This window comes from Actinoplanes palleronii, assembly GCF_016862315.1.
In the GTDB taxonomy this organism is placed as follows: domain Bacteria; phylum Actinomycetota; class Actinomycetes; order Mycobacteriales; family Micromonosporaceae; genus Actinoplanes; species Actinoplanes palleronii.
Genome location: NZ_BOMS01000017.1, coordinates 1 through 54,758, shown reverse-complemented (window position 1 = coordinate 54,758; position 54,758 = coordinate 1). Strand labels below are relative to the sequence as shown.

The following is a 54,758-nucleotide window of genomic DNA, read 5'->3' as shown; positions in this document are numbered from 1 at the left end:
CCGACACCCGCACGGTCCCCTGGCAGCCGGCTTCGATCTTCCCGTACGTCGGCTCGAGCAGCACCGCGAAGTCCGCGCGCAGCCATTCCGGGTGGGCGGCCGCGACCAGGTTGAGCCCGTTGTGCTCGGACTCGATCTCCTCGGCCTCGTAGAACAGGTAGGTCACGTCGTACGCCGGGTCGGGCAGGGTGGCCGCCAGGTGCAGCGCGATGGCGACCCCGGATTTCATGTCCGAGGTGCCGCAGCCGTAGATCAGGTCGTCGACGACAGTGGACGGCCAGTTGTTGTTGATCGGCACGGTGTCCAGGTGACCGGCCATGATCACCCGTTGCCCGCGGCCCAGATCGGTACGGCCCATCACGGTGTTGCCCACTCGCCCGACGCTCAGGTGACCGACGCTGCGGAGCACGTCCTCCACACAGTCGGCGATCACCTTCTCGTCGCGGGACACGGACTCGATGTCGACCAGCGCTCGGGTCAGTTCGACCGGGTCGACCAGCACGTCCGGGGTAAGCGGGTTGGCCATGCCCGCACCCTACAAGGCTGTCCCGAGCATCGGACGCACGCGATCCGCGCACCGTCGGGCTAGTAGGGTTCACCCGTGCATACCGCGATCTCGACCTCGCCCGCGTGGGGCGTCGGCCTCGCCACCGTCACCACCGAGGGGCAGGTGCTGGACACCTGGTACCCGGCCGGTTTCCTGGGTCTTGGCGACGAGCCGGCCGACCTCCCGGTCCTCCCGGCCGGCCTGACCGGCCCGAAGCTGCTTCCCGGCCTCTCGACGGTCGAGGTCCGCACCTCGATCAAGTCGCTGGCCGAGCCGATCGACGGCACCGCCGAGGCGTTCCTCCGGCTGCACCTGCTCTCCCACCGCCTGGTCCGGCCGAACGAGCTGAACCTGGACGGCATCTTCGGTCAGCTGACCAACGTCGCCTGGACCTCGGCCGGCCCGTGCCCGCCGGACCGGGTCGACGAGCTGCGCTTCCTGGAGCGCGCCGCGGGCCGGCACCTGTCCGTGCACGGCATCGACAAGTTCCCCCGCCTGACCGACTACGTGTCGCCGTCCGGTGTCCGGATCGCCGACGCGGACCGGGTCCGGCTCGGCGCCCACCTGGCGCCCGGGACGACGATCATGCAGGAGGGATTCGTCAACTTCAACGCCGGCACGCTGGGCACCTCGATGGTCGAGGGCCGGATCGTGCAGGGCGTGGTGGTCGGCGACGGCTCCGACATCGGCGGTGGTTCGTCGATCATGGGGACGCTCTCCGGCGGCGGCAAGGAGAAGGTCCGGATCGGCGAGCGCAGCCTGCTCGGGGCGAACGCCGGGGTGGGCATCTCGCTCGGCGACGACTGCGTGGTCGAGGCGGGCGTCTACATCACCGCGTCGTCGAAGATCTCGCTGCCCGACGGCCGTGTGGTGAAGGCCATCGCGCTGTCCGGTGTGAACAATCTCCTGTTCTGGCGCAACTCGGTCTCCGGCGCGCTGGAGGCCCGCCCCCGCAAGGGCACCGGCATCGAGCTGAACAGCGCCCTGCACGCCAACTGAGCTAACTGGCCTCGCTTCGCTCGGCGGCATTGCGCCCTTCGGGGCCGATGCGTGAGCTAACCATGCAAGGCTGAGGCGGCCGCCGTGTGCACGGCGGCCGTCAGTGTGTTCAGCAGCTCCGACTCGATCCGCCAGTATTGCCAGTAGAGCGGAATGTCCAGATATTTTTCCGGAAATATGCGGACGTATTCGCCGGAGGCGAGTAGCGGCCCCGCGTTCTGCTCCGGAACCGTGCCCCAGCCCAGCCCCAGCCGGATCGCCTCGTTGAACGCCGCCGCGGCCGGCACGTAGTGGATCAACCGGGCGGCCGCGGGCTCCCCCACCAACCCGAGGAACCGGTGTTGCAGCTGGTCCTTGCGGTTGTAGACGATCATCGGCGCGGACGCGAAGTCCAGGCCCGGCGCGGCGACCGCCAGGTAGCGCATCGCGCCCAGCCGTTCCACCCGGCAGCCCTGCACCGCCACGTCGTCCCCGGTCACAGCGGCCATCACGGTGCCGGAGCGCAGCAGGTCGGCGGTGTAGTCCTGGTCGTCGGTGTGCAGGTCGAAGGTCACGCCCGGCACCTGGGTCAGCACCGGCATGAACCAGGTGTTCAGCGAGTCGGCGTTGACCACGATCGAGACCCGGGTGCCGCCCCGGGCCTGTGCCAGCGCCTCCTTCTCCAGCAGCGCCACCTGCCCGGCGAACCGGACCAGCGCCTCACCGGCCGTGGTCGCGACGCACGGCTTGGCCCGGCGCACCAGCACCTGCCCGACCGCTCGTTCGAGTGCCTTGATCCGTTGGCTGACCGCCGACGGGGTGACGTGCAGCGCCCGCGCCGCGGCCTCGAAACTGCCCTGCTCCACGACGGCCTGGAAGGTCGCCAGCTGTACCTGGTCCACAGTTAAGTATTGCTAATCAACCCTGAAAATCTTTAGCTGGTCTGCACCGCGAAAGAACCCTAGCGTCGGCTCCGTGCTCGCCTCCGCTTTAGCCGGTTTTGCCGCTTCCGCCGTCCTGATCATCGCGATCGGCGCCCAGAACGCGTTTGTCCTCCGCCAGGGGCTGCGCCGGGAACACGTCCTCGTGGTCGTCCTCACCTGCGCGCTCTCCGACCTGGCGCTGATCTCGGCCGGCATCGCCGGTCTCGGCGCGGTGGTGAGCGCGCAGCCGCGCCTGGTCACCGTGATCCGCTGGGTCGGCGCGGCGTTCCTGATCGGCTACGCGATTCTGGCCGCCCGCCGGGCGCTGCGACCGGCCGGCAGTCTCGACCCGGCCGGCCAGGCCCCGGCGACTCTGCGTGCCACCCTGCTCACCTGCCTGGCGCTGACCTACCTGAACCCGCACGTCTACCTGGACACCGTGCTGCTGCTCGGCTCGGTCGCGCAGCAGCACGCGCACCGCTGGATGTTCGGCCTGGGCGCCGCGGCGGCCAGCCTGTCCTGGTTCACCGCGCTCGGCCTCGGCGCCCGGCGGCTCGGCCCGCTCTTCGCCCGGCCGAACGCCTGGCGGGTGCTGGACGGCGGGATAGCCCTGGTCATGGCGGCGCTCGGCGGGGCACTGTTGATCCCGGCGTAACCCACGACCGCTGCCGGGGTGACCCACGACCGTTTCCGGCTTGACCCTCCACCAGGTCGAGGCTTCAGGGTCTACCCCTGTGAGGAGCGAGATGCGGAACATCGGCGAGGCGGCCCGGGCCAGTGGTCTGACGGTCAGCGCGCTGCGCTGGTATGACGGCGCGGGCGTGCTGGTCCCGGCCGCGGTCGACCCGGTGACCGGTTACCGGCGGTACACCGCCGAGCAGATCCGGGCGGCCCGCTTGATCGCCGGGCTGCGCCGGGTCGGCATGCCGGTGGCCGAGATCGCCGAGGCGGTGCGCGACCTGGGGCGCCCCGGCCTCATACGGAAAAGGATCGACGCCCACCGCGACCGGCTGGAAGCCGGAATCGTCGACGCCCGCCGCGAGCTCCTCCGCCTGCACACCCTGCTCGATCTGGAGGAGAACCTGATGACCCGCGTGACCCTGTCCGGAACTGATCTGACCGCCGCGCTGGCCGCGGTCCGCTTCGCCGCCACCGGCCCGATCCCCGGCGCGCCGTTCCCCGGCGGGATCCTGTTCGAGACCGGCGACGGCGTGCTGACCCTGGTCACCACGGACCGCTATCGGCTCGCGGTGGCCTCCGCGCCGGCGACGATCGAGGGGCCTCCGGCCCGGCAGTACCTGCCGCTGGCCTTCGTCGACGAGCTCCGCCTGATCGGTTCCGGTCCGCTGACCCTCGATGTCACCCCCAATGTGGTACGGACGGAGAGCGCCGGCCGCGAGCTCCGCACCGAGCCGCTGGACGTGGAGTTCCCCGACTACCGACGGCTGATCGGCCCGTCCGGTGACGGCACCCGCCGGGTCACGGTCACCCCTGACCAGGTGCGGCGGCTGCTCACCGGCGCGCCCGAGGTACGGCGCGAGCACGACGGCGCGGTCTACCCGGTCGCGATCCTCGCTCTCGACCCGGACGGTGGCCTGCGGCTGGCTGCCGAGGACGAGTGGGCGGCCGACGCCGGCACGCACGTCGCGGTGAACCGGGAGTTCCTGCTCCAGGCGGTGGACGCGGGCGGGCCCGGTCAGCTGCAGCTCGACCTGGACGGGCCGGTCCAGCCGCTGACCATCCGGATCGCCGGGGACGACTCCCGTTTCTCCCTGCTGATGCCGGTCCGGGCCTGACCGCCGCTGCTCCGGTGCGCCCGTGCCCGCTCCGGCACGGGCGTCCCGTTCTCCGGTGCGGCCGTCCCTCCGCGGCCGGCCGCGCCGGCGTGCGCTGAGTCGCGGATTGAACACGGTTCAGCCACGACTTCCCTCTCCGGTGAGACCACCGCGACTTTGAGCGCACGGTCTGGCTACCGTCGGCGTGTGCGCAGCAGCCGGCCGGATGACGATCTCAACACCGCGGCGGCCGGCGCGTCCATGACCGGGTGGGAATTCGCCTGGCTGGACGGGCTGGCCGTGGCGTCCGAGCCGTCCTGGTCGTACCCGGAGATCGCCCGGCCGCTGCTGCGCTTCGCGACCAGCGTGCTCGACCTGGACACCGGCGGGGGCGAGCTGCTCGCCGAGTTCGTCCCGCTGCCGCCGCACACCGTCGCGGTGGAGAGCTGGGCCCGCAACACCCCGATCGCCCGGGAGCGGCTCGCCCCGTTCGGCGTCGAGGTGCTCACCGAGCTCCCGTCCGGCGAGAACGAGTACGACGTGGTCCTCAGCCGGCACGGCCGCCTGCCGGCCGCCGACATCGCCCGGCTGCTCCGGCCCGGCGGGGTGCTGCTCACCCAGCAGGTCGGCAGCGACGACCTGGCCGAGCTGAACGACGCGCTCGGCGCACCGCCCCCGCACCCGCGCCGGTGGGACGCCGAGGTCGCGGCGGCCGCCCTGACCGCCGCCGGTCTGCACGTGACCGACGTGCGCGAGGAGCATCCGGCGCTCGCCTTCCGCGACATCCGGGCCGTGGTGCACCACCTGCGGACGGTGCCGTGGCAGGTCCGCGACTTCACCCCGCAACGGTACGAACGGGAGCTCGCGCGGCTCACCGCCATCATCCGGGCTCGCGGGGAGTTCACCGTGCGGGCGCATCGCTTCCTGCTCCAGGCCGTCCGGCCGACAGAGGCATAGACCGTAAGCCTCTTTCAGGGGAACGGCTGCCGAAATGCACTACCCCGTTCGGGTCCGGCGGCCGGAAAAACATTCCTGAGAAGGCGCTGAATACGCTCCCCGGCTCATGTTTCCGGTGCTACGGCAGCCCCCGGTGGCCCCCGGCGACGCTGTGAGCAGGTCTCGTGCTTGAGAAAGCTGCCGAGGTCTGCCTTTGCTCATCGACGCAGGTCAGCCACACCGGAAGCGATCATCAACACGAGCTGGGTGGTCGATTCATGGTGCTTGATTAGCACTTATGGGTTAAGCGGAACAGTCGGGCGGCGCGGGCGGATCATTCCGACTCAGGGGGCTGGAATACCTATCGTCCCGGTGGGGCGGGTCAGCCATCTTTGTCGCAGCGCCGGGAAGCCCCAGGGCTCCGGCCACACCCGATAAACGACGCGCTCCCGATTCCGTCGCTCCGCGGCTATGGGGAAGCGCTCGATAAGACCGTTCCAGGAGGAACTTTCCATGCGCAAGCTCTCCAAGCGTTCCACCGCTGTCATCGCCGGCGTCGCTGTCGTTGTCATCGGCGGAGGCGCGGCCTGGGCCGCCACCGGCTGGAGCATCCTCGGCACGGGCACGGCAAGCGCCTCGGGTGCGGAGATCAAGCCGGTGACGGCGTCGTCGACGTTCACGAAGACTCTCTTCCCGGACCGAGTCATCCCCATGGACACGACGTTCACGAACCCCAACGAGTTCGCGGTCAAGCTCACCGGCGCGATCACCATCACCCACGCGACGGCCACGCCCGAGGACAACGCTGGCACCGCCGCCGCGTGCGCGGGTGCGCTGGATGACCCTGGCATGTTCAACACCACCTTCCCCGGCAGTCCGACCCTCGCGGCCGGACATGACACCGTCGCCTCGACGCAGGTCACGATCGGCAGCATCCCGCAGACGTGCGCCGGAAAGACGATCACGATCGACTACTCGGTCCCCGGCGTGAGCGCGGCCTCCTGACATATCTGGACGGGAGCGACGTCGGTCGCTCCCGTCTCCCGTTCGACCTTCGGGGACCTTCATGTCGAAACGCTGGTGGATCGCGGCTACCTCGGCGGCAGCCTTGGCCGCCGCGCTGATCGTTGCCGTCGGCTCGCCGGACAATCCCGACGAGACCATCGTGCTGGTCGGCGACAGCCACCACCGGGGCGGTCCGCTCTACTTCGAGCTGAAGGGCAAGCCGGTGCGCGGGCTCTTCCCGGGCGCGGTCAAGCAGATGAAGATCAGCGTGGTCAACCCGCTCGGGTACCGGATCACCGTGCACCGGTTGACCGCCAAGGTGTCCGACACTGATCGGCGTGGCTGCTCGGCCACCGCGGCAAACCTGCAGGTCCGCTCGTACAGCGGGCGGCTGCCGGTCACCGTGGCGGCGTCCGGGCGCACCGAGCTCGGCGGCGCCATCCCGGTGAGCATGCCGATCGGGGCGACCCGCAAATGCGCCGGCGCGCGGTTCACCATCGCGATCTCCGGAGTCGGGCAGCGGGTGCCGCGGTGAGGCGTACCGGAAGGTTGTTGCTGGTCGGCGCGGTGGCCCTGTCGCTCGGCGTGGCCGGGACGGTCTACGCCTACGCCGGCGGCTGGACCGTGACCAGCGCGCCGACCCGGTTCACCGCGAAGGTCGTCAAGATGCCGCGCGGCGTCGAACCCAGCGTCACCAAGCAGAGCGGCCAGGCCGTGGTCAGCTGGAGCGCCCAGGAGATCGCTCCGGGCGTCCGGATGGACCACTACCTGGTCGTCGCGCACAGCGTGGCCGAGCCGCCGCAACCCGATGTCACGCGCGCGGTGGCCGCCGGTGGCAGCACCACCGAGTCGGTCACGTTCGGCACCGGTGAGATGGCCGGTGGGAAGTGGCGCTGGACCATCACGCCGAAGTACCGGGAGTGGACCGGCGAACCGAGCAAGCTCAGCCCGCGGCTGGCCTTCCCCGCCGCACCAGCGGCGCCCGCCGATCCGGCCGTGATCGCCGCGCCCGCGGTGCCGCCGGCCTCCCCATCGGTCTCCGCACCGACACCCGAAGCCGGGGACACCTCGACGGCGCCGGTCCCGGACGTCCGGACCTCGCCCGCCAGCGAACCGGAGAACGTCCCAGCCCCGCCGCGGAGCAGCACACCCGTCGAGGAGGAGCCGGACCTGGGGCCGGACCCGTCGGTCTCGGCCTCACCGGAGGGACCGACGAGCCCGGTCGCGCCGTAGGCGCGTGCTCCACCCGTTCGAGCCCTCGGTGGTTTCCACCGGGGGCTCGACCCCGTCGCCTCGACGAATCCGGATTTGAGTGCGCGACCGGCGCTCGCTAGGGGTGCATCCCTGCAGGTTATGGGCGTGTCCAGCAGCAACGTGGACGGTTCGGTAGGGACCCTTGAGGCAGAGCGATCCCTCGCCCGGGGTAAACCGTGTGGGCAGATCGTTCCGATTTATGCGTCTACTACGGCGGACGGAAAACCGATCACATCGGACATCTCTATCAGGGAACGTTGTATGAACGCCAGCTCAGCCTGTTCCGGCGTCCGAGGAGGAACGAGCCGCATGCCACATCTGAGCGATCCGCCCGCGGCCACCGCCCCGGGGGTGCACTCGTGATGCGGCGTGACGTCCTGTCGAAGGTGGGCAAGGACGCCGGGCCGGGACGAGGACGGGACGAGGACGTACGGATCGAACTGAGCACCGCGGATCACGAAGAGCCGACCTGGGACGTCCGCAGTCCCCGCAAGAGCCGGTTCGACCGGCGCTCCCGGACCATCCTGGGGGTGGCCGCGCTCGCCGCGATGCTCGCCAACGCCGGAGCTGCCTGGGCGTACTGGCGGATCACCGAGCCGCAGCCGGCCGCCGCACCCGGTGCGGTGGCGCTCGACCTGGTGCTGCGCGGGCGCAACGACCTGAACCGGACGCTGCGGCCGGGTGGCAACGGCGATCTGCTGGTGACGGTCTCCAACGAGAAGAACGTGCCGATCCGGATCACCACGATCCGGATGGGGCCCGGCACCGTGCTGGCCGACCCGGAACACCGCGAGGCCGGGTGCGTCGATCCGGACCTGCGGTTGCGCCGGAACGCGTACCCGGTCTCCTGGGAGGTCGCCGGCAACACCGTGGGCGCGTTCACCGTGGACGGCGCCCTGACCATGCCGCGCGGGGTGCCGGCGGCGTGCGTGGGCGCGACGTTCACCGTGCCGCTGCGGGCGCAGGGCGTGCAGCGCTGAGGTTTCCGCCGCCCGGATCCGGGTCAAACTCCGGTCATGACCAGGATTTCGGTAGTGACCGGCGCGAGTGGCGGCATCGGCCGGGCGGTCGCCCGCCGTCTGGCGGCCCGGGGCGACACGGTGGCCCTGCTGGCTCGCGGCGAGGACGGCCTGGCCGGGGCGGCTGAGGACGTACGCCGGGCCGGTGGCACCGCGCTGCCGATCGAGGTGGACATGGCCGACCACGAGGCGGTGGACGCCGCGGCGGAACGGGTGGAGAAGGAGCTCGGCCCGATCGGGCTCTGGGTCAACAACGCGTTCAGCAGCGTCTTCGCCCCGTTCGTCGAGATCGAGATGCCGGAGTTCGTCCGCACCACCGAGGTCAGCTACCTGGGGTACGTCTTCGGCACCAAGGCCGCGCTGTCCCGGATGCGCACCCGGGACTCCGGCACGATCGTGCAGGTCGGGTCGGCGCTGGCCTATCGCGGGATCCCGCTGCAGAGCGCGTACTGCGGGGCCAAGCACGCGATCCAGGGCTTCACCGAGTCGCTGCGGGTCGAACTGCTGCACGAGAGAAGCAACGTGCACGTGACGATGGTGCAGATGCCGGCGGTGAACACCCCGCAGTTCGGCTGGGTGCTGTCCAAGCTGCCGAAGAAGGCCCAGCCGGTGGCGCCGATCTACCAGCCCGAGGTGGCCGCCCGCGCCGTCGAGTACGCCGCCGACCACCCGAAGCGCCGCGAGTACTGGGTCGGCGGGTCGACCGCGCTGACCCTGGCCGCGAACGCGGTGGCGCCCGGGGTGCTGGACCGGTACCTGGCCCTGACCGGGTTCAAGGGGCAGCAGACCGACGAGACCCGGCCGGCGAGCCAGCCGGCCAACCTGTGGGAGCCGGCCGACGGGGCGGGTCAGCCGGACGCCGGTGCGCACGGCGCGTTCGACGACAGGGCCACCGACCGGAGTCTCCAGCTGTGGGCGTCGCAGCACCACGGCTTCCTGGCCGCGGTCGGCGGCGGCCTGCTCGCGGCGGGTGCCGCGTGGGCGTTCAACCGGCGCTGAGCTCAGCGACACCCCGCCCCCTGTGCACGACCGCGGCGCGGTCCCGGCTCCGGCTGGCTCTCAGGGGTGCCTCCGGCACACGGAGGCACCCCTGAGAGCCAGCCAGTCACCCGCCGCCGTCACGACTTCCGGCCCGCCGCATGGGGTTGGGGTTGACCGCTACCACCCACGGGCGTCGCCCCGGAGGGCTTCGCGTTCGGGACGCGCCAGCGGCCTGCGGAGCCCGCAGGGGTCCCGGCGGGAGCGACGATCTGAACCCCGGCGGACGCACGACATCTGGAATTTGATCTTGATTTTGGGAAAGCGCTCAGGCGTCGATGCGGTCGTTCCAGTAGCGGCGCTCGATCTCCGACGGATCCGCGACCACTGCGGTGTGTAACACCGCGCGAGCACGCTCCGTAGCGGCAAACGCCAGCTGAACATCCTTACTGGCTGCTTCGATACCGTCGGCGACGACCTTCGCGGTCACGTCGCCATACGTGCGGGCGTCGTGGACCTCGCGCTCGTGGATCAACGCGGCCTCGTGCTCGCGCAGTCGCGCCGACCGGGCCTCGTTGCGCTCGTAGGCGTTGCCCCGGGAGACGAACTTGAGGCCGATCGCGGCGCAGTCCAGGGCCATCAGCAGCAACGCGATGCCCAGATAGTGGATGCCGACGCCCCAGAAGTCCGCGGTGACCAGGTGCCACATCGCGGCGGTCCGCGCGCCGAAACCGGAGTCCCCGCGCACCGCGGCGGCGTTGCCGGCCCGCTCGGTCGTCGCCAGAGCCGACAGCCGGGACTGCTCGGCGGCCCGGGCGACCCGCTCCGGCCGCTGGTCGCGCTGCAGTTCGGCGGCCTGCCGGTCGAGCGCGGTGGCCTGCACGTCCAGGGACCGGGAGCGGCGCACCAGGTCGAAGCAGTAACCACCACGCGGGCAACCGGGACTGTGCGTGACGCCGGACCCGGCCGAGTCGGCAAGCGCCTGCCGATACAGCGTGCGAGCATCGCGGCGTTTTCCGGCCGCCCGGTCACTCAGCGCACGCACCGCCGCGTCGTCGCCGGTCGTCTGCCGCCGCAGCTCGGCGAGCCGGGCCTGATAGCCGGCCACCGCCCCGCTCGCGTCCAGCCGGCTGAGGTCGGAGCTGTGCGTGACGGCGAGCCGGGCGTCGAGCTCACCGCGGTACCGGGCCAGCATCAGCGGCTCCGTGACCACCAGCGCGAAGAGCAGCGCCAGTCCGATCCGGCCCAGATAGAGGCCCAGCGTCGGCGGGCGCAGCAGCTGATCCGGATCGGTCGAGTCGAGCCGGTCGTAGTTGATCTGGACCCGGCCGACCACGGCCCGGTCGTAGGCCACCACGCCGATCGCGACCAGCGGGCCGAACAGCCACTGGTACCAGGGATGCCGGTAGCCGCTGCTGGCGTCGATGAAGGCGGCGCCACCGATCGTGGCGTAGCCGAAGTAGAGCAGGATGAAGACGCCGATCGAGCGGTACAACACGCGATCCGAGTGCGTCGCCACGCTGCGCGGATTCACGTTCGCCACCCGCAGGAGCAGGTGCCCGAGGCCCGTGCGCATGCGGTCGAGTCTGGTGGACCTGGCCGCCGCGCGGACCGGAACGGCTAGATCAGCCCGGGCCGGGGCCCGGAACGCTCAGATCAGCGGCCCGGGGTCCGGAACGCTCAGATCAGCCCAGGCTCTCCGGGTTCGTGATCAGTGCCCGGAGCAGGACCTGTGCCGACACGGTCTGCATCTGCGGGGTCACGTCCAGAGCCGGCTCGGCGCCGTCCGCCGCGGCGCCGGAGAGGTTCGTGACCTGCATGGACCGGGCAGCATAGATCGCGCCGCCGCCACCGTCGGTGTCGGAGATCTCGACGAGCCGGTCCAGCCGGGCGCCGACCGCGGCGGCGTAGTCACGGGCCCGGCTCAGCGCGTCGCCGATCGCCGCGCGGCGCACCGCGGCACCGGCCGGGCTGCCCGGCCGCAACCGCCACCACGGGCCGGACAGCGACACCAGGCCGTCACCGGCGAGCCGGGTCATCAGCTCACCGAGGATGGCAAAATCGGTCACCGTCACCGTCATGCTGATCTGGCCGTGGTACCGGGTCACCTTCTCGCCGCGCCGGAACTCGGGATAGACGTTCATCCCGGAGGTCTCCCGGCGCAGACCGGCCTGGTCGTAGGAGTCCAGCAGCGTGTCGATGCCGGCCGAGCGCTCGGTCAACCGGCGGACCACCAGCGGCCGGTCACGGTCCGCCGCGGACACCGTCACCTGGAAGGTGGCCTCGTCCGGCGGCACCTCGTGAACGGCCTCACCACGGACGACGACGACCGGCTGGTCCACGAGCACTCCTGTTCTCCCACGACGGCGGATCAGAAACGGCGGGTCAGAACGGTTCGGTGAGACGGTCCGCGGCCGCGGCCACCCGCTCGTCGGTCGCGGTCAGCGCGATCCGGACGTGCTGCCCGGCGGCCGGGCCGTAGAACGCACCCGGCGCGGCCAGGATCCCGCGTTTGGCCAGCCGGTCGACGGTCTGCCAGCAGTCCTCACCCCGGGTGGCCCAGAGGTACAGCCCGGCCTCCGAGTGGCTGATCGCGAAACCGGCCTCGGTCAGGGCGGCACGCAGGGTCTCGCGGCGAGCCGCATACCGCGCGCGCTGCACGACCACGTGCTCCTCATCGGCCAGCGCGGCGACCATGGCCGCCTGCACCGGGGCCGGCGGGATCATGCCGGCGTGCTTGCGTACCGCGAGCAGCTCGGCGATCAGGGCCGGATCGCCACCGACGAAACCGGCCCGGTAACCGGCCAGATTGGACCGCTTGGAGAGCGAGTGGACGGCCAGCACGCCGGTGTAGTCGCCGCCGGTCACCTCGTCGGAGAGCACCGACACCGGCTCGGACTCCCAGCCCAGCGACAGGTAGCACTCGTCGCTGGCCACCACGGCGCCGCGCTCGCGGGCCCAGGCGACCACCTTGCGCAGGTGCTCGGCGGGCAGCACCCGGCCGGTCGGGTTGGACGGCGAGTTGATCCAGACCAGCTTGACCCGGGCCGGGCCGGCCGCGGTGAGCGCGTCGGAACGGATCACCTCGGCGCCGGCCAGGCGGACACCGACCTCGTACGTCGGGTAGCAGACCTGCGGGATCACCACCGCGTCGCCGGGGCCGACGCCGAGCAGCGTCGGCAGCCAGGCGACCATCTCCTTGGAACCGATGGTGGGCAGCACGCCCAGCTCACCGGAGGCGTGACAGGACCGGGCCAGCCAGCCCGCGATGGCGGCACGCAACTGCGGCGTGCCCGCGGTCAGCGGATAGCCCGGCGAGTCGACCGCCTCGACGAGGGCCTGCCGGATGACCGCGGGGACCGAGTCGACCGGCGTGCCGACCGAGAGGTCGACGATGCCGTCCGGGTGGGACGCGGCGAGAGTCTTGGCCGGCTCCAGCAGGTCCCAGGGGAAATCCGGCAGGGCCGACGACAGAGCGCTCAGTGTGCGTCCCCGCGCGGCGGCTGGGCCAGGATGAACGGCGTGTCCTTGTCGATCTTGCCGACCTTGGAGGCGCCACCGGGCGAGCCGAGGTCCTCGAAGAACTCGTAGTTCGCGTTCGTGTAGTCCTTCCACTGCTCCGGGACGTCGTCCTCGTAGAAGATCGCCTCGACCGGGCAGACCGGCTCACAGGCCCCGCAGTCGACGCACTCATCGGGGTGGATGTAGAGCATCCGGTTGCCCTCGTAAATGCAGTCGACCGGGCACTCTTCGATGCACGCCTTGTCGAGAACATCGAGGCAGGGCTCAGCGATGATGTAGGTCACGGGTCTTTCCCTTCAAAGCCACGCCGCGGGGACCGCCGACGACAAATGCAGAGCCTAGTATTCCCGCCGAGGGAGGTAATGCGTGCTCCGACAGCAGGATGTGGGACACCGTGTGGTGGTACGGCGAATTGTAGGCGTATCCAATGATCGACCGCTCTTCACGGATGCGCTGGGCGAGCTCGTCGACCTCACGGAGACCGATCTCACCATAGCGACCGACAAGGGAACCCTGCGGGTGCCGCTGCGCGAGGTGCACCGGGCCAAGCGGGTCCCGCCGGCCAGCCGCCCGCACGCCGCCTCGGTGATCGCCCTCGAGCTCGCCGCCGACGCGGCCTGGCCCGCGCCGGTCCGCGCCAAGCTGGGCAACTGGCTGCTGCGCGCCGCGGACAACTGGACCGGCCGGGCGAACTCGGCGCTCGCGGTCGGCGACCCGGACCGGCCCCTCGACGCCGCGATCGACGCTGTCGAACGCTGGTACCACGACCACGGCCAGCGCCCGCTGATCAACGCGCCGATGCCGCTGGCCGCGCCGGTCAACGCCACACTCGACGCGCGCGGGTGGTCGGCCCGGCCGCTCACCCTGGTGCAGACCAGCCCGCTGGCCCCGATCCTGGCCGCGCCGGCCCGCACCGACCTGCCACCCGTCGACCTGGCCGACTCCCCCGGCGACGACTGGTACGCGATGGTCGCCGAGCACAAGGGCACCCTGCCGGCCTCCGCGATCCGGATCCTCAACGGCGTACCGGAAAAGGTCTTCGCGCACGTCCGGGACGCGGACGGTGACCTGCTCGCGGTCGCCCGCGGCGCGATCACCGGACCGGACCGCTGGCTGGGCGTGTCGCTGCTGCAGACCGCACCGGCCGCGCGCCGGCGCGGCCTGGGCCGGCACGTGGTCCGCGGGCTGGCGCAGTGGGCCGCACAGCACGGGTCGTCGCGCGCCTACCTCCAGGTGGAGGAGCGGAACACGGCGGCGGTCGCGCTCTACGGCCGGATGGGCTTCAGCACCCACCACACCTACCTGACCCGGGAAGCCCCGATCAGCTAGCGGCGGACGACCCGGCGGGGCCGCGCGGTCCGGGCCCGGCTGTAGGCCTGCAGCGAACGGGAGCGGAAGTCGCGGCCCAGCATGACCGCGATCCCGTACCCGATCGCCGAGCCGGCGACGGCGCACGCGGCGTAGAGCCAGATCTGCGCGAAGAAGTCGCCGCCGCCGTTCGCGAACGGCTCGCTGCCGCTGATGAACGGTCCCAGCAGGACGGTCAGCAGCATCCCGCCGAGCGCGCCGCCGCCGACGTCGGGCAGCCAGTCGGCGGACCGCCGGCTCTGCGACCAGACGAAGGTCAGGGTGCCCAGCAGGACCGCGACCAGACCGAACATGACGATGGAACCACGGCTCTGAGCGGTGTCCGTACTGTCGAATCCGATGCGGACGACCAGTCTGGTCACCGCGTTGATCACGAACAGGGCGACCGCCAGCACCGTGATCCGGAACCAGCGCTGCTGCGTCATCAAGTCCTCCCGGGGAACGAATCGTGGCCGGGATCGTAGCGCCGGACGAACCCGCGGCGCTCGATCTCCCGGTCATCTTCGCGGATGGTGCGCGGGAGTTCCTAGAGGCGGGCTGAGAGTCGTCTGAGAAATCAGCCCTGCTTGATCGGCTTCATGATCATTTTGTACGCGTAGAACGCGAACGACAGGCTGCCGGCCAGGATCATCACCAGCGCCACCCAGTTGTCGCCGCCGAGCAGATAGTCGCCCTCGGCGGTCCGGGTGCCGGCCGCGCCCAGCATCAGCAGGGTCCAGAGCGCCCACGGCACGCCGATCCCCCAGCTGCGCCCGATCGTGGTGACCGCCAGCCAGGCCAGCCCCAGGTTGGCGCCGACGGTGAGCGGGACGGCCAGGCCGGTCAGCGCGCCGCCGCCGGTCCAGATCGCGGCGTCACCGTGGAACAGCCCGGTCACGCCGCCCACCCGCAGCACGCTCAGCTCGACCTCGAGCAGCGTGGTGACCACCGTGGCGACCACGCTGATCAGCACGCCGGCGGAGCGCAGCGCGACGTCCCAGACCGGCCGGCCGGCGGCGGGGGTGGCCTCGACCTGCTGCCCGGGCGCCTCCGACACGGTCATGACCCGTCCAGGTCCAGACCGGCGAACAGGTCGGTCTCCCACTTGTGCGGGCCCTCGCCCGGGCCGCGCTCGCCCTTGACCAGCGTGTAGTACTCCACGCCCATGAACTCGCCGCCGAAGTCGCCGGCCATGCCGTAGAGCCAGGAGTTGTCCGGGATCTGGCTGGCGTGCGCGCGCATCGCCGCGGTCTTCTTCGCGTGGTGGTCGGTGCCGTCCATGCGGGCCGCGATCTCGTCGTCCGGCGTGCCGAACGGCATCTCGTCGACGCTCTCCACGTCGGCGAACGGGTTGTTCTCCGACTCCTTGAACGCCTCCATGCCGTCGCGCAGCACGCTCAGCGGCATCGCGGTCCAGTAGATCTTCTCCGGGGCGTCCGGGCCGGCCAGCTCGGCGGCGCGCATCGCGACCCGGTGCGCCTGGATGTGGTCCGGGTGACCGTAGAAGCCGTTCGCGTCATAGGTGATCATCACCTGCGGGCGCAGCTCGCGCATGATCTCGACCAGGTGCGCGGCGGCCTCGTCCAGGTCGGCGCCCCAGAAGGCGCGCGGGTGCTGGTTGGTGGGCAGGCCCATCATGCCGGAGTCGCGGTAGCGCCCCGGGCCGCCGAGCATGCGGTGATCGGTGACGCCCAGCGCGGCACAGGCGCGCTCCCACTCGACGAGGCGGTACCCCCCGAGCTGGTCGGCCTCGGCCGCGGCGAGCTGCGACAGCGCCGGGACGTGGATCTCACCCTCCTCGCCGAGGGTGCAGGTCACCAGCGTCACGTGGGCGCCGGTCGAGACGTAGTGCGCCATGGTCGCGCCGGTCCCGATGACCTCGTCGTCGGGGTGGGCGTGCACCAGCAGCAGGCGGCGGGCGGGCAGCGAATCGGAAGCGGTCCGGTCGAGCGTCACGGCCGATACTGTACGCGCGACCACCGACCGGTTCGCCCGACGAGCCCACGGTTTACCCCGCGAGGGCACACCTTGATCAGCGATGCTGAGGTCGTGGACTACCCCGGACTCGCCGGGCGCACCGGCGGCTTCCGCCACGGCGCCCCGCACGCCGTCAAGGTCGGCGCCGACGGAGCGCGGGTGACCTTCCTGCGCTCGTCCGGCCCGGCCGACCCGGAGGCCGGCCTCTGGCTGCTCGACCTGGCCGGCGGCGGCGAACGGCTCGTCGCGCCGGGGCCGATCGAGGCGTACGCGATGGACCGGGACGCCCGGACCGCGGCCTTCACCCGCGGCGGCGAGCTGTTCCGCGCCGACCTGACCACCGGAGTGGTCACCGCGATCGCGACCGCCGGGCCGGTGTCCGACCCGCGGCCCGACCCGCTGGGTGTCCGGATCGGATACGTCACCGACGCCGGCGGGTCGGCGACCCTGCGGGTCAGCGGCCCGGACGGCGACCGGCTGCTGGCCGGCGAGCCCGGATACGCCTGGCGCGAGCGCGGCGGCAGCATCGCCTGGGGTGTGCCCGGCGCCACCGCGGGCGACTTCGGCCGGACCCGGGGCTGGTGGTGGGCCCCGGACGGCGGCCAGGTGCTGGCCGTCCGGAGCGCCGCGGCGACCAGCCTGCACCTGCTCGACCTGACCGACGGCTGGGTGGACGTGCACTGGGACCGGGAGACGTATCCGCACCTGGCGCAGGTGCGCTGGGACGGCGGCGGGCCACTGATCACCGTGCTGCGCCGGATGCAGCAGCACGGCCTGGTGCTCTCGGTCGACCCGCGCACCGGGGAGAGCCAGGTGCACGCGGAGCTCGCCGACGCCCGCTGGGTGGAGCCGATCCCGGGGACGCCGCGGCACCTGCCGGACGGGCGGGTGCTGGTCGGCGGGGAGCTGGCACACGACGGGTTCGACGCGCGGTGCCTGTTCGCCGACGGCAGCCTGCTCACCCCGCCCGGCCTCTACGTACGCCGGGTGGCCGGCACGCTGCCCCGCCCGGGCGGCGCGGCCGGGGCACCCGACCTGATCGTCGAGGGCAGCCTCGGTGATCCGGCACTGCGCGAGATCTTCCGGGTGCGTACCTCGCTGGGCGGGGGCGGGCCCGAGGTGACCCGGCTGGCCGGGGCCGCCGACGAGCTCGCCACCGGCGGGGACGTGCTGGTCGCCGGGGTGCGGGTGTGGCGCGGGGACCGGCCGGCCGGGACGCTGCGGTCGGTGGCGGCGGCGCTGCCGTACGCGCCGGCGCCGGTGCTGGAACGGGTCACCGACCGGCGGCTGCCGGCCGCCGTGCTCTATCCGTCCGGGTTCGTCGGCGGCGGCCTGCCGGTCCTGGTCGCGCTCGGCGACGGGCCGGGGCATCAGCAGGTGCGGGCTGACCCGGCCGCCTGGCAGGAGCGGCAGTGGTGGGCCGACGCCGGGTTCGCCGTGGTCAGCGTGGATTCCCGGGGCACGCCCGGCGTCGCGCCGAGCTTCGAGAAGGCGGTGCACCGGCGGCTCGCCGACCTCACCCTGACCGACCTGGTGGACGCGCTGCGGGCGCTCACCGGCAAACACCCCGACCTGGACCTGACCCGGGTCGTGGTGCGCGGGCGGCGGCTGGGCGGCTGGCTGGCCGCGCTCGCGGTGCTGCGCCGGCCGGAGATCTTCCGGTGTGCGGTGGCCCGGGAACCGGTGCTGGACTGGGCCGACCTGCCCCGGGCGACGGCCGAGCGGTATCTCGGCGACCCGGCGGACTCGGCGCACGTGTACCGCAACCATCGGCTGGGCGAGGCGGTGGCGGAGTCGTCCGGGCACGGGCCGGTGCTGCTGGTCGGCGCGGAGCTGCCAGGACTGTCCTCGGTGCCGGCCGTGTCGCTCGACGAGGAGCTGGCCTTCCTGCGGGACGCCGGATCGCCCGAAAGGTAGTCACCGGACAGGCTGTCACGGGACTAGAATGCGGGTGAGCCGGCTTCCGACTGCCCGGAGGTGCCATGACATCCGCCCTCTTCCCCGCCGCCCGTCCCCTGACCGAGTCCGAGTTCCTGGCCCTCGGCGAGACGCCCGAGCGCGTCGAGCTCTTCGACGGCGGCCTGCACGTGACAGTGGCGCCCGGCGTCCTGCACCAGCACGTGACCGGCGAGCTGAAACTCGCGCTGCACCGCGGTGCGGGGCAGGCCGGTCACCACGTGCTCGGCGCGGTCAACGTCCGGCTCCGGCCCGGTCGCATCACCGTCCCCGACCTGGTCGTCACGACCGGGCTCGACTTCGGCGAGCTCGTCGTCGACTCGGCGGCGGTGCGCCTGGTCGGCGAGGTCCTCTCACCGGCGAGCGCCACGATCGACCGGGTCCTCAAGGCCCACTACTACGCGGCGGCCGGCATCCCCTGGTACCTGCTGGCCGAACCGGACACCGGCACGCTGTGGCTGCACACTCTCACCGGCGGCCGGTACACCGAGTACGCGAGCGCCGAACCCGGCGAGTTGCTGCGGCTGACCGACCCGGTGGCCGTGACGATCGACCCGGCGGAGTTGCTGCCGCCTGGGTGAGGCGGATGAAAATTGTCGCCCGGTCCGCCTAGGGTCAGGAGCATGAGCCACTTCGATGAGGCGGGCGCGGCGGTGCAGGCCGCGCTCGACGCCGGGGCCCGCTATGCGGACGCCCGCGTCATGGTCTGCCGCACCGAGTCGATGACGGCACGCAACGGCGCCGTCGAGGATCTCGGCTCCGACGAGAGTGCCGGCCTGGGCGTGCGCGCCCTGGTCGGTTCGAGTTGGGGCTTCTACGCCGTCCCGGATCTGTCCGAACCCTCCGCGCGCGCGGCCGGGCGCCGCGCCGCGCAGATCGCCGCGGCCAGCGCCCAGGTGGCCGGTCCCCCGGTCGAGCTGGTGCCGTCCGCGCCGGTGGTGGCGAGCTGGGCCAGCGACTGCAAGGTCGACCCGCTGTCGGTGCCGCTCTCCGACAAGGGTGACCTGCTGGTCCGGGCGACCACGGTGGCCAAGGAGGCGGGCGCCGACCTGGCACAGGCGCACTACGCGGTCTGGGACACCCACAAGTGGTTCGTCTCCAGCGAGGGCCACCGCATCGACCAGCACATCCGGGAGTGCGGCGGCGGGGTGACCGCCACCGCGATCGGCGAGGGCGAGGTCCAGCGCCGCTCACTGCCCGGGCAGTACGGCACCCGCGGCTGGGAGCTGGTCGACGAGCTCGACCTGGTCGGCAACGCGGCGCAGATGGCTGAACAGGCGCGGGCGCTGCTCACCGCGCCGCTCTGCCCGGCCGGCGAGACCTCGCTGATCCTCGGCGGCTCGCAGCTCGCCCTGCAGATCCACGAGTCGGTCGGGCACGCCATCGAGCTGGACCGGATCCTCGGCTGGGAGGCCGCGTTCGCCGGCACCAGCTGGCTCGACCTGAGCAAGCTCGGCGCCCTGCGGTACGGCTCGGACCTGATGAACATCACGATCGACCCGACCTTCCCGGGCGCGCTGGGCAGCTTCGGGTTCGACGACGAGGGCACCCCGGCGGTCAAGCGGCACGCGGTCAAGGACGGCATCTGGGTCGGCGTGCTGGCCGGGCGGGACTCGGCAGCGGTCGCCGGGCTGGACTACGCCGGCAGCGTGCGCTCCGACGGCTGGTCCCGGCTGCCGATGGTACGGATGACGAACGTCGGGCTGGAGCCCGGCCCGCACACCCTCGACGAGATCATCGCGGCCACCGACGACGGGGTGTTCATGGACGTCAACCGGTCCTGGTCGATCGACGACCGGCGGCTGAACTTCCAGTTCGGCTGCGAGATCGGGTACGAGGTCAAGAACGGGAAGCGGGGCCGGATGCTGCGCAACCCGACCTACACCGGGATCGGCCCGAAGTTCTGGGCGTCGATGGACATGCTCTCCTCCGAGACGATCGCCTGGGGCACGCCGAACTGCGGGAAGGGCCAGCCCGGCCAGGTCGGGCACACCGGGCATCCGGCCGCGCCGGCCCGGTTCACCAACGTCCGGGTAGGGGTCCAGGGATGAGCGCCGAGTTGCAGATCGCGGCGAAGATGATCGAGCTGGTCCGCGAGCTGGCCGGCCGGTCCGCCGAGGCCGAGGTGACGGTCCGGCACGACGCGCTGGCGCTGACCCGGTTCGCCAACTCGGCGATCCACCAGAACATGGCCGAGGCCACCACCGGCGTACGCCTGCGGTTGCACCTGGACGGGCGGACCGCGAGCGGCTCGAGCACCCTGACCGGAGCGGACGGGCTGCGCTCGCTGGTCGAGCGGACCATCGCGGCGGCCCGGGTCACCCCGCCCGACCCGTCCTGGGCCGGCCTCACCCGGCCCGCGGCGCTGCACATCTCGGCCGGTCACCCGGGCTCCGGCGAGCGTTCCGGGCTGGAGTTCGGCTTCGACGAGGCGACCGCCCGGGCCACACCGGGCGAGCGGGCCGAGCGGGTCCGCGCGTTCGTCGACGCGGCCGAGGGCCTGGAGACGGCCGGGTACTGCCGGACCGGGTACGTCTCGGCCGCCTTCGCGAACACCGCGGGCCAGGCCGTCGAGGGCCGGACCGCGGAGGCCGCGATGGACGGCATCGCCCGCACCGGCGGCGCGGACGGCGTGGCGCGGCTGGCCACCTCCCGGCTCGCCGAGCTGGACGGCGCGGTGCTGGGCGCCCGCGCGGCGGTCAAGGCGCGGGCCGCGGCCGAGCCCGCCGAGCTGCCACCGGGGCACTACGAGGTGGTGCTCGAGCCGACCGCGGTCGCCGACCTGCTGCAGAACTTCGCGGTGTTCGGCTTCAACGGCAAGTCGTGGGCGCAGAAGCAGTCGTTCGCCGAGCTCGGCGCGGAGCAGTTCGACCCGTCGATCACCATCGTCGACGACCCGCTGGGCAGCCGGGGCGAGCCGGCGCCCGGCCTGCCGTTCGACGACGAGGGCACTCCGGCGCGCTCGCTGGTGCTGGTCCGTGAGGGGGTCACCCGGGCGGTGACACACGACCGGACGTCCGCGGCCGAGACCGGCGCCGAGTCGACCGGGCACGGGTCGTCGACGTCCCGGTCGTGGGGGCCGTTCGCGTCGCACCTGCGGCTGGAGGCGGGCCCGGTGTCGTCGCCGGGTGGCGCGGCCGGGTCGCCGGTGATCGCCGAGTCGGCGCGCCCGCTGGTCGCCCGGATGCGCCGGGGGCTGCTGGTCACCGACCTCTGGTACACCCGGGTGCTGGACCCGAAGACGCTCGTGGTGACCGGCCTGACCCGCAACGGGGTGTGGCTGGTGGAGGACGGGGAGATCGTCCGGCCGGTGAGCAACCTGCGGTTCACCCAGTCGTACCCGCAGGCGCTCAGCCCGGGCCGGGTGCTCGGGATCGGCGCCGAGTCGGTGCTGCTGCCCGACTCGTGGAGCCGCGGACGGTACGCCGCGCCGGCCCTGCACCTGGCGTCCTGGAACATCACCGGGAACGCTTCCGGATAGATCTATTAGCGTATCGGCGATCGTCACTGCGGGCCGGGATGATGCTTTTGTGAACCACATGGCATCCCCGGCCCGCAATCTGTCGGACCGTCGGCGTAACGTGTGCCACACATCACCGTCGCGCGAGGACGGCTGAGCGCGGGGCACCACTGTGTCCGCTACCGGTCGGCCCCGCGCACCTGACGCGGCACCGGCAGGGGGATGCATGACGACGGCAACGAGGCCGGGCGTGCGGGCACGCGCGGCGATCACGGCACGGACACTCAGGACCGATCGGTGGTGGCTGGCGCCACTGATCACGTTTCTCGGGCTGACCGCCTGGGTGACGTATGCGACGGTCCGGGTCTTCATGCACAAGTGGTTCTACGTGGAGGCCTACCACTACCTGACGCCGTTCTACTCGCCCTGTCTCACCGACCGTTGCGGCGACGCCGCCGAGTTCGGCACTCCCCTGCCGAATTTCTGGCTCATCCCGGAGGCGTCGCTCACCCTGCCGTTCCTGCTGCTCTTCCGGCTGACGTGCTACTACTACCGGAAGGCCTACTACCGGGCGTTCTGGCTGTCGCCGCCGGCCTGCGCGGTGCCCGACCGGCACGAGAAGTACTCCGGCGAGACCCGGTTCCCGCTGGTCTTCCAGAACGCACACCGGTACGCGTTCTACGCCGCCGCGATCATCTCGGTGATCAACACCTGGGACGCGATCCGCGCGCAGGCCACCGGCCTCGGACTCGGCAACGTGATCCTCTGGGTCAACGTGATCATGCTCTGGGCGTACACGCTGTCCTGCCACTCCTGCCGGCACATCGCCGGCGGCCGGCTCAAGCACTTCTCGAAACACCCGGTGCGTTACCGCTTCTGGACGTTCGTGTCGAAGCTGAACACCCGGCACATGCTGCTGGCCTGGGTCACCCTCGGCACCCTCGCGCTGACCGATTTCTACATCATGGCGCTCTCCGCCGACTGGATCTCCGACCTGCGGCTCATCGGTTAGGGGACGAGACGATGACGACAACTCCCACCCGCCACCTGTACGACGTCGTGGTGATCGGAGCCGGCGGGGCCGGGCTGCGCGCCGCGATCGAGGCCCGGCTGGCCGGCAAGAAGACCGCGATCATCTCCAAGTCGCTGTTCGGCAAGGCGCACACCGTGATGGCCGAGGGCGGCGCGGCCGCCGCGATGGGCAACGCGAACAGCCGGGACAACTGGATGGTGCACTTCCGGGACACCATGCGCGGCGGCAAGTTCCTGAACAACTTCCGGATGGCCGAGCTGCACGCCAAGGAGGCACCGGAACGCATCTGGGAGCTGGAGACGTACGGGGCGCTCTTCGACCGGACGAAAGACGGCAAGATCTCCCAGCGCAACTTCGGCGGCCACGAGTACCCCCGGCTCGCCCACGTCGGCGACCGGACCGGCCTGGAGCTGATCCGCACCCTGCAGCAGAAGATCGTCTCGCTGCAGCAGGAGGACTTCGCCGCGACCGGCAGCTACGACGCGCGGATCCGGGTGTTCCAGGAGACCACGATCACCGAGCTGATGCTCGACGGCGACCGGGTGGCCGGCGCGTTCGGCTACGACCGCGAGTCCGGCGACCTGCTGCTCTTCGAGGCGCCCGCGGTGGTGCTCGCCACCGGTGGTGTCGGCCGCAGCTACAAGGTCACCTCGAACTCCTGGGAGTACACCGGCGACGGCCACGCGCTCGCCCTGCGCGCCGGCGCCACGCTGATCAACATGGAGTTCCTGCAGTTCCACCCGACCGGCATGGTCTGGCCGCCGAGCGTGAAGGGCATCCTGGTCACCGAGTCGGTCCGGGGCGACGGCGGGGTGCTGCGCAACTCCGAGGGCAAACGCTTCATGTTCGAGTACGTCCCCGACGTCTTCCGCAAGCAGTACGCGGAGACCGAGGAGGAGGCCGACCGCTGGTACACCGACCCGGACGACAACCGCCGCCCGCCCGAGCTGCTGCCCCGCGACGAGGTGGCCCGGGCGATCAACAGCGAGGTCAAGGCGGGCCGGGGCAGCCCGGCCGGCGGCGTCTTCCTGGACATCTCCACCCGGCTGCCGGCCGAGCAGATCATCCGGCGGCTCCCGTCGATGCACCACCAGTTCAAGGAGCTGGCCGACGTCGACATCACCAAGGAGCCGATGGAGGTCGGCCCGACCTGCCACTACGTGATGGGCGGGGTCGAGGTCGACCCGGATTCCGGCGCCGCGTTCGGCTCGGTGCAGGGCCTGTTCGCCGCCGGTGAGGTGTCCGGCGGCATGCACGGCTCCAACCGGCTGGGCGGCAACTCCCTCTCCGACCTGCTGGTCTTCGGCAAGCGAGCCGGGGAGCACGCGGCGGCGTATCTCGACGCGTTGCCCTCGCGCCCCAAGGTGTCCCGGGTGGACGTGGCCGCGGCGACCGAGGTGGCCCTCGCGCCGCTGGCCCGCGCCGACGGGGAGAACCCGTACACGTTGCAGCAGGACCTGCAGGCGGTGATGGGCGACCTGGTCGGCATCATCCGCCGGGAGGGCGAGCTCAGCGACGCCCTGAAACGCCTGCACGAGATCCGGCTGCGGGTGGCGACCGTCGCGGTCGGCGGCGGCCGGCGCTACAACCCGGGCTGGCACCTGGCCCTCGACCTGCGCAACATGCTCGTCGTCTCGGAGTGCACGGCGAAGGCCGCGCTGGAGCGGGAGGAGTCCCGCGGCGGGCACACCCGGGAGGACTTCCCGAAGATGTCCCCGCAGTGGCGCCGGGTCAACCTGGTCTGCTCGCTCGACGAGGGCGGCCAGGTGCACCTGGAACGCAAGCCGGTTCCGGCCATGCGGCCCGAGCTGTTCGACCTCTTCGAGCGCAGTGAGCTGGCGAAATACCTGACCGACGAGGAGCTGGGGGAAGAGTGAAACGCCACTTTCGCGTCTGGCGGGGCGACTCGTCCGGCGGAGACCTGGAGGACTTCGACGTCGAGGTCAACGAGGGCGAGGTGGTCCTCGACGTGATCCACCGGTTGCAGGCCACCCAGACACCCGACCTGGCCTGCCGGTGGAACTGCAAGGCCGGCAAGTGCGGCTCCTGTTCCATGGAGATCAACGGCATGCCCCGGCTGGGCTGCATGACCCGGATGTCCACGTTCACCGCGGACGAGACGGTCACGATCACCCCGCTGCGGACGTTCCCGGTGATCCGCGACCTGGTCACCGACGTCTCCTTCAACTACGAGAAGGCCCGCGAGACCCCGGCGTTCGCGCCGCCGGCCGGCGTCGCCCCCGGTGAGTACCGGATGCAGCAGGTCGACGTGGAACGCAGCCAGGAGTTCCGCAAGTGCATCGAGTGCTTCCTCTGCCAGAACACCTGCCATGTGGTCCGCGACCACGAGGAGAACAAGGAGGCGTTCGCCGGCCCGCGCTTCTTCATCCGCGCCGCCGAGCTGGACATGCACCCGCTGGACGCCCGCACCGACCGCAAGCAGCACGCCCAGCAGGGCCAGGGCCTCGGCTTCTGCAACATCACCAAGTGCTGCACCGAGGTCTGCCCGGAACACATCAAGATCACTGACAACGCCATCATCCCGATGAAGGAGCGCGTCGTCGACCGCCGCTACGACCCCCTGGTCCGCCTCGGCCGCAAGATCTTCCGCCGCGACCAGCTCGAGGCCGCCGGCGAGTCCGTCCCGCGCGCCACCCCGGCCACCGCCGAGACCCCCTCCGGCCGCCGCCTGCCGGAGAGCCCGGCCCTCGGCCCGGACGGCCGCCTCGACATCGCCGAACTCTCCGCGCCGATCCAGGGCGGCCCGTCCCCGTTCGGCGAGGACATCACCTTCCCCCTCCCTCCGGAACGCGTCACCTACCACCACCCCGACCCCTCATAACCCCTTTCTTGTACGAAACGGGAGTCCCGCCCGCAGGCTACGAGCCGAGTCCCGCCCGTGAGGCCGCCGCGACACCGCGCCCCACCGGACCGCCACGCGCCCCCAGACCCCGGCTGGCTCTCAGGGGTGCCTCCGCATCGCGGAGGCACCCCTGAGGCCCAGCCCACCCCGCAACCGCGCGGCGGCCTGAACCCACCACTCACCACACGCCACCCGCGCGCGACCCGATGCCACCCGCGCGTGGCCCGACGCCGTCCACGCATGGTCCGACGCCGTCCACGCATGCCCGACGCCGTCCACGGACTCCGGCTGGGCCCCAGGGGTGTCTCGGGCCGTCGGAGACACCGCTGAGGGCCAGCCGGGCGCCTGGCGGCGCGCGGCGGCCTGGGTCGTCGGTGGCGGGGCGCGGGCGTTTTAGAGTCGGGGGATGCCGTCTCTTGTCACGCCTGCGCTGACCGCTGGGAGTTTGTCCGGGCTGGTGCAGCCGGAGATCAAGGGCGAGGGTGTGCTGCTGCGGCCGTGGCAGGAGGGTGACCGGGACACGGTGGTCGCCGGGTTCGCCGATCCGGCGATTCAGCGGTGGCACTGCCGCACCATGAGCGAGGACGAGGCCACCGCCTGGATCCTCGGCTGGCCCCGGCGCTGGCATGACAAGACCGATGCCGGATGGGCCATCGTGGACTGTGGCGGGCCGCTCGGTGAGCGGGCCGGTGGTGGTGGAGCGCTCGGTGAGCCGGCCGGTGGTGGTGGAGCGCTCGGTGAGCCGGCCGGTGGCGGTGAGGCGCTCGGTGAGCCGGCCAGTGGCGATGGGGCGCTCGGTGAGCCGGCCGGTGCCGGTGCGGTGGTGGGGCAGGTCGGGTTGCGGCGGATTGATCTGGCGGAAGGGCTGGCTTCGATCTCCTACTGGGTACTGCCGGGGTTTCGCGGGCAGCGGTTCGCGCCGCGGGCACTGGGGGCGCTGACCACCTGGGCCTTCGATGTCCTGGGGCTGCACCGGCTGGAGCTGAGCCACTCGACCGCGAACGGGGCGTCGTGCCGGGTCGCGGTCCAGGCCGGATACCTCGCCGAGGGGATCAAGCGCAGCGAGGCCCGCCACGCGGACGGCTGGCACGACATGCACCAGCACGCCCGCATCAGCACCGACTGACCGGACCGGCCGCACGGCGCCGTCGCGTTGCCGTCCGGCTGGTGCTCACGGCCGCTTCCCGGCCCGGATGACGACTCCCAGCGCCAGCCGAGCCGCTCCCCCATTTTGATCTCGGTGGGCCCTGCGGCTTCGGAGTGGTGTCCGATGTGTTCGGGCAGGTGGGTGGGTGTGTCGATTGTGGGCCGGGATGGTCGGTCGCTCGGTGTTGCTGCGGCGGTCGGCGTGGGTGGTCGATGCCAGCGGGGCGGTGGAAGTCCGCGCTCAGTGTTGAAGGGGCGGCTGGGGTCCGCGTTCGGCGCCGGCGGGGCGGTGGACGTCCGCGCTCGGCATTGAAGGGACGGCAGGGGTCCGCGTTCGGCGCCGGCGGGGCGGCGGACGTCCGCGCTCGGTGTTGGAGGGGCGGCTGGGGTCCGCGCTCGGTGCTGAAGGGGCGGCAAGGGTCCGCGCTCGGTACTGAAGGGGCGGCAAGGGTCCGCGCTCGGCACCGGCGGGGCGGTGGGAGTCCGCGTTCGGTGTTGGAGGGGCGGCTGGGGTCCGCGGTGGGTCGGGTTCGGGGGCGGTGGCGGTCCGCGGTCGGGTGGTGCGTGCGGCTACCGCCCCCAGGTGGGCGGCAGGCGCACGCGATCTGGCTGTGCGGACTCTCACCGCCCTACCGAGGAGCTACCGGCACGTCAACTCGAGCTACGTGGCATTGGAGCCGCTTCGGCTGGTGCTGGCGGTCCCCTCAAGGGCCTTGAGAGGACCGCCAGCACCAGCCGGGTCTCGCGCTGACCAGCGACCGTGAGCACCGGCTGGGGGCTCGGGTCGTGGCGGCTTGGGTGGTCAGTGGAGGGTGGCTGGCGGGGTGGGGTCGGGGGTGAGGAAGCGCTGGGTGATGGCGATGTCGTGCCAGGTGTCGTGTTTCCAGCCGATGCGGCGGTGGATGCCTACCGGTTCGAAGCCGAACGCGGTGTGCAGGCCCAGGGCGGCGTCGTTCGGGAGGGTGGTCTTGGCGACGGCGACCCGGTAACCGCGGGTGACCAGCCTGGGGAGCAGGACGTCGTAGAGGGCGCGGCCGGCACCGGTGCGGCGGCGGTCTTGCTCCAGATAGACGCTGACCTCGCAGGACCAGCGGTAGGCGGCGCGGGTGGCGAACGGGCCGGCATACGCGTAACCGATCACGCCGGATCCGTCCTCGGCGACCAGCCACGCGTGGGTGGCGGCCGAGGCGGCGATCCGGGCGGCCATCTCGGCCGGGGTGGGCGGCTCGGTCTCGAAGGAGACCGCGGTGTCCAGCACATACGGCCGGTAGATGGCGGCGCAGGCCTCCGCGTCGGCGGCGGTGGCATCCCGGACGGTCAGCGGCACGGGCATCTCAGGCGGCTCCCTGGTCGAGGTCGGGTCGCTGCTCGCGACCGGGCCGCGGGGCGGCACCCGGCCGCTGGACGGGATCGGGCTGCTGGGCCGGGTCGGGATGGTGGGGCGGGTTGGGATGGTGGGTCAGCCAGTGGGACAGGCCGTCGAGGAGGCGGTCCAGGCCGAAGGTGAAGGCGTCGTCGAGCAGGCGGTCGGGGTCGGGACCGCCGACGCCGTTCTCCCGCAGCCAGCGCTCGACGTGCGGATAGGTGCCCGCCGTTCGCTCGATCGCCGGCAGGACCGACTCGGCGACGCCGGCGAGCGTGGAGCCGGCCCGGCGGGCGGCGGCGGTCATGGCCGCCTCGGTGGTCGCCGCGCCGATCGCGTGGGAGTGCAGGAGCGACCCCGCGTACGAAATCTGCAGTCCCTGGAAACCCGCGGCGGTGAACAGCGCCACGGTCCGGTCCCCCATCCGCATCGCGTTGGGTCCGACGGTGGGACGGGCGCCGAGCTGGCCGATCACCCAGGGGTGCCGGAGCAGGGCCGCGCGCATGCCGTTGGCCAGGATCGACGCGCCGATCCGCCAGCCGGTGTCGCCGGGCTCGGGCACGTAGATCTCGCCGAGCACCTCGTCGACGGCGAGTTCGAGAAGTTCGTCCTTGTTGGTGACGTACCAGTACGCCGACGTCGTGCCGGAGCCGAGCTTGGTGCCGAGGCGACGCATGCTCAGGCCGGCCGCGCCCTCGGTGTCGAGCAGCTCGATCGCGGCGCGGACGATCTGCGCACGGCTCAGCGCGGGCTGGTCACCGCGGGTGGTGCGCGGCGGGCGGGTCCACACCGAGTCCGGGAGGTCGGGCATCTCCCCATCATAATGATCGTCGTACACCGTTCGATCGACTGGTACGTTGTACTAGACCTCGAACACCGTACGAGAAAGGTCTGTCGATGCCCGAGCGCGACCCCCGACGCTGGCTGATCCTCGGCGTGCTGTGCCTGAGCATGCTCGTGGTCGTCGTCGACAACATGGTGCTGAACATCGCGATCCCGGCCCTGATCCGCGACCTCGGGGCGAGCACCGCCGAGATCCAGTGGATCATCGACGCCTACATCCTGGTCTTCGCCGGGCTGCTGCTCACCGCGGGCGCGCTCTCCGACCGGCACGGGCGGCGTCGCGGGCTGGTGATCGGCCTGGTGCTGTTCGGCGGCGCGTCGCTGCTGGCCACGCTGAGCCAGACGGCCGGTCACCTGATCGCGACCCGCGGCCTGATGGGCGTCGGCGCGGCGTTCCTGATGCCCGGCACCCTGTCCATCCTCACCACGGTCTTCGACGACGCGGAGCGCAAGAAGGCGATCGCGATCTGGGGCTCGGTGCTGATGGTCGGTGCGCTCGGCGGGCCCAGCCTGGGCGGGCTGCTGCTGGAACACTTCTGGTGGGGCTCGGTCTTCCTGATGAACATCCCGATCGCCGCGCTCGGCGTGCTGGCCGCACTGGTGATCATCCCGGAGTCGCGCGGCCCGGCCGGGCGACCCGACCCGGTCGGCGCACTGACCTCGACGATCGGGATGACCGCCCTGGTCTGGGCGGTCATCTCGGCACCGGCCACGGGCTGGGGCTCGGCCCGGACGCTGGGCGGGATCGCGATCGCCGCCGTCGCGCTGACCGGCTTCGCGCTCTGGGAACGGCACACCGACGAGCCGATGCTGCCGCTCGCGCTGTTCCGCGATCGGAACTTCGCCGGGGCCAGCCTCTCGCTCGTGCTGCTCTCCTTCTCGGCCGGCGGGGTGATGCTCGCGCTCACCCAGTACGTGCAGTTCGTGCTCGGGTACCCGCCGCTGCGGGCCGGCTTCGCGTTCGTCCCGATGATCATCAGTGGACTGATCTTCAACGGGGTCGGCGTGGTGGTGGACAAGCGGTTCGGCGCCCGGGTGGCGCTGGTGCTCGGGCTACTGCTGATGGGCGGCGGGTTCGGGGTGCTGGCCTCGCTCGGGCCGGACGACGGCTACCCGACCCTGGCGTTCGCGCTCGTGGTGATCGGGGCGGGCAGCGGCATCGCGACACCGGCCGCGGTCGGGACGCTGCTCGGGGCGCTGCCGAAGGAGCGGGCCGGTGTCGGCTCGGCGGTGAACGACACGGTGCAGCAGATCGGGGCGGCGCTGTCGGTGGCGGTGCTGGGCAGTGTGCTGACCACGGCGTACCGGGCGGCGATGCCCGGCGGCGCGCCGGCGGCGGCACGGGACTCGATCGGGGACGCGCTGCGGCTCGGTGATCCGGCGCTGGCCCGGGTCGCGCGGGACGCGTTCGTCGACGCGATCGCCACCACCTCGTGGGTCGGCGTGGTGGGCGGGGTGGCGGCCGCGATCGTGGCGGCCGCGGTGCTCCGGCCGGTCGCACCCACCGGCACCGGAGAGCCGTCGAACGTCAGTACTAACATGGCGGCATGAGCAGCGCCTATCAGCCTTCGATGCTCGACCTGATGTCCTCGGCGACCCTCGAGCCGCTGTCCGGGGCGACCCGGCACCGGCTCACCGCCGGGGCCTGGGTCGACGTGCTGCCCGGCTGGCTGCACGGGTCCGACGCGGTGTTCGCGGCGCTGCTCGAGATCGACTGGCGGGCCGAGCGGCGGCAGATGTACGACGACGTGGTCGACGTGCCCCGGCTGCTGCGGTGGTTCCGCGAGGAGGAGACCCTGCCGCACCCGTCGCTGACCGAGGCCCGCGCGGCGCTGAACGCGCACTACGCCGACGAGCTGGGCGAGGAGTTCACCACCGCCGGGATGTGCCTCTACCGGGACGGGCGGGACAGCGTCGCCTGGCACGGTGACACCATCGGGCGGTCGGCCACCGAGGACACCATGGTCGCGATCGTGTCGGTGGGGTCGCCGCGCAACCTGCTGCTGCGGCCGCGGGCGGGCGGGCACGAGACGCTGCGGTTCCCGCTGGGCCACGGGGATCTGATCGTGATGGGCGGCTCCTGCCAGCGGACCTGGGAGCACGCGGTGCCGAAGACGGCGCGGGCCGTCGGGCCCCGGGTGAGTGTGCAATTCCGGCCACGAGGCGTGGCCTGACGACCGTCGGACGACCCCAGACGCCGCCGAGTGACCCGGGATACACCCGGGCACGGCGGCGTTTTTGCTGACCACACCGGGTACGCGACGCGCCGGGTCGCGGCAGGTAACGGGGATGTTGCAAGTAGTTGACGATCCCGATCAGAAAGTTACACTCCTAGTGTAAATAGTTGACCATCACTCTCCACTGTGGATTTTTGCTGTCCGGACGAGGTGGCCATGTCGACGGAAAACACTGCTCACGAGCTTGCTCTCGACCATATGACGGTTCGCTTCGGCGGGCTGACCGCGCTCGACGACGTCTCCCTGCGGGTGCCCTCCGGGCGGATCGTCGGGGTGATCGGGCCGAACGGCGCCGGCAAGACCACGCTCTTCAACGTCATCTGCGGATTCGTCACCCCGGCGGCCGGGGAGATCACCCTGGACGGGCGGGCCTGGCGACCCCGGCCGCACCAGCTGAACCGGCTCGGCATCGCCCGCACGCTGCAGGGGGTCGGCCAGTTCGGCGGGCTCACCGTGCTGGAGAACGTGCAGGTCGGCGCGCGCGGGCACCGCTCGAAAGGCGAAAAGGCGAGCCGGGAGCGGCAGTCCGAGAAGGACGCTCTCGAAGCCCTGGACAAGTGCGGTGTCGCGGACTACGCCCACCGGCTCCCGGGTGCGCTGCCCTACGCGACCCGGAAACGGGTCGAGCTGGCCCGGGCCCTCGCCTCCCGGCCACGGATCCTGATGCTCGACGAGCCGGCCGGCGGGCTGGACCCCGAGGAGATCCGCTGGCTGGCCGAGCTGATCAAGGGGGCGGGCACCACCGTCCTGCTCGTCGAGCACCACATGGACCTGGTCATGTCGGTCTGCGACGAGATCCTGGTCCTCGACTTCGGCAAACCGATCGCGCTCGGCACCCCGGCCGAGATCAGCGCCGACGACAAGGTCACCGAGGCCTATCTGGGGGCGGCGGCATGACCGGCGCGGGAGCGCTGCTCGAGGTGGACGGGCTGACCGCCGGGTACGGCGCGGCGCCGGTCCTGCACGACGTCCGGCTCAGCGTGCCGTCCGGCGCGATCATCGCGGTGCTCGGCGCGAACGGCGCCGGCAAGACCACCCTGCTGCGCACCCTGTCCGGCCTGCTCCGGGCGGCGCGCGGCAGCGTGGTCTTCGACGGCGAGGACCTGCGCGGGGTCAAGGTGGAGCACCTGGTCCGCCGCGGGATCGCGCACGTGCCGGAGGGCCGCGGGGTGGTCACCGAGCTGACCGTCGACGAGAACCTGCGGCTCGGCGGGTTGTGGCGGCGCGACCGCCTCGACGCGGCGCGCGCCCTGGACGAGGTCTACGACCTCTTTCCGGCGCTGGCACAACGGCGTGCCAGCGCCGGTCACCAGCTCTCCGGCGGTGAACGGCAGATGCTCGCGCTGGGCCGGGCCCTGATCGGCCGGCCCCGGCTGCTGCTGCTCGACGAGCCGTCGCTGGGTCTGGCGCCCCGGATCACCGCCCAGATCATGGCGCTGCTGCGGGACCTGCGGGAACGTACCGGCCTGACCGTGCTGCTGGTCGAGCAGAACGTGCGCAGCGCACTGTCCATCGCGGACGAGGGCGTGGTGCTGTCGCTGGGCCGGGTGGTCACCCGCAACAACGCGGCGGAACTGCGCGACGACGCCGACCTGCGCCACGCCTACCTCGGCTTCTGACCGGAGGAACCATGGACAGATTCGTCTACCTGACTTTTGACGGGCTGAGCCGGGGCGCGGTCTACGCCGCGTTCGCGCTGGCCCTGGTGCTGATCTGGCGGGCCGCCCGGATCGTCAACTTCGCACAGGGCGCCATGGCGGTGGCCGCCGTCTACGTGGCCTACTCGGTCACCGACGCGACCGGGTCGTACTGGCTGGGGTTCGTCGCGGCGATCGTGTTCGGGCTGCTGCTCGGGGTGGCGGTGGAGAAGACCGTGATGCGGTTCGTCGACCACTCGTCGCCGCTCAACGGGGTGGTGGTCGCGCTCGGCCTGGTCCTGATCGTGCAGGGGGTGCTCGGCATCCTGTTCGGCAACGAGTACCGGCCGATCGAGACCCCGTTCCGGCGGGACGCCTTCGAGGTCGGCGGGATCGCGCTGCTCAGCCGGTACGACGTGTTCGTCTTCGCCGCGGTGGGCGCCGTGGTCGTCGCGCTCACGCTGCTGTTCACCCGTACGGCGGTGGGGCTGCGGATGCGGGCCGCCGCGTTCGCCCCCGACGTGTCCCGGCTGCTCGGTGTGCCGGTCGGCGGGATGCTGACGCTGGGCTGGGCGCTCGCCGCCGCGGTCGGGTCGCTGGCCGGGATGCTCGTGGTGCCGACCGAGCTGGGGCTGCACCCGACCGCGATGGACGTGGTGTTCGTGTCCGCGTTCACCGCCGCCGTGGTGGGCGGGCTGGACAGTCCGATCGGCGCGGTCACCGGTGGCCTGGTCGTCGGCCTGCTGCTCTCCTACGTCAGCGGCTACCTGGGCGCCACTGTCGCGCCGATGGCGGTGCTGTTCCTGCTCGTCGCGGTGCTGCTGGGCCGGCCGGGTGGTCTCTTCTCCCATTCGAAAGCGAGGCTGGCATGACCGACCTGCGGGAGAAGAGCGTGGCTCCGGTCGTACCGGAAAAGGTCGGCCGGAAGAGGCGGATCCCGCCGGCGGTGGCAATTCTGCTCGGCGCGGCCCTGATCCTGATCTTGACCTATACGTTGCCGCCGTTCCGGAACTATCAGCTGGCCACGGTCGGCGCCTACTTCACCGTGACCGCCGGGCTGACCGTCCTGACCGGACTGAACGGCCAGCTGTCGCTCGGGCACGGCGCGCTGATGGCGACCGGCGCCTACACGTTCGCGCTGACCCAGAACCGGTGGCTGTCGATGCCGCTGAGCGTGCTGGCCGCGATCGTCGTCACGACGCTGGCGGGCGTGGTGATCGGGCTGGCCGCGGCCCGGCTGCGCGGGCCCTACCTGGCCGGGCTCACGCTCGCGGTGGCGGTCGTGGTGCCGTCGGTGACCAGCACGTTCGACACCACGTTCAACAGCGACATGGGTCTGTCGATCGCGCTGGACCCGCCGCCCGGGACGATCCCGATGGAACGCTGGCAGGCCTGGCTCTGCTGGGCCGGCGCGCTGGTCACCGCGTTCCTGCTGGCCACGCTGACCCGGGGCCGGTTCGGGCGGGACATCCGCGCGGTGCGCGACGACGAGACCGCGGCACGCCTGGCCGGGGTGCACGTGGCGCGGACCCAGGTGCTGGCGTTCGTGGTCAGCGCGGCCTGCGCGGGTCTGGCCGGCGCGCTGTTCGCGGTGCTGGCGCAGAGCGTCTCGCCCGGCGCGTTCCCGCTGACCCTGTCGCTGTTCCTGGTGATGGCGATCGTGATCGGCGGCCTGGGCCGGCTGGTCGGCGCGCTGCTCGGCGCGCTGCTGCTGGTCCTGCTGCCGGCGCTGGCACAGACCGCCGGGGAACGCTCCGGCTCGCAACACCTGGAGGGGAACCTCGCCCTGGTGATCTTCGGCGTGGTGCTCGTCGTCGTCATGCTCGCCGCCCCCGGCGGCCTGGCATCCATCAGATTCACTCTCAGGAGGAAATGATGAAACGCACCACGGCGTCCTTGCTCGCCGTCCTCTTGCTGGCCGGAGCGTGTGACAGCTCCGGCGGCGGATCCTCGTCCAGCGACGTACCCGGCGTGACCGACACCGAGATCACCGTCGGCACGCACATGCCGCTGACCGGACCGGCCGCGGCCGGCTACTCCAAGATCGCGCCGGCCACCAAGGCCTACTTCGACTTCGTCAACGCGGCCGGCGGGATCAACGGCCGGAAGATCACGTACAAGGTCAAGGACGACGGCTACAACCCGGCGACCACCCAGCAGGTGGTGCGGGAGCTGGTGCTGCAGGACAAGGTCTTCGCGATCCTGAACGGCCTGGGCACCCCGACGCACTCCGGCGTGCTCGACTTCCTCAAGACCAACAAGGTGCCGGACCTCTTCGTGGCCAGCGGCAGCCGCAGCTGGAACCAGCCGGACAAGTATCCGGGCACGTTCGGCTTCAACCCGGACTACACCGTCGAAGGCAAGATCCTCGGCACCCACGTCAAGGACACCTACACCGGCAAGAAGATCTGCTTCCTCGGCCAGGACGACGACTTCGGGAAGGACAGCCTGGCCGGCATCGAGAAGGTCGTCGGCGCGGTGGCGGCCAAGCAGACGTACGTGACCAGCAACCCGAACGTCGGACCGCAGATGGGCGCGCTCAAGGCCGCGGCCTGCGAGGTCGTCGTGCTGGCCACCGTGCCGGGCTTCACCGCGCTGTCGATCGGCACCGCCGCGAAGATCGGCTTCAAGCCGCAGTTCGTGGTCAGCAACGTGGGCTCCGACCCGGCCACCGTCGGCAAGGCGCTGGGACAGGCCGCGCCGCTGCTGGAGGGTGTGGTGTCGGCGAACTACCTGCCGCTCAACACCGACGACTCCAGCCCGTGGATCCAGCTCTTCAAGAAGGTCAACGACCAGTACAACGCGGGCGCCGAATTCGACAACAACATCGTCTACGGGATGTCGGTGGGATACCTGTTCGTGCAGTCGCTGCAGGCCGCGGGCAAGGACCTGACCCGCGACGGGATCATCGCGGCGGTGCAGAAGAACGGCTTCCAGGGCCCGGGTCTGGTGCCGCTGCGCTTCTCCGACAAGGATCATTCCGGGTACGGCGGGCAGCAGCTCACCAAGGTCGAGGGCGGCAAGGCGGTGTTCATCGGCCAGGCCTACACGACCGACGACGGTGACGGGGCGGTGCAGCCGTACACCGGCCAGGCCGTGACACCGCCGCAGAACGGCATCCCCACGGCGTAATATCCGCACTCAGAGTGCAATAAATCTTGGAGGTTGTGTGATGGCGGATCAGGTAGCGGTCGTGACCGGGGCAAGCCGGGGCATCGGGTTCGCCATCGCGCAACGCTTTGTCGCCCAGGGCGCGAAAGTCGCGATCACCGGGCGGGACGCGGACGCCCTCGCGGCCGCGGTGAAGGAGCTCGGCGGCCCGGACGTGGCCGTCGGGCTGGCCGGCAAGGGCGACGACGCGGCACACCGGGCCGCGGTGATCGACGCGGTCCGGGACCGGTTCGGGCCGATCACCACGCTGGTCAACAACATCGGGATCAACCCGGCGTACGGGCCGCTGGCGACGCTCGACCTGAACGCCGCGCGCAAGATGGCCGAGGTCAACCTGATCGGCACGCTCGGCTGGGTGCAGGAGGCGCTGCGCGGCGGGCTGGCCGGCACCGGCGGCTCGATCGTCAACATCTCCTCGGTCTCCGGGGTCCGCCCGGCGCCCGGCATCGCGTTCTACGGCACCACCAAGGCCGCGCTGATCCACCTCACCGAGGAGCTGGCCGTCGAGCTGGCCCCGACGATCCGGGTCAACGCGGTCGCACCGGCCGTGGTCAAGACCCGCTTCGCGTCCGCGCTCTTCGAGGGCCGCGAGGAGCAGGTGTCCGCGACGTACCCGCTGAAGCGGCTCGGCGTCCCGGAGGACGTGGCCGGCACCGTCGCGTTCCTCTGCTCGCCGGACGCCGCCTGGATCACCGGGCAGACCATCGTGATCGACGGCGGCGTCACCCTGACCGGGGTGGTCGAATGAGGCGGGTCGTGGTGACCGGCGCCGGCGGCGGGATCGGCGCGGCGCTCGCCCGGCGGTTCGCCGCCGACGGCGATCAGGTCGTGGTCAGCGACATCAACCCCGACGCGGCGTCCGCGGTGGCCAAGGAGATCGGCGCCCTCGCGGTCGCTGCCGACGTGGCGTCCGAGTCCGACGTACGACGGCTGGTCGCCGCCGCCGAGGCGCACCTGGGCGGGATCGACCTGTTCTGCTCGAACGCCGGTGTGCTCTCCGCCGGCGACGAGAACACACCCGACCAGCTCTGGGAACGCGACTACGCGGTGAACGTGCTGTCGCACGTCTACGTCACCCGGGCGCTGCTGCCGACGTGGCTGGACGCCGGGACGCCGAAGCGGCTGCTGATCACGGTGAGCGCGGCCGGGCTGCTGACCCTGCTGGGCAGCGCGTCGTACGCGGTCACCAAACACGCCGCGCTGGCCTACGCCGAGTGGCTGCGTGCCACCTACGCCCACCGCGGCCTGACCGTCCAGGCGCTCTGCCCGCAGGGTGTCCGCACCGACATGCTGACCGGCGGCAACGCCCGCGGCAGCGGCAGCGCGGCCCTGCTCGCCGAGGGCGCGCTGGAACCGTCCGCGGTCGCCGACGTGGTCGCCGCGGGACTGGACGGCACCGGGTTCCTGATCCTCCCGCACCCGGAGGTCGCCGAGTACTACCGCTTGCGCGCCACCGACCCGGACCGTTGGCTGGGTGGCATGAACAAGATGCAGCGCGGCTTCGAGGGCACCACGTCATGAAGGGCCTCGACCTGGACAAGCTCCAGGCCTATCTGGACAGTCCGCCGCTGACCGCGACGATGTTCGCCGGCGGCCGGTCGAACCTGACGTACGCGGTGACCGACGGGACGAACCGCTGGGTGCTGCGCCGCCCGCCGCTCGGCCACGTGCTGCCGACCGCCCACGACATGGTCCGCGAGCACAAGGTCCTCGCGGCGCTGTCCGCGGCCGGGTTCCCGGTGCCCGCGCCGGTCCGGCTGTGCACCGACACCGAGGTGATCGGGGCGCCGTTCTACCTGATGGAGCACGTCGACGGGACGATCTACCGGGACGTCGCTCATCTCGAAAAGATCGACATCGGGTCCCTGACCCTCACCCTGGTCGACACCCTCGCCGACCTGCACGCACTCGTCCCGGCGGAGATCGGGCTCGGCGACTTCGGCAAGGCGGAGGGCTTCAACGCCCGGCAGGTGCGCCGCTGGAAGCAGCAGCTCGACGCGTCGCGCAGCCGGGACCTCTCCGGCATCGAGGAGCTGCACGCCCGGCTGGCCGCCGACATCCCGGCCGGTGGACCCGGCGCCGTCGTGCACGGCGACTTCCGGCTCGACAACGTACTCATCGGTCCTGATCTCGAAGTGAACGCGGTCCTCGACTGGGAGATGTCGACGCTCGGTGACCCGCTCAGCGACCTCGCCCTGATGCTGGTCTACGCCGGACGCCCGCTGCTGATCAAGGACGGCAGGCCGTTCGCGCCGATCGACCTGCCCGGCCACCCGTCGCTCGACGAGATGGCCACCCGGTACGCGCAGCGCAGCGGGCGCGACGTCGGCGACCTGCACTGGTACGTCGGGTTCGCCGCGTTCAAGCTCGCCGTCATCCTGGAGGGCGTGCACTACCGCTACACCAAGGGCCAGACCGTCGGCGCCGGCTTCGACACCGTGGGCGCGATGGTGCCCGACCTCATCGAGCAGGGCCACCGAGCGCTGGAAGGACACTGATGGACTTCGAGTTCGACGCGACGACCGAGGACTACCGCAAGCGGCTGCTCGCGTTCATGGAGGAGCACGTGTACCCGGTCGAGGCCGGCTATCACGCGGAAGGTGACGGCTGGGAGCCCCCGGCCGTACTCAAGGAACTGCAGTCGAAGGCCAAGGACGCCGGCCTCTGGAACCTGTTCCTCCCCGGTGAGCACGGCGCCGGGCTGACCAACCTGCAGTACGCACCGCTCGCCGAGATCACCGGGCGCAGCCCGTCGATCGCGCCGGCCGCGCTGAACTGCGCCGCACCGGACACCGGCAACATGGAGGTGCTCGCCGAATTCGGCACGCCTGAGCAGCAGGAACGCTGGCTGACGCCGCTGCTGGCCGGTGAGATCCGGTCCGCTTTCGCGATGACCGAGCCGCAGGTCGCGTCGTCGGACGCCACCAACATCGGCACCCGGATCGAGCGGGACGGCGACGACTACGTCATCAACGGCCGCAAGTTCTACATCACCGGCGCGATGAACCCGCACTGCAAGATCTTCATCGTGATGGGCAAGACCGACCCGGACGCGGCCCGGCACGTGCAGCAGAGCCAGATCCTGGTCCCGCGGGACACCCCCGGCCTGACCGTCAAGCGCGGCATGACCGTGTTCGGCTACGCCGACGGCGACCACGGCGGCCACGCCGAGCTGGTCTTCGAGAACGTCCGGGTGCCGGCCGCGAACCTGATCGGCGTCGAGGGCGGCGGTTTCGCGATCTCCCAGGCCCGGCTCGGGCCCGGCCGGATCCACCACTGCATGCGGCTGATCGGGATGGCCGAACGCGCGCTGGAGCTGATGTGCGTCCGCGCGCTGGCCCGCACCCCGTTCGGCAAGCCGCTCGCCGAGCAGGGCGTGATCCAGGACTGGATCGCCGAGTCCCGGGTCCGGATCGAGCAGGCCCGGCTGCTGGTGCTCAAGGCCGCCTGGCTGATGGACACGGTCGGCAACAAGGGCGCGCACACCGAGATCCAGTCCATCAAGATCATGGTGCCGGCGACCGTGGAGTGGATCCTGGACAAGGCGATCCAGACGCACGGCGCGGCCGGGGTCAGCCAGGACACGCCGCTCGCCGCGCTGTGGGCCGGAGCCCGGACGCTGCGGCTCGCCGACGGCCCGGACGAGGTGCACAAGCGGTCGCTCGCCCGGCGCGAGCTGAACCGGTACCGGAGCCGTTCGTGACCCAACCACCGCGCGTCGACGGTCGCACCGCCCGGTCCGAACGGACCCGCACCGCGATCGTCGACGCCCACCTCCGGCTGATCGCCGAGGGTGACCTGCGCCCGACCGCCGACCGGATCGCCAAGCTGGCCGGGGTCTCGCTCCGGGCACTGTGGAGCCACTTCGCCGACATGGAGGCGCTGATGGCGGCGAGCGGTCAGCGGGTGCTGGAGCAGCGCGACGCGTCGTACCGGCCGGTCCCGGCGGACCTGCCGCTGCCCGACCGGATCGACGCGTTCTGCCGGCAGCGGGTCCGGCTGCTCGAGGAGATCGGACCGGCGGCGCGGGCGTCCGCCCTGAAGGAGCCGTTCTCCAGCGCGCTGCAGAGCTACCGGCGGATGCACGTCTCCCGAGTCCGCGACGAGCTGACCAGTACGTTCGGGCCGGAGATCGGCACCGACGAGGACCTGCTGAACGCGCTGACCGCGATCAGCCTGTGGCCGGCCTGGTCGACCTGGCGTGAGGCCATGGACCTGCCGGTGGAGGCCGCGCAGGCCGCGCTGGCCCGCGGGGTCCGCGCCCTGCTGAGCTAGGAGGTCAGGCCGCGCCGGGCAGCCTCGGCCACGGCCTGACCCCGCCGGGCCACGCCGAGCTTGCGCAGGATCGCCGAGACGTGGTGATGGACCGTCTTGGTCGACAGGAACAGCCGCTCGGCGATCTCCACATTCGACAGCCCCTGCTGCACCAGGCCCAGCACCTCGACCTCGCGGCGGGTCAGCTCGGCCGGGTTGCCCCGGGTCCAGCGCTGCGGGCCGCGCGGGATGTCCCGGACACCCCGGGACCGCAACCGGCGGGTGACGATCGCGGCGGCCGGGCGGGCGCCGAGCCGCTGGAACCCGTCGAGCGCGGCCCGCAGGCTCGCCTCGTCCGAGCCACCGGCCAGGGCCAGGGCCGCGTCATAGCCGCAGTCGCGCTTGCGCCAGCGTTCCGCGGCCCCGGTCACGTCGCCGGCGAGCTGCAACGCGTAGGGCTCGAGCAGCTCCGTCCCTGTTTCCGGCAAGGACGGATCCCCGGCCAGCCGGCGCAGCCAGGCGAGTTCGCCGAGGACCCAGACCGCCCCGCGCCGGGACGCCAGCTCCCAGGTCGCGGCGATCTCCCCGGCCACCGGCGCGCCGGCCAGCCAGGCCGCCTCGGCCCGGGCCGTCACCACCGGCGCCAGGTACTGCAGCTCGACGCGCCCGACGGTGAGCGCGAGCGCCTCGTCCAGGGCCGCCCACGGGTCGCCGTCGCCGCGCCGGGCCCGGACCAGCCCGAGCACGCTGAGCGCCAGGGTCCGCAACAACGGCACCGGCTTGGCGTCGCGCAGCACCTCCTCGGCGTCCGCGACGGCCCGCTCCCACCGGCCCAGATCCAGGTGATAGCGGGCCCGGTAGGCGAGCACGTAATGCTTCCACGCCTCCAGTCCCAGGTCGGCGCAGGCGGTCACGCCGCGGTCCAACCAGGACGACAAATGGTACGAACGGACGCGCGTCATCGCCCAACCGGCGTGGATGTACGCCCGCCCCACGTGCTCCTCCAGGCCCTCCCGCTCGGCCAGCGCCAGACTGCGCTCCAGCTTGCCGATGCCCTCCGGCTCGCCGGCCAGCAGCTGCATGGTGCCCATGTTGTTCAGGCTGTGCACCACCACCTCGGGCAGGTCGTGCCGCTCACCCAGCCGCACCGCCCGGGTGCCCATCGCCATGGTGTCGGCGTACTCCTCGATGTTGAGCGCCACCGACGACTGGTTCGTGTACGCCACCGCCAGTTCCGCACCCGCCCCGGGCGTGTCGAGCAGCCGCAGCGCCTCGCGCCCGGCCTCGATCGTCCCGTCGGTGTACCCGCCGCACCACAGCCGCCGGGACAGGTGCGACAGCGCGGTGCCCTCACCGATCCGGTCACCGACCTGCCGGCGTTCCCGGATCGCGGCCTGCAACGCCTCGATCGACTCCTGGGTCTGCTCGGTCAGGTAACACTCGTAGGAGCGGCGTTCCAGCAGGTCGGCCCGGGCCGCCGGGTCCAGGCCGGTGGCGAACCGCAGTGCCCGGGCGTACTGCGCGGCGGCCTCCCGGTGCGCACCCGAGGCGGCCGCCTGCTCGGCGGCGCGTGGCGCCCAGGCCAGCACGACCGCGGTGTCCCCGGCCGCCTCCGCGTGGTGCACGAGCCGGCTCGGGTCGGCCTTCTCCGGCTCGGCCAGCAGCGCGCGCAGCACACCGCGGTGCAACTCCCTGCGCCGATGCGGGGCGAGCGACTCCTCGACGGTGATCCGGGCCAGCTCGTGCCGGAACGCCACCCCGCCGGGCACGCTCTCCAGCATGCCGGAGCGCAGCGCTTCGTCCAGGCCGCCGGTCACGTCCAGGAGGCGCAGTTCCGCGTACGGCGGGGTGACCGAGACGGCGTCCAGCACCACCGCGGCCTCCGGGCTGAGCCGGGCGGCCCGGGCCAGCACCGCGTCGCGCACGGTCAGCGGCACGTCACCGTCGTCGCGGGCCAGCACCTCGGTCACGAAGAACGGGTTGCCGCAGGTGGCCCGGTGCAGCGCCGCGCCGTCGCGCCCGTGCGAGGCGGCCAGCGCGCCGACCGCCTCCGCCGACAGCGGCTCGACACCCATCCGGTGGATCGCCTCGCCCTGCAGCTCACCGAGCAGCCGGCTCAGCGGATGCCCGCGGCCCACCTCGTCACTGCGGTACGTCGCGATCAGCAGCGCCGGGACGGTGCCGATGCGCCGGCCGAGCAGGCTGAGCACGTCAAGGGTGGCCTCGTCGGCCCAGTGCAGGTCCTCCAGCACGCACACCAGGCCGGGGTTCTCCCGCGCGTCCCGGATGATGCCGGTGGCCAGGTCGTACGGCTTGGCCCCGCGGTCGATCAGCTGCCCGATCGTCCCGTGGTCGTCCTGCGCGATCTCCAGGAACGGCCCCAGCGGCCGCGGCGTGAAGAGCGGATCGCAGCCGCCCCAGAGCACCGGCCGGCTCGACCGGCACTCCGCCCGGAACCGCCGGACCAGCGCGGTCTTCCCGCCGCCGGCCTCGCCACCGAGCAGCACCAGGACACCGCCGTGCCCGTCCCGGACCGTCGCATGTGCCCGGTGCAGCGCCTCGAGGTGCCCGGCCCGTTCCAGCAGCCCGCCCCCGGCAGTCATCTCCCCCACCGCCGCACGATGTCACCGAGCCCCCACCCACCTCCATCACCTATCCGACATCCATCGCACTTCCTGTCCGGCTAGTCAGGTGTAGAATTTCCTATACTCCAGATCCGTGGACGAATGGGAGATCATCGCAACCGACGAATTCCGCAGCTGGTCCGAGACACTCGACGAGGTCTCGCTGCAGCACTTGGTGCAAGCGATCGACCGGCTCGCCGAAGTAGGCCCCCGACTGGGACGGCCGCTCGTCGACCGGATAGAAGACTCGGAGCTGCACAACATGAAGGAGCTCCGGCCCGGCTCGACCGGGCGCAGCGCCATTCGTGTCTTGTTCGTCTTCGACCCGTGGCGATCGGCGATCATGCTCATCGGCGGGGACAAGTCGGGCAACTGGGATGGTTGGTATCGGCAAGCGATTCCCGCGGCCGAGCAGGTGTACGCGGAGTACCTGGAAGACCGCAAGAACGAGGAGAGCCCGCAATGACCGGTTACCACAAATGGAGCGACATCCGTGCCGAATTCGTCGAGCGGGCGGGCGGCGAGGAGGCGGTCGCCGAGGCCCGCCGGCAGACGCAGGCGTACATCGACGGCTACCGGCTCGCGGAGCGCCGCAAGGCGCTGAAGCTCACCCAGGCCGTGGTCGCCGAGCGGATGGGTGTCACCAAGGGCCGGGTCTCCCAGATCGAGCGCGGCGAGGTCTCCACCGTCGAGACCCTCAGCCGGTATGTCGAGGCACTCGGCGGGCGCCTCCAGATCACTGCGGTCTTCGGCGACGACCTGTACATCCTGCAGAGCGCCGACCCGCGGAACGCCGGCACCGCTCCGCAGAAGGCCGACACCGCTCCGCAGAGCGCCGGCACCCAGAACGCCGGCGCCCAGGCCGCATGATCGCGGGCCGGGCGCCGACGGATCCGTCAGAGACGGACGACGGAGCGGGCGCCCTCGCCCCTGGCCATCCGGTCGAAGGCGGCCGGGACGTCGGCCAGCTCGATCCGGTCGGTGATCAGGTGGTCCAGGGACAACCGGCCCTCCAGCACGTCGCGGGCCAGCGCGGGCACCTCGATGTCCGGGTCGGCCTGACCGTAGACCGAGGCGCGCAGGGTGCGCGCCGACGAGAAGATGTCCAGCGCGCCGAGCTGCACCATGTCGTCGGCCGCGCCCATCCCGACCACGGTGACCTGGCCGCCGCGCCGGGTGGCCCGCCAGGCCGCGCGGATCGTCGAGGCCCGGCCGACGCACTCGATGGCATGGTCGGCGCCGCGCCCCTCGGTGCGGACCCGGACGTCCTTGGAGAGCGCGTCCGAGGACACCACGAAGTCGGTCGCGCCGGCCGCCTCGGCCAGCCCCTTCTTCGCCTCGGTGACGTCGACCGCGATGACCTGGCCGGCACCGGCCGCCCGGGCCGCCGCGACCACCGACAGGCCGACCCCGCCGAGGCCGATGACCAGCACCGACTCGCCCGGCCGCACCTGCGCGGTGTTGCGGACCGCACCCGACCCGGTCAGCACCGAGCACCCGAGCAGCGCCGCCATTTCCCAATCCAATTCCTTGGGTACGACGATGACGGCGTTCTCCGGCGCCACCACCTGTTCCGCGAACGCGCCGAGCCCGAGGCACACGTGCACCGGCTCGCCGTCCAGGGTCATCCCGTTCTCCAGGGCGGCGACACCTGACGACGTGGAGCACAGCCACGGCTGCCCGTTCGCGCAGAACCAGCAGTTCCGGCACGGCGGCTGCCAGTTGAGCACCACGTGGTCACCGACCGCGGCCCGGGTGACGTGCGCACCGACCTCGACCACCTCGCCGGCCGCCTCGTGCCCGAGCACCAGCGGGTGCGGGGGCCGGAGCGTCCCGTTGATCATCGAGAGGTCGGAGTGGCAGACCCCGGCCGCGCGGATCCGGACCCGGACCTGGCCGGGGCCGACCTCGGGCAGCCGCAACTCCTCGACGGTGGCCGGGACGCCCTGCTCCCGGACCACCAGTCCCGCGATGTAGGTCATCGCTGGATCGCCTTGACCTGCTGGAACTCCTCCAGGCCGAACGTGCCCAGCTCCCGGCCGACGCCGGACTGCTTGTACCCGCCGAACGGGGCGAGCGGGTTGAACGCGCCACCGTTCACGTCGACCGCGCCGGTGCGGATCCGCCGGGCCACCGCGAGGGCGTGCTCGGCACCGCCCCAGACGCCGCCGGCCAGGCCGTACTTCGAGTTGTTGGCGATCGCCACGGCCTCGTCGTCGGTGTCGAACGGAATGATCGACAGCACCGGGCCGAAGATCTCCTCCTGGGCCAGCTCGCTCTCCGGGTCGACGTCGGCGAACACGGTCGGCGCGACGAAGTGGCCGGTGTCCGGCACCGGCGCGTCCAGCCCGCCGGCCACCAGGCGGGCGGTGGCCCGCTCGATGAAGCCGCGCACCCGCTCGCGCTGGGTCGCGGAGACCAGCGGCCCGAGCCGGGTGGCCGGGTCGAACGGATCGCCGACGGTGTATCCCGCGGCGGTCTTCGCGGCCAGCGTCACGGCCTCGTCGTAGTGGCTGCGGTGCACCAGCATCCGGGTCCACGCCGTGCAGGTCTGCCCGGAGTTGAGGAACGCGTTGCCGACACCGACCTTGACCGCCTTGACCAGGTCGGCGTCGTCCAGGATGACGTTCGCCGACTTGCCGCCGAGCTCCAGCGAGACCTTGGCGATCCGGTCGGCCGCGGCGTGCGTGATGGCGCGGCCGGTCGCGGTCGAGCCGGTGAACGAGATCATGTCGATGTCCGGGTGGCCGGCGATCGCCGCGCCGACCGCCTGACCGGTGCCGGTGACCAGGTTGAGCACGCCGGGCGGCAGTCCCGCCTCGTCGGCCGCGTCGGCCAGCAGGTACGCCACCAGCGGGGTGAGCTCGCTGGGCTTGAGCACCACGGTGCAGCCGGCCGCCAGGGCCGCGCCGACCTTCGCCACCACCTGGTGCAGCGGGTAGTTCCACGGGGTGATCGCACCGACCACGCCGGCCGCTTCCCGCACGATCAGCGAGTTGCCGATCGTCTGCTCCTCGGCCTGCCGCAGAGCCAGGTCCGCGTACCCTCGAAGGACCGTGAGCGGCAGGCCCGCCTGGACCGCCTGAGCGATCTTGAGGGGCGTGCCCAGCTCGAGCCCGACGGTGCAGGCGATCTCGGCGGCGCGGGCGGCGAGCGCCTGGTGCAGCCGGTCGAGGGCGGCGCCGCGCTCGGTGATCGGCAGCGCGGACCAGCCGTCGAAGGCCTGGCGGGCGGCGGAGACGGCGAGGTTCACGTCCTCCGCGGTGCCGGCCGGGACATGCCCGATCACCTGCTCGGTGTACGGGTTCTCCACCTCGATCCGCTCGCTGGAGTCCGGCGGCACCCACGCGCCACCGATGTAGAGCTGTTCGCGGAATTCCGACGTCATCGGCGTACCCCCTGGTCGTAGTGGTCGGACAGGCCGGCGAGCAGCACGTCCAGCCCGAGTGCGAACGCGCCCTCGTCGACCGCGGCGCGGTGTGCCGCCAGCTCGTGGGCGCGGTGCAGGTGCGGATAGCGTTCGTAGAGATCCGGGTCGTTCTCGAAACCGAGCGCGAACGAGCCGAGCGCGGAGCCGGTGATCAGATAGCGCATCAGCGCGCCGATGTGGGTGGCCCGGGACCGCGACCAGCCGGCGTCGATCAGCGCGCCGTACACCGCCTCGGCCATCGCCAGCCCGTGCGGCCGGCGGCCCGGCCCGGTGGCCAGCACCGGGATGATCTGCGGGTGGGCGGCGAGCACCGCGTGGTACGACTTCGCCCAGAGCCGCAGCCCCTCCCGCCAGTCGCAGTCGGCGAACACCCCGATGTCCACCTCGGCCACCACCGACTCGGCGACCGCGTCGACGATCTCGGCCTTGGTGGCGAAGTGGTTGTAGAGCGACGGGCCCTGCACGCCGAGCTCGGTGGCGAGCCGCCGCATCGACAGCGCGTCGAGCCCCTCCGCGTCGATCAGCGTGGCGGCAGCCTCGACGATGCGCTCACGGGTGAGCAGCGCCTGCCGGGGCCGAGCCATCTGGCAACTCCCTGGAAATCAGAAATCAACACTGGACGCGCAAAAACTTACGCCGCTAGTTTATGCGGAAGCTGCGACGTACATCACTCCAAGAGTTGAAGACCCGAGGGAGCCCAGCATGACGACTCTGTCCCTGGCCACCGTTCTCGCGGAGAGCGCCCGGCGCTACCCCGAGAAGGTCGCGGTCATCGACGCGGGCGCCCGGATCACCTACCACGAGCTGTGGGAACAGTCCCGGGTGTACGCGGCCGGCCTGCGCGAACTGGGCGTCGGCCCGGGCAGCACGGTCGCCGTGATGATCCCGAACGTGGCCGACTTCCCGCGGGTCTACTACGCGGCGCTGGCGGTGGGTGCCCGGGTGGTCCCGGTCTCGCTGCTGCTGACCCCGGAGGAGGTGGCCTACGTCCTCACCGACAGCCAGGCCGACCTGATCGTCACGCACTCCGCGTTCCTGCAGGTCGGCGCGGGCGCGGCGCAGATCGCGCAGACCCCGCTGGTCAACGTCGGCCCGCTGCCCGAGCTGCCGGCCCCGCCGCGGCGCCTGGAGGAGGTGTCCGCCACGGTTCCGGCGCTGCGCACCTACGTGACCCGGGAGGCCGAGGACGTCGCGGTGATCCTCTACACCAGCGGCACCACCGGCAAGCCGAAGGGCGCGCTGCTCACCCACCTCAACCTGGTGATGAACGCCGCGATCAACGTGTTCGACGTGCACCCGCTCACCGGCGACGACGTCGTGCTGGGCTGCCTGCCGCTGTTCCACACGTTCGGCCAGACGGTCGGGATGAACGCGACGTTCCGGCTGGGCGGCACGCTGGTGCTGCTGCCGCGGTTCTCCGGCGAGGCGGCGATCGACCTGATCCTGCGGGAGAACGTGACGATCTTCCACGGCGTGCCGACGATGTACATCGGGCTGCTGGAGGCCGCGGCCAAGGCGGAGCAGCTGCCGAAGCTCAAGCTCTGCGTGTCCGGCGGGGCGTCGCTGCCGGTGGCGGTGCTGGAGCGGTTCGCCGAGGCGTTCGGCTCGCACATCTGGGAGGGCTACGGCCTGTCCGAGACGTCGCCGACCGCGACCACGAACCAGCCGGCGTTCGGCGCCAAGGCCGGCACCGTCGGCCACCCGATCTGGGGCGTCGAGGTGGAGATCGCCCGCCCGGAGGTGCCGGAGAGCATCGAGTTCCTGCCCGACGGCGAGCTGGGCGAGATCGTGATCCGCGGGCACAACGTGTTCGCCGGTTATCTGAACCGGCCGGAGGCGACCGCGGAGGCCATCGTCGACGGCTGGTTCCGCACCGGTGACCTGGGGGTCCGGGACGCCGAGGGCTTCATCAGCATCGTCGACCGGACCAAGGATCTGATCATCCGGGGCGGCTTCAACGTCTATCCGCGCGAGGTCGAGGAGGTCATCGCCCGGCACCCGGCGATCCAGCAGGTCGCGGTGATCGGCGTGGCCGACGAGGTGCACGGCGAGGAGATCTGCGCGGTGATCGTGCGGGAGGACGCGGCGCTCACCGAGCAGGAGCTGATCGACTGGTCGCGTGAGCGCCTGGGCAAGCACAAGTACCCGCGTCAGGTGCGGTTCGCCGAGTCGCTCCCGCTCGGGCCCAGCATGAAGGTGCTCAAGCGGGAGCTGCGCAAGCAGTACTCAGGCGAGTAATCCGGGGAGCTCCGCCACGATCGGGACGTCCGCGGGCAGCCACGGGACGCTGTCCAGCTGGTCGGCGGCCAGCCACCGCAGGGCGGAGTGCTCCAGCGCCGCCGGGACGCCGTCGTCGAGCACGTCGACGGCGTACACCCGGAGCACGGCCCGGCCGTGTGCCAGCGGCACGTCCGGGCCGACCCGCGCGCCGACCCGGACCGCGATGCCGAGCTCCTCGACGCACTCGCGGGCCAGGGCCTGCTGGTCGGTCTCCCCGGGCTCGACCTTGCCCCCGGGGAACTCCCACTTCCCGGCCGCTTCCGGCGGGGCACTGCGCTGGCAGGCGAGCACCTGCCCGGCTGCGATGATCACCGCCGCGACAATCACCCTGGGTGACTGCGGGGCCTTGACGTACTGTTCCGACGGCATGGCATCCAAGATCGCACAAAACTTCTCCGATCAGGTTGCCCGAGCCGCCCCGATCGTCCCCCAAACACGGATATGTGGGCGTGGACATGGCTGTCCCAACGGGCAAGACTGTGCGTACCGACCATGACGACACGGCGACAGTTCGGCCACAAGCCGGCAACAACGCTTCGGGGGGTGCGGCCATGCGGGCTAGAAAACGCCGATCCACTACCGGCTCCGACTATCTGAGCGACGCCCTCGCACAGTTGGGCGGATGGACCCGGGACGGCGTGCAGCTGCGCCGCGATCTCGCGTGCGACGACAGTCAGCACGCCGCCCTGACCGAACGGATCCAGGTCGCCGCGGACACGCTGTCGATCCGGCCGAGCATCCGGCGCGTCGAGGGGCACACCCAGATCTGTCTGGGTGACCGGGACGGCGATGCACTCACCGACGGTGAGGTCACGCTGGCGGCCCGGATCGAGGACTTCTATCGCACCGTGCTCGAACGCCCCTGATCGTCGCGGACTACGCTGCGCCGCATGACTGACGTCGCATACGACAACAAGGGTCAGCTGGAGCAGATCCAGAGCGGCCTGCTCGACGGCGAGACGATCATCGCGGTGTACGACGCGATCGGCGCCGGCACCGGTTTCATCGGTCTCACCAACCGGCGGATCATCATCCAGGACAAGTCCTTCGTCGGTAAGAAGTTCGCCATCACCAGCGTCCCGTACTCCAAGGTGAGCGCGGTGAGCGTGGTCAGCAACAAGAGCTGGGCCGGCCAGTTCTTCTCCAGCGGCGAGATCGCGATCACGGTGGGCACGCACATCTACGAGATCGAGTTCCGCGGCACGGAGAAGGCCCACCACGTGCACCAGGTCATCCTGAACTTCGCGGCCTGACGGACACCCACCGACCGCCTCCGGGACGGCTGTTCGACCGAGGGGTCGGCAGCCGATCGGTGGAGATGACGTGCCACTTCGGCAGCAGCGCCGACGGTTACTCACCAGTAACCATTGCTGGCCCCACCGGGCCCGCGCATGCTACCGGGGAGGTTCACCATCATCCATCGATATTCACCGCATCCCGGAGGCGATCACCGGTGCTGGCTCAGTTCCCGAAGCCGCTGACCCCCATGCCGAGCCGCGAACCGTTCGGCAGCGACCTCAGCCGCACGCCACCGGCGATGGTCCCGGTCCTCGCGCTGGCACTGCTGCTCTCCGCGGTGCTCGTCGGCCTGGTCACCGTCGCGCTGCCCTGAGCCCCCGGCCGGTCAGCGCGGGTAGTCCGGCAGGAGCCGGGTGGGCAGCGGCGTCTCGACCACGGAACCGTCGGCGGCGCGCTTCAGTTCGTACCCCAGAGGTCCTTCGCGGTCTGCGACGACCTCCTCCAGTGAGGTGCCCCGGTACACCAGCCCCGCGCCGTCGTCGGTGGCGAAGCCGTCCGACAGGGTTCCGTCGCCGATCAGCTCGTGCATCTTCGGCCGGCGCTGCGCCTCGGCGTCGTAGTGCACGCCGTTGCTGTACGGCAGCCAGCCCAACCCGTCGGTGAAGCCGCGCAGGTCCAGCCCGTAACTGTCGGTGCTGCCGCCGGTGTGCCAGCAGATCGAGCCGGCCGACACGCCGCTCATCACGACGCCGGCCTGCCATGCCTCGTGCAGGATCTCGTCCAGCCCGTGCACCCGCCAGACCGCGCAGAGGTTCGCCACGCTGCCGCCGTCCACCCAGATGACGTCCTGGGCGAGCAGGTGCGCACGGATGTCGTCGATGTTCGGCATCGGGAACAACTGCAGGTGGGACATGGTGAACTCGGTCCCGGCGAACGCCGAGTAGAACGCGCCGATCCGGCTGTCCGGGTCGCCGGTCGCCTGGGCCAGCACGCAGATCTTCGGGGCGGCGGCCGCGTCGGCCAGCTCCGCGGCGAAGCGGTGGATCCGGCCCGGCCGGAGGTCGAAGAGGCCGTGCCGCCCGCGCTGGAAACCGGCGCTGGTGGCGAGAATGGTGGGAATGTCCGCGGTCATCGCAACATCATCGCGCAGGCCTCGGTCGTCTCCAGGACCAGATCGGCGGCGATGTCGATCGCGAGCGTCAGATGCAGCGGATCGTTGTTGATCGCGGCGAACGCGGCGTCCACCCGCTCCTGGAACTTCGCCGGCGCGCCCGGCAGCCGCCCGGCCGCGGCCACCGCGCCCTTCTCGTTGATCAGCCACTGGCCGGCCGCGCCGTGCAGCGCGTGCGCGCACACCCCGGCCAGCCGGAACAGGCACCCGGCGACGTACCCGGTGTCGAACCGGGACACCGCCTTGCGGGCCAGGCCGACCAGGAAGTCCGCCTCCCACAGCCCGGCCACCAGGGCCTCGGCCAGCGGTCTCGGGAAAACCAGCACGCGACGCCGCAGGTCGCCGAGCTCGCCGGTCGGATCGGCGAGGATGCGACTCAGGGCCAGTTCACCGGGGTACGCGAAGTCCGGCACCCCGAGCGGGTGGCCGGCCTGCACGTGGAACGCGTACCGGCCCTGCTCCGCGTCGGCCCAGCAGCGCCGCACCCGGTCCAGGTCCCGGTAGATCCAGTCGACCGGGTGGTCGTCGATCCGCAGCCAGCCGCCGCCGTCCACCCACGGGCCCCACTCGCCGGGCGCGGTGACCCGGGCCCGATCACCGGCCACCGCGACCGCCAGCTCGCCGAGCCGGACGGTGTCGAACGGCGCCCGGTAGTACAGGCCCAGATCGGTGTCGGACTCCGGCGCGTGGGTCTGCCGGGCCCGGCTGCCCCCGAGCACGACCCCGACCACGCCGGGCACGGTCGCCAGCTGCTGAGCCATCTCGGTCAGCGCGGCGTCGGAAAGTGCCATGACGTCACCCTAATTCAGCACACGGTGGCCGGCTCGAGTCGTACGTCGGCAAGCGTCTCCGGGTCGAACAGCGAGAGATCCTCGGCGGTGACGGTGAGCGGCCCGGTCCCGGCGACCGGGGCCGGCCTGACCGGCGCGGGCGCGTCCGGCACGGTCCGGGCGTCCGGGCACGCGGCCCGGCCGAGCGGCACACACAGGTTCAGCGTGCACTCCTCGTCCTGCACCCCGAAGACCACCACGCGCGGCTCCGGGCGGCGGGTCACCGTGGTGTCCAGCAGCCGCCGGTCGCTCGGCTTCCCGTCGACGAGGGTGACCAGGTAGCGGGTGGTCTCCTCGCCCGGCGTGCCCGGCGACTGCACCTTCCGGAAGCCGTACGGCAGCAGATCGTCCCGGACCAGGCGGGTGCGGAACGGCAGCGCCCGGGTCTCCACGTCGGTCCGGGTGGTGATCACCGGACCGGCCTTGGCCGGGCTGGTCGCCGCGGCCTTCGGCTTCTTCCGCTCGTCCGGCGCCCGCGTCGCCGGGGTGCGCGGCGCGCGCGGCCCGGTCCGGTCGGCCGGGTCCTCGGCCCGGACCCGGCGCAGCTCGGCCCCGGTCTCCGCGGCGGTCCCGGCGGTTCCGGCGCTCGCGCTCGCGGTGGCACCGGGGCTCGCCGCGGTCCCCGCCATGTCGTCGACGGCCGGCGGCTGCGGCTGCACCGGGACGTGCGCACCCCGCTGGGGCAGCGGCTCGGCGGCCGCCGCCTCCCGGCTGACGATCTCCGGGTCGTCCATCAGGTGCGCGGCGCCCGGATCGGCGGCCATCGCCTGCTCGGCCGTCGCGACGTGGGCATCGTCGGTGGTCAGCGTGATCGCTCCGGCCACGCCTCCGCCGACGAGCACCGCCACCGCGCCGGCACTGGCAACCATCCGGACACCGAACGGCAGACGGGCCCACCAAGACTTTCGTGGCATTTCGAGCAGATGCTGCCAAGAGTCACTAGTTGTCTGGTTTTGCACCAAAGCATTGTGACTTGTCCGGAGCTGAAGGCAAGCGTCCTGAGGTCCCCCGAAATGCTGACCGGCCCGGCCGTAACCGAACCCGAACGCCCTTTCTCCCCCGGAGAACGGCAGGTCATGGGCGTGCGCCCCCGCCGTACGATCACTGGCATGCCACCAGCCCCCGGACCCCTCGACCCGCTGAGCCCGGCGGAGGAAGCGGTGATGCGCGCGCTCGGCCGGTTCCTGCTCGTCATGCCGCGGGCCCTGGACGCCGACCTGACCCGCGAGCAACGGATGTCCGCCAGCGAATACTCCGTGCTGCGCCACCTCTCCGAGACGCCGGACCAGCAGATGCGGATGAGCGAGCTCGCCGCGGCCTGCGACATGTCGCTGAGCGGGATGACCCGGCTGGCCGCCAAGCTGGAGTCGCTCGGCTACCTGGAACGGATCCGGTGCGTCCAGGACGCGCGCGGGGCGAACGCGGTGCTCACCGGGCGCGGGCTGGACCGGCTGCGGGAGGCGTGGCCGACACATCTGGCCAGCGTGCGGCGGCACATCTTCGACCACCTGGGCGGGCTGGACCTGGACCGGCTGGCCGCCGCGTTCTCCGCGATGGCCACGGAGTCATAGGCTCTTCTCGAAGCAACGGGAGATCTCCGAGCCCGCGTAGACGCCGTAGAGCGGGATCTCCCGGTAGCCCTCGCGCTGGTAGAACCGGATCGCGTCGGGCTGCGCCGTGCCGGTCTCCAGCCGCAGCGTCGTCCATCCCCGCCGCACCGCGGCCGCCTCGAGCGCGCGCAGGATCGCGGCCGCCACGCCGGAGCCGCGGCTGCCCGGCGCCACGTACATCCGCTTGACCTCGGCGCTGTGCTCACCGAGCCGGCGAAGCGCGCCGCACCCGACCGCAACCCCGCTCTCGGCCTTGTCGAGCGCCACCCTGTCGCCGGACGCCACGTTGTCGTCGGCCCCCACGCCGTCGCCGGACGCCACGTTCTCGTCGAATGCCACGTTGTCGTCGAATGCCACCAGGAAGAGATCGATATCGGACGCGGAGGGGGCGCCGCCCGGCTCGTGGTCGTCGCAGCCGTAGCGCTCGTCCAGCTCGGCCCGCTGCGCCAGCCGCAGCGCGGCGCCGGCCGGGTCGGTCCAGCCCCGCTCGTCGATCGTCCAGGTCATGACGCCTCCGCTCTCGTCGTAACAGACGTTACGGTAACATCCGTTCCGAAATCGGAGGAGCAATCCATGTCACGATCGTCGGACCGCTCCGCGCAGGGCGAGACGCTGTCCCGCGCGGTCTGGGACGTGCTGGCCACCCAGGGCCTGGAACGCCTCACCGTGCGCGCGGTCGCCACCGCCGCCGGCTGCACCACCGGCCTGGTCATGCACCGCTTCCCGAACCGGCGCGCGCTGCTGCTGCACGCCCGGCGGCTGCTGCACGAGACCACCCGGGCCCGGGTCGAGTCGCTGGAGGCCGAAGCCGGCACGCCCCGGGACGCGCTGCGCGCGGTCCTGCTGCAGGGCATGTCCACCGACGAGCAGACCCGGCAGGAGGCGATCGTCTGGATGGGCTTCCTGGCGGCCGCGGTCGCCGACGACGAGCTGATCGCGGAACATCGCCGGAACAACCGGTCCTGGCGCACCCGGGTGGAACGCCTCACCGCGGCGGCCGCGCCGGACTGGCCGGCACCACGGGTCGCCACGGCCGCGCTGGCGCTGATGGCGACGGCCGAGGGCGCCGCCGCGTTCGGGGCCGCCGATCCGGCCGCTTTCCCCGCGAGGCAGCAGGTGGAGATGCTGGATGCCGCGCTGACCGCTTTCGGTCTTTTCTGATCGTACGATCAGAGCTCTTGCCTGGCGGTCTTCATCAGCGCGGTCTTGCCCGACGCACGGCCCGGTCCAGCGCGGTCTCGCCCGGCCCGCGGTCTTGATCAGCTTGCGGTCTTGCCCGGCCCGCGGCCTTGATCAGCTCGCGGCCTTGATCAGCTCGCGGCCTTGATCAGCTCGCGGCCTTGATCAGCT

At 71.9% G+C, this 54,758-nt stretch carries 57 protein-coding genes and 1 pseudogene (1 of these 58 running past the window's edge); 38 read left to right on the top strand and 20 right to left on the bottom strand.

What is annotated here, in order from left to right; translation table 11 throughout:
* On the bottom strand, nt 1-526 hold the 5' end (the start) of the coding sequence (dapE, locus tag Apa02nite_RS06790; protein WP_067698114.1) for a succinyl-diaminopimelate desuccinylase. 545 nt of this gene lie to the left of the window's left edge; the window shows 526 of its 1,071 coding nt (coding positions 1-526); it begins with the start codon at nt 524-526; its stop codon lies beyond the left edge, outside the window.
* A 75-nt stretch (nt 527-601) separates the two neighbouring features.
* Between dapE and dapD the strand changes: the two genes are divergently transcribed.
* Entirely contained in the window at nt 602-1,546 is a 945-nt protein-coding gene (gene dapD, locus Apa02nite_RS06785) for a 2,3,4,5-tetrahydropyridine-2,6-dicarboxylate N-succinyltransferase (RefSeq protein ID WP_198171072.1), read from the top strand.
* A gap of 56 nt (nt 1,547-1,602) precedes the next feature.
* Here the strand turns inward: dapD and Apa02nite_RS06780 are convergent, their stop codons facing one another.
* Nucleotides 1,603-2,427, bottom strand: a complete 825-nt coding sequence (locus Apa02nite_RS06780) for a LysR family transcriptional regulator ArgP (protein WP_203824297.1) — start codon at nt 2,425-2,427, stop codon at nt 1,603-1,605.
* A 73-nt stretch (nt 2,428-2,500) separates the two neighbouring features.
* Between Apa02nite_RS06780 and Apa02nite_RS06775 the strand changes: the two genes are divergently transcribed.
* The 8 genes from Apa02nite_RS06775 (at nt 2,501) to Apa02nite_RS06740 (ending at nt 9,436) form a co-directional block, all read left to right on the top strand.
* Nucleotides 2,501-3,103: a LysE/ArgO family amino acid transporter gene (locus tag Apa02nite_RS06775; protein ID WP_203824296.1), complete on the top strand. Its 603-nt coding sequence runs from the start codon at nt 2,501-2,503 to the stop codon at nt 3,101-3,103.
* 91 nt (nt 3,104-3,194) lie between these two features.
* Complete coding sequence (locus tag Apa02nite_RS06770) at nt 3,195-4,244, top strand: DNA polymerase III subunit beta family protein (RefSeq protein WP_203824295.1); 1,050 nt, start codon at nt 3,195-3,197, stop codon at nt 4,242-4,244.
* A gap of 186 nt (nt 4,245-4,430) precedes the next feature.
* Nucleotides 4,431-5,180, top strand: coding sequence for a class I SAM-dependent methyltransferase (locus Apa02nite_RS06765; RefSeq protein ID WP_203824294.1), 750 nt, complete (start codon nt 4,431-4,433; stop codon nt 5,178-5,180).
* 492 nt (nt 5,181-5,672) lie between these two features.
* On the top strand, nt 5,673-6,164 hold the full coding sequence (locus Apa02nite_RS06760; protein ID WP_203824293.1) for a hypothetical protein: 492 nt from the start codon (nt 5,673-5,675) through the stop codon (nt 6,162-6,164).
* Between the two features lie 61 nt (nt 6,165-6,225).
* Nucleotides 6,226-6,699 (top strand): hypothetical protein, encoded by a 474-nt coding sequence (locus Apa02nite_RS06755; protein WP_203824292.1) that lies wholly within the window; start codon nt 6,226-6,228, stop codon nt 6,697-6,699.
* A complete protein-coding gene (locus Apa02nite_RS06750; RefSeq protein WP_203824291.1) occupies nt 6,696-7,397 on the top strand; it encodes a hypothetical protein in 702 nt (233 codons plus the stop codon). Before Apa02nite_RS06755 ends, Apa02nite_RS06750 begins: the two co-directional genes overlap by 4 nt.
* A 383-nt stretch (nt 7,398-7,780) precedes the next feature.
* Nucleotides 7,781-8,398, top strand: coding sequence for a hypothetical protein (locus Apa02nite_RS06745; RefSeq protein ID WP_203824290.1), 618 nt, complete (start codon nt 7,781-7,783; stop codon nt 8,396-8,398).
* 36 nt (nt 8,399-8,434) lie between these two features.
* Nucleotides 8,435-9,436 carry an SDR family oxidoreductase gene (locus tag Apa02nite_RS06740; protein WP_203824289.1) on the top strand — a complete coding sequence of 334 codons (1,002 nt, stop codon included), beginning with the start codon at nt 8,435-8,437 and terminating at the stop codon, nt 9,434-9,436.
* A 307-nt stretch (nt 9,437-9,743) separates the two neighbouring features.
* On the opposite strand, the gene Apa02nite_RS06735 is transcribed toward Apa02nite_RS06740, so the two are convergent.
* From Apa02nite_RS06735 to fdxA, 4 genes are all read right to left on the bottom strand, one after another.
* Nucleotides 9,744-10,991: a DUF4407 domain-containing protein gene (locus Apa02nite_RS06735; protein ID WP_203824288.1), complete on the bottom strand. Its 1,248-nt coding sequence runs from the start codon at nt 10,989-10,991 to the stop codon at nt 9,744-9,746.
* A 109-nt stretch (nt 10,992-11,100) separates the two neighbouring features.
* Nucleotides 11,101-11,757: an SIMPL domain-containing protein gene (locus tag Apa02nite_RS06730; protein ID WP_373872850.1), complete on the bottom strand. Its 657-nt coding sequence runs from the start codon at nt 11,755-11,757 to the stop codon at nt 11,101-11,103.
* A gap of 43 nt (nt 11,758-11,800) precedes the next feature.
* Nucleotides 11,801-12,898, bottom strand: a complete 1,098-nt coding sequence (gene dapC, locus Apa02nite_RS06725) for a succinyldiaminopimelate transaminase (protein ID WP_239164163.1) — start codon at nt 12,896-12,898, stop codon at nt 11,801-11,803.
* A complete protein-coding gene (fdxA, locus tag Apa02nite_RS50880) occupies nt 12,895-13,221 on the bottom strand; it encodes a ferredoxin (RefSeq protein WP_067698133.1) in 327 nt (108 codons plus the stop codon). Before fdxA ends, dapC begins: the two co-directional genes overlap by 4 nt.
* A gap of 82 nt (nt 13,222-13,303) precedes the next feature.
* Between fdxA and Apa02nite_RS06720 the strand changes: the two genes are divergently transcribed.
* Nucleotides 13,304-14,266, top strand: coding sequence for a GNAT family N-acetyltransferase (locus Apa02nite_RS06720; protein ID WP_203824285.1), 963 nt, complete (start codon nt 13,304-13,306; stop codon nt 14,264-14,266).
* On the opposite strand, the gene Apa02nite_RS06715 is transcribed toward Apa02nite_RS06720, so the two are convergent.
* From Apa02nite_RS06715 to mshB, 3 genes are all read right to left on the bottom strand, one after another.
* Nucleotides 14,263-14,730 carry a hypothetical protein gene (locus Apa02nite_RS06715; protein ID WP_067698137.1) on the bottom strand — a complete coding sequence of 156 codons (468 nt, stop codon included), beginning with the start codon at nt 14,728-14,730 and terminating at the stop codon, nt 14,263-14,265. The two genes, Apa02nite_RS06720 and Apa02nite_RS06715, sit on opposite strands and share 4 nt — an antisense overlap.
* A gap of 131 nt (nt 14,731-14,861) precedes the next feature.
* Nucleotides 14,862-15,347, bottom strand: coding sequence for a hypothetical protein (locus Apa02nite_RS06710; RefSeq protein WP_239164161.1), 486 nt, complete (start codon nt 15,345-15,347; stop codon nt 14,862-14,864).
* Entirely contained in the window at nt 15,344-16,240 is an 897-nt protein-coding gene (gene mshB / locus Apa02nite_RS06705; protein WP_198171073.1) for an N-acetyl-1-D-myo-inositol-2-amino-2-deoxy-alpha-D-glucopyranoside deacetylase, read from the bottom strand. Before mshB ends, Apa02nite_RS06710 begins: the two co-directional genes overlap by 4 nt.
* 180 nt (nt 16,241-16,420) lie before the next feature.
* On the opposite strand from mshB, the gene Apa02nite_RS06700 reads away from it, so the two are divergent.
* The 8 genes from Apa02nite_RS06700 to Apa02nite_RS06665 all read left to right on the top strand — a co-directional run bounded on the left by Apa02nite_RS06700 (nt 16,421) and on the right by Apa02nite_RS06665 (nt 26,699).
* Nucleotides 16,421-18,178, top strand: a complete 1,758-nt coding sequence (locus tag Apa02nite_RS06700) for a S9 family peptidase (RefSeq protein ID WP_373872852.1) — start codon at nt 16,421-16,423, stop codon at nt 18,176-18,178.
* Nucleotides 18,179-18,243: 65 nt separating this feature from the next.
* Complete coding sequence (locus Apa02nite_RS06695; protein ID WP_203824283.1) at nt 18,244-18,798, top strand: Uma2 family endonuclease; 555 nt, start codon at nt 18,244-18,246, stop codon at nt 18,796-18,798.
* 42 nt (nt 18,799-18,840) lie between these two features.
* Entirely contained in the window at nt 18,841-20,268 is a 1,428-nt protein-coding gene (locus tag Apa02nite_RS06690) for a TldD/PmbA family protein (RefSeq protein ID WP_203824282.1), read from the top strand.
* The gene (locus tag Apa02nite_RS06685; RefSeq protein WP_203824281.1) at nt 20,265-21,698 is read left to right on the top strand and encodes a TldD/PmbA family protein; all 1,434 of its coding nucleotides are present in this window, start codon (nt 20,265-20,267) and stop codon (nt 21,696-21,698) included. Before Apa02nite_RS06690 ends, Apa02nite_RS06685 begins: the two co-directional genes overlap by 4 nt.
* 205 nt (nt 21,699-21,903) lie before the next feature.
* Complete coding sequence (gene sdhC / locus Apa02nite_RS06680; protein WP_203824280.1) at nt 21,904-22,689, top strand: succinate dehydrogenase subunit SdhC; 786 nt, start codon at nt 21,904-21,906, stop codon at nt 22,687-22,689.
* Nucleotides 22,690-22,700: 11 nt separating this feature from the next.
* Entirely contained in the window at nt 22,701-24,587 is a 1,887-nt protein-coding gene (locus Apa02nite_RS06675; protein WP_067698150.1) for a fumarate reductase/succinate dehydrogenase flavoprotein subunit, read from the top strand.
* Nucleotides 24,584-25,552: a succinate dehydrogenase/fumarate reductase iron-sulfur subunit gene (locus Apa02nite_RS06670; RefSeq protein WP_203824279.1), complete on the top strand. Its 969-nt coding sequence runs from the start codon at nt 24,584-24,586 to the stop codon at nt 25,550-25,552. The genes Apa02nite_RS06675 and Apa02nite_RS06670 overlap by 4 nt, the downstream gene beginning before the upstream one ends.
* Before the next feature lie 427 nt (nt 25,553-25,979).
* A complete protein-coding gene (locus Apa02nite_RS06665; RefSeq protein WP_203824278.1) occupies nt 25,980-26,699 on the top strand; it encodes a GNAT family N-acetyltransferase in 720 nt (239 codons plus the stop codon).
* Between the two features lie 822 nt (nt 26,700-27,521).
* Here Apa02nite_RS06665 and Apa02nite_RS06660 read toward each other — a convergent pair.
* Both Apa02nite_RS06660 and Apa02nite_RS06655 read right to left on the bottom strand, forming a co-directional pair.
* Nucleotides 27,522-28,052 carry a GNAT family N-acetyltransferase gene (locus Apa02nite_RS06660; protein WP_239164160.1) on the bottom strand — a complete coding sequence of 177 codons (531 nt, stop codon included), beginning with the start codon at nt 28,050-28,052 and terminating at the stop codon, nt 27,522-27,524.
* A gap of 1 nt (nt 28,053) precedes the next feature.
* Complete coding sequence (locus tag Apa02nite_RS06655; RefSeq protein WP_203824277.1) at nt 28,054-28,893, bottom strand: TetR/AcrR family transcriptional regulator; 840 nt, start codon at nt 28,891-28,893, stop codon at nt 28,054-28,056.
* Between the two features lie 86 nt (nt 28,894-28,979).
* Between Apa02nite_RS06655 and Apa02nite_RS06650 the strand changes: the two genes are divergently transcribed.
* The 12 genes from Apa02nite_RS06650 to Apa02nite_RS06595 all read left to right on the top strand — a co-directional run bounded on the left by Apa02nite_RS06650 (nt 28,980) and on the right by Apa02nite_RS06595 (nt 40,245).
* Entirely contained in the window at nt 28,980-30,476 is a 1,497-nt protein-coding gene (locus Apa02nite_RS06650; RefSeq protein ID WP_203824276.1) for an MFS transporter, read from the top strand.
* The gene (locus tag Apa02nite_RS06645) at nt 30,473-31,099 is read left to right on the top strand and encodes an alpha-ketoglutarate-dependent dioxygenase AlkB (RefSeq protein ID WP_203824275.1); all 627 of its coding nucleotides are present in this window, start codon (nt 30,473-30,475) and stop codon (nt 31,097-31,099) included. Before Apa02nite_RS06650 ends, Apa02nite_RS06645 begins: the two co-directional genes overlap by 4 nt.
* Before the next feature lie 261 nt (nt 31,100-31,360).
* Nucleotides 31,361-32,059, top strand: coding sequence for an ABC transporter ATP-binding protein (locus Apa02nite_RS06640; protein WP_239164159.1), 699 nt, complete (start codon nt 31,361-31,363; stop codon nt 32,057-32,059).
* On the top strand, nt 32,056-32,781 hold the full coding sequence (locus Apa02nite_RS06635) for an ABC transporter ATP-binding protein (protein ID WP_203824273.1): 726 nt from the start codon (nt 32,056-32,058) through the stop codon (nt 32,779-32,781). The genes Apa02nite_RS06640 and Apa02nite_RS06635 overlap by 4 nt, the downstream gene beginning before the upstream one ends.
* 11 nt (nt 32,782-32,792) lie before the next feature.
* Nucleotides 32,793-33,671 carry a branched-chain amino acid ABC transporter permease gene (locus tag Apa02nite_RS06630; protein ID WP_203824272.1) on the top strand — a complete coding sequence of 293 codons (879 nt, stop codon included), beginning with the start codon at nt 32,793-32,795 and terminating at the stop codon, nt 33,669-33,671.
* On the top strand, nt 33,668-34,675 hold the full coding sequence (locus Apa02nite_RS06625; RefSeq protein WP_203824271.1) for a branched-chain amino acid ABC transporter permease: 1,008 nt from the start codon (nt 33,668-33,670) through the stop codon (nt 34,673-34,675). Before Apa02nite_RS06630 ends, Apa02nite_RS06625 begins: the two co-directional genes overlap by 4 nt.
* On the top strand, nt 34,675-35,931 hold the full coding sequence (locus Apa02nite_RS06620) for an ABC transporter substrate-binding protein (protein WP_067698168.1): 1,257 nt from the start codon (nt 34,675-34,677) through the stop codon (nt 35,929-35,931). The genes Apa02nite_RS06625 and Apa02nite_RS06620 overlap by 1 nt, the downstream gene beginning before the upstream one ends.
* Before the next feature lie 40 nt (nt 35,932-35,971).
* Nucleotides 35,972-36,718, top strand: coding sequence for an SDR family oxidoreductase (locus Apa02nite_RS06615; RefSeq protein ID WP_203824270.1), 747 nt, complete (start codon nt 35,972-35,974; stop codon nt 36,716-36,718).
* Nucleotides 36,715-37,491 carry an SDR family oxidoreductase gene (locus Apa02nite_RS06610; protein ID WP_203824269.1) on the top strand — a complete coding sequence of 259 codons (777 nt, stop codon included), beginning with the start codon at nt 36,715-36,717 and terminating at the stop codon, nt 37,489-37,491. The genes Apa02nite_RS06615 and Apa02nite_RS06610 overlap by 4 nt, the downstream gene beginning before the upstream one ends.
* The gene (locus Apa02nite_RS06605) at nt 37,488-38,468 is read left to right on the top strand and encodes a phosphotransferase family protein (RefSeq protein ID WP_203824268.1); all 981 of its coding nucleotides are present in this window, start codon (nt 37,488-37,490) and stop codon (nt 38,466-38,468) included. The genes Apa02nite_RS06610 and Apa02nite_RS06605 overlap by 4 nt, the downstream gene beginning before the upstream one ends.
* Nucleotides 38,468-39,673, top strand: coding sequence for an acyl-CoA dehydrogenase family protein (locus Apa02nite_RS06600; protein WP_203824267.1), 1,206 nt, complete (start codon nt 38,468-38,470; stop codon nt 39,671-39,673). Before Apa02nite_RS06605 ends, Apa02nite_RS06600 begins: the two co-directional genes overlap by 1 nt.
* Complete coding sequence (locus Apa02nite_RS06595) at nt 39,670-40,245, top strand: TetR/AcrR family transcriptional regulator (protein WP_203824266.1); 576 nt, start codon at nt 39,670-39,672, stop codon at nt 40,243-40,245. The genes Apa02nite_RS06600 and Apa02nite_RS06595 overlap by 4 nt, the downstream gene beginning before the upstream one ends.
* On the opposite strand, the gene Apa02nite_RS51855 is transcribed toward Apa02nite_RS06595, so the two are convergent.
* Nucleotides 40,242-42,827 carry an ATP-binding protein gene (locus Apa02nite_RS51855; RefSeq protein ID WP_275412437.1) on the bottom strand — a complete coding sequence of 862 codons (2,586 nt, stop codon included), beginning with the start codon at nt 42,825-42,827 and terminating at the stop codon, nt 40,242-40,244. The genes Apa02nite_RS06595 and Apa02nite_RS51855 overlap by 4 nt on opposite strands.
* 115 nt (nt 42,828-42,942) lie before the next feature.
* On the opposite strand from Apa02nite_RS51855, the gene Apa02nite_RS06585 reads away from it, so the two are divergent.
* Entirely contained in the window at nt 42,943-43,314 is a 372-nt protein-coding gene (locus Apa02nite_RS06585) for a type II toxin-antitoxin system RelE/ParE family toxin (RefSeq protein ID WP_203824264.1), read from the top strand.
* Nucleotides 43,311-43,604 (top strand): annotated as a pseudogene (locus tag Apa02nite_RS06580) (helix-turn-helix domain-containing protein); the annotation flags it as partial. The gene Apa02nite_RS06585 and the pseudogene Apa02nite_RS06580, both read left to right, overlap by 4 nt.
* 140 nt (nt 43,605-43,744) lie before the next feature.
* Here Apa02nite_RS06580 and Apa02nite_RS06575 read toward each other — a convergent pair.
* Genes Apa02nite_RS06575 through Apa02nite_RS06565 form a run of 3 tightly spaced genes read right to left on the bottom strand, consistent with a single transcriptional unit; the run spans nt 43,745 to nt 46,862 of the window.
* On the bottom strand, nt 43,745-44,830 hold the full coding sequence (locus tag Apa02nite_RS06575; RefSeq protein ID WP_203824262.1) for an alcohol dehydrogenase catalytic domain-containing protein: 1,086 nt from the start codon (nt 44,828-44,830) through the stop codon (nt 43,745-43,747).
* A complete protein-coding gene (locus Apa02nite_RS06570) occupies nt 44,827-46,236 on the bottom strand; it encodes an aldehyde dehydrogenase family protein (protein WP_203824261.1) in 1,410 nt (469 codons plus the stop codon). Before Apa02nite_RS06570 ends, Apa02nite_RS06575 begins: the two co-directional genes overlap by 4 nt.
* A complete protein-coding gene (locus Apa02nite_RS06565; protein ID WP_203824260.1) occupies nt 46,233-46,862 on the bottom strand; it encodes a TetR/AcrR family transcriptional regulator in 630 nt (209 codons plus the stop codon). The genes Apa02nite_RS06570 and Apa02nite_RS06565 overlap by 4 nt, the downstream gene beginning before the upstream one ends.
* Before the next feature lie 118 nt (nt 46,863-46,980).
* On the opposite strand from Apa02nite_RS06565, the gene Apa02nite_RS06560 reads away from it, so the two are divergent.
* Entirely contained in the window at nt 46,981-48,516 is a 1,536-nt protein-coding gene (locus tag Apa02nite_RS06560; protein WP_203824259.1) for a long-chain-fatty-acid--CoA ligase, read from the top strand.
* On the opposite strand, the gene Apa02nite_RS06555 is transcribed toward Apa02nite_RS06560, so the two are convergent.
* Nucleotides 48,505-48,927 carry a (deoxy)nucleoside triphosphate pyrophosphohydrolase gene (locus tag Apa02nite_RS06555; protein ID WP_067686849.1) on the bottom strand — a complete coding sequence of 141 codons (423 nt, stop codon included), beginning with the start codon at nt 48,925-48,927 and terminating at the stop codon, nt 48,505-48,507. The two genes, Apa02nite_RS06560 and Apa02nite_RS06555, sit on opposite strands and share 12 nt — an antisense overlap.
* Nucleotides 48,928-49,109: 182 nt before the next feature.
* On the opposite strand from Apa02nite_RS06555, the gene Apa02nite_RS06550 reads away from it, so the two are divergent.
* The 3 genes from Apa02nite_RS06550 to Apa02nite_RS06540 all read left to right on the top strand — a co-directional run bounded on the left by Apa02nite_RS06550 (nt 49,110) and on the right by Apa02nite_RS06540 (nt 50,170).
* Entirely contained in the window at nt 49,110-49,424 is a 315-nt protein-coding gene (locus Apa02nite_RS06550) for a 4a-hydroxytetrahydrobiopterin dehydratase (RefSeq protein ID WP_067686846.1), read from the top strand.
* A gap of 24 nt (nt 49,425-49,448) precedes the next feature.
* The gene (locus tag Apa02nite_RS06545; RefSeq protein ID WP_067686844.1) at nt 49,449-49,811 is read left to right on the top strand and encodes a PH domain-containing protein; all 363 of its coding nucleotides are present in this window, start codon (nt 49,449-49,451) and stop codon (nt 49,809-49,811) included.
* A 200-nt stretch (nt 49,812-50,011) separates the two neighbouring features.
* Entirely contained in the window at nt 50,012-50,170 is a 159-nt protein-coding gene (locus Apa02nite_RS06540) for a hypothetical protein (RefSeq protein WP_198170647.1), read from the top strand.
* A gap of 12 nt (nt 50,171-50,182) precedes the next feature.
* Here the strand turns inward: Apa02nite_RS06540 and Apa02nite_RS06535 are convergent, their stop codons facing one another.
* Genes Apa02nite_RS06535 through Apa02nite_RS06525 form a run of 3 tightly spaced genes read right to left on the bottom strand, consistent with a single transcriptional unit; the run spans nt 50,183 to nt 52,667 of the window.
* Entirely contained in the window at nt 50,183-50,929 is a 747-nt protein-coding gene (locus Apa02nite_RS06535) for a Type 1 glutamine amidotransferase-like domain-containing protein (RefSeq protein WP_203824258.1), read from the bottom strand.
* Nucleotides 50,926-51,759, bottom strand: coding sequence for a nucleotidyltransferase domain-containing protein (locus Apa02nite_RS06530; protein WP_203824257.1), 834 nt, complete (start codon nt 51,757-51,759; stop codon nt 50,926-50,928). Before Apa02nite_RS06530 ends, Apa02nite_RS06535 begins: the two co-directional genes overlap by 4 nt.
* Nucleotides 51,760-51,773: 14 nt before the next feature.
* Nucleotides 51,774-52,667, bottom strand: a complete 894-nt coding sequence (locus tag Apa02nite_RS06525) for a G5 domain-containing protein (protein WP_203824256.1) — start codon at nt 52,665-52,667, stop codon at nt 51,774-51,776.
* A 240-nt stretch (nt 52,668-52,907) separates the two neighbouring features.
* On the opposite strand from Apa02nite_RS06525, the gene Apa02nite_RS06520 reads away from it, so the two are divergent.
* Nucleotides 52,908-53,369 (top strand): MarR family winged helix-turn-helix transcriptional regulator, encoded by a 462-nt coding sequence (locus Apa02nite_RS06520; RefSeq protein ID WP_239164158.1) that lies wholly within the window; start codon nt 52,908-52,910, stop codon nt 53,367-53,369.
* Here the strand turns inward: Apa02nite_RS06520 and Apa02nite_RS06515 are convergent.
* On the bottom strand, nt 53,364-53,915 hold the full coding sequence (locus Apa02nite_RS06515; RefSeq protein WP_203824255.1) for a GNAT family N-acetyltransferase: 552 nt from the start codon (nt 53,913-53,915) through the stop codon (nt 53,364-53,366). The two genes, Apa02nite_RS06520 and Apa02nite_RS06515, sit on opposite strands and share 6 nt — an antisense overlap.
* 66 nt (nt 53,916-53,981) lie before the next feature.
* Here Apa02nite_RS06515 and Apa02nite_RS06510 point away from each other — a divergent pair, with 66 nt between their 5' ends.
* On the top strand, nt 53,982-54,569 hold the full coding sequence (locus Apa02nite_RS06510) for a TetR family transcriptional regulator C-terminal domain-containing protein (RefSeq protein ID WP_203824254.1): 588 nt from the start codon (nt 53,982-53,984) through the stop codon (nt 54,567-54,569).
* Nucleotides 54,570-54,758 lie beyond the last annotated feature (189 nt).

Bases quoted from the DNA above. Each gene is read 5' to 3' on its own strand.
- Apa02nite_RS06770 (WP_203824295.1), top strand. From the start codon at position 3,195: ATGCGGAACATCGGCGAGGCGGCCCGGGCCAGTGGTCTGACGGTCAGC.
- Apa02nite_RS06760 (WP_203824293.1), top strand. From the start codon at position 5,673: ATGCGCAAGCTCTCCAAGCGTTCCACCGCTGTCATCGCCGGCGTCGCT.
- Apa02nite_RS06755 (WP_203824292.1), top strand. From the start codon at position 6,226: ATGTCGAAACGCTGGTGGATCGCGGCTACCTCGGCGGCAGCCTTGGCC.
- Apa02nite_RS06745 (WP_203824290.1), top strand. From the start codon at position 7,781: ATGCGGCGTGACGTCCTGTCGAAGGTGGGCAAGGACGCCGGGCCGGGA.
- Apa02nite_RS06740 (WP_203824289.1), top strand. From the start codon at position 8,435: ATGACCAGGATTTCGGTAGTGACCGGCGCGAGTGGCGGCATCGGCCGG.
- Apa02nite_RS06735 (WP_203824288.1), bottom strand. From the start codon at position 10,991: ATGCGCACGGGCCTCGGGCACCTGCTCCTGCGGGTGGCGAACGTGAAT.
- Apa02nite_RS06715 (WP_067698137.1), bottom strand. From the start codon at position 14,730: ATGACGCAGCAGCGCTGGTTCCGGATCACGGTGCTGGCGGTCGCCCTG.
- Apa02nite_RS06710 (WP_239164161.1), bottom strand. From the start codon at position 15,347: ATGACCGTGTCGGAGGCGCCCGGGCAGCAGGTCGAGGCCACCCCCGCC.
- Apa02nite_RS06695 (WP_203824283.1), top strand. From the start codon at position 18,244: ATGACATCCGCCCTCTTCCCCGCCGCCCGTCCCCTGACCGAGTCCGAG.
- Apa02nite_RS06690 (WP_203824282.1), top strand. From the start codon at position 18,841: ATGAGCCACTTCGATGAGGCGGGCGCGGCGGTGCAGGCCGCGCTCGAC.
- Apa02nite_RS06685 (WP_203824281.1), top strand. From the start codon at position 20,265: ATGAGCGCCGAGTTGCAGATCGCGGCGAAGATGATCGAGCTGGTCCGC.
- sdhC (WP_203824280.1), top strand. From the start codon at position 21,904: ATGACGACGGCAACGAGGCCGGGCGTGCGGGCACGCGCGGCGATCACG.
- Apa02nite_RS06675 (WP_067698150.1), top strand. From the start codon at position 22,701: ATGACGACAACTCCCACCCGCCACCTGTACGACGTCGTGGTGATCGGA.
- Apa02nite_RS06665 (WP_203824278.1), top strand. From the start codon at position 25,980: ATGCCGTCTCTTGTCACGCCTGCGCTGACCGCTGGGAGTTTGTCCGGG.
- Apa02nite_RS06660 (WP_239164160.1), bottom strand. From the start codon at position 28,052: ATGCCCGTGCCGCTGACCGTCCGGGATGCCACCGCCGCCGACGCGGAG.
- Apa02nite_RS06655 (WP_203824277.1), bottom strand. From the start codon at position 28,893: ATGCCCGACCTCCCGGACTCGGTGTGGACCCGCCCGCCGCGCACCACC.
- Apa02nite_RS06650 (WP_203824276.1), top strand. From the start codon at position 28,980: ATGCCCGAGCGCGACCCCCGACGCTGGCTGATCCTCGGCGTGCTGTGC.
- Apa02nite_RS06645 (WP_203824275.1), top strand. From the start codon at position 30,473: ATGAGCAGCGCCTATCAGCCTTCGATGCTCGACCTGATGTCCTCGGCG.
- Apa02nite_RS06640 (WP_239164159.1), top strand. From the start codon at position 31,361: ATGACGGTTCGCTTCGGCGGGCTGACCGCGCTCGACGACGTCTCCCTG.
- Apa02nite_RS06635 (WP_203824273.1), top strand. From the start codon at position 32,056: ATGACCGGCGCGGGAGCGCTGCTCGAGGTGGACGGGCTGACCGCCGGG.
- Apa02nite_RS06630 (WP_203824272.1), top strand. From the start codon at position 32,793: ATGGACAGATTCGTCTACCTGACTTTTGACGGGCTGAGCCGGGGCGCG.
- Apa02nite_RS06625 (WP_203824271.1), top strand. From the start codon at position 33,668: ATGACCGACCTGCGGGAGAAGAGCGTGGCTCCGGTCGTACCGGAAAAG.
- Apa02nite_RS06620 (WP_067698168.1), top strand. From the start codon at position 34,675: ATGAAACGCACCACGGCGTCCTTGCTCGCCGTCCTCTTGCTGGCCGGA.
- Apa02nite_RS06615 (WP_203824270.1), top strand. From the start codon at position 35,972: ATGGCGGATCAGGTAGCGGTCGTGACCGGGGCAAGCCGGGGCATCGGG.
- Apa02nite_RS06610 (WP_203824269.1), top strand. From the start codon at position 36,715: ATGAGGCGGGTCGTGGTGACCGGCGCCGGCGGCGGGATCGGCGCGGCG.
- Apa02nite_RS06605 (WP_203824268.1), top strand. From the start codon at position 37,488: ATGAAGGGCCTCGACCTGGACAAGCTCCAGGCCTATCTGGACAGTCCG.
- Apa02nite_RS06600 (WP_203824267.1), top strand. From the start codon at position 38,468: ATGGACTTCGAGTTCGACGCGACGACCGAGGACTACCGCAAGCGGCTG.
- Apa02nite_RS51855 (WP_275412437.1), bottom strand. From the start codon at position 42,827: ATGACTGCCGGGGGCGGGCTGCTGGAACGGGCCGGGCACCTCGAGGCG.
- Apa02nite_RS06575 (WP_203824262.1), bottom strand. From the start codon at position 44,830: ATGACCTACATCGCGGGACTGGTGGTCCGGGAGCAGGGCGTCCCGGCC.
- Apa02nite_RS06570 (WP_203824261.1), bottom strand. From the start codon at position 46,236: ATGACGTCGGAATTCCGCGAACAGCTCTACATCGGTGGCGCGTGGGTG.
- Apa02nite_RS06565 (WP_203824260.1), bottom strand. From the start codon at position 46,862: ATGGCTCGGCCCCGGCAGGCGCTGCTCACCCGTGAGCGCATCGTCGAG.
- Apa02nite_RS06560 (WP_203824259.1), top strand. From the start codon at position 46,981: ATGACGACTCTGTCCCTGGCCACCGTTCTCGCGGAGAGCGCCCGGCGC.
- Apa02nite_RS06555 (WP_067686849.1), bottom strand. From the start codon at position 48,927: ATGCCGTCGGAACAGTACGTCAAGGCCCCGCAGTCACCCAGGGTGATT.
- Apa02nite_RS06550 (WP_067686846.1), top strand. From the start codon at position 49,110: ATGCGGGCTAGAAAACGCCGATCCACTACCGGCTCCGACTATCTGAGC.
- Apa02nite_RS06545 (WP_067686844.1), top strand. From the start codon at position 49,449: ATGACTGACGTCGCATACGACAACAAGGGTCAGCTGGAGCAGATCCAG.
- Apa02nite_RS06535 (WP_203824258.1), bottom strand. From the start codon at position 50,929: ATGACCGCGGACATTCCCACCATTCTCGCCACCAGCGCCGGTTTCCAG.
- Apa02nite_RS06530 (WP_203824257.1), bottom strand. From the start codon at position 51,759: ATGGCACTTTCCGACGCCGCGCTGACCGAGATGGCTCAGCAGCTGGCG.
- Apa02nite_RS06525 (WP_203824256.1), bottom strand. From the start codon at position 52,667: ATGGTTGCCAGTGCCGGCGCGGTGGCGGTGCTCGTCGGCGGAGGCGTG.
- Apa02nite_RS06520 (WP_239164158.1), top strand. From the start codon at position 52,908: ATGCCACCAGCCCCCGGACCCCTCGACCCGCTGAGCCCGGCGGAGGAA.
- Apa02nite_RS06515 (WP_203824255.1), bottom strand. From the start codon at position 53,915: ATGACCTGGACGATCGACGAGCGGGGCTGGACCGACCCGGCCGGCGCC.
- Apa02nite_RS06510 (WP_203824254.1), top strand. From the start codon at position 53,982: ATGTCACGATCGTCGGACCGCTCCGCGCAGGGCGAGACGCTGTCCCGC.